General features: G+C 68.1%; 62 protein-coding genes and 1 tRNA gene (2 of these 63 running past the window's edge). 32 read left to right on the forward strand and 31 right to left on the reverse strand.

Annotation, left to right across the window (positions count from 1 at the left end; translation table 11 throughout):
* The 4 genes in view from recD to K6T84_RS07365 are tightly spaced (at most 44 nt apart) and all read left to right on the forward strand, a layout consistent with a single transcriptional unit that may run on beyond the window.
* Positions 1-210, forward strand: the end of a protein-coding gene (recD, locus tag K6T84_RS07350) for an exodeoxyribonuclease V subunit alpha (protein ID WP_225401957.1). 1,530 nt of this gene lie to the left of the window's left edge; 210 of the gene's 1,740 nt are visible here — the last part of the coding sequence; the start codon falls outside the window, past its left edge; its stop codon occupies positions 208-210.
* A gap of 44 nt (positions 211-254) precedes the next feature.
* Positions 255-527 carry a type II toxin-antitoxin system Phd/YefM family antitoxin gene (locus K6T84_RS07355; protein WP_224864444.1) on the forward strand — a complete coding sequence of 91 codons (273 nt, stop codon included), beginning with the start codon at positions 255-257 and terminating at the stop codon, positions 525-527.
* On the forward strand, positions 527-925 hold the full coding sequence (locus K6T84_RS07360; protein WP_224864443.1) for a type II toxin-antitoxin system VapC family toxin: 399 nt from the start codon (positions 527-529) through the stop codon (positions 923-925). Before K6T84_RS07355 ends, K6T84_RS07360 begins: the two co-directional genes overlap by 1 nt.
* Before the next feature lie 28 nt (positions 926-953).
* The gene (locus K6T84_RS07365; protein WP_224864442.1) at positions 954-1,793 is read left to right on the forward strand and encodes an NYN domain-containing protein; all 840 of its coding nucleotides are present in this window, start codon (positions 954-956) and stop codon (positions 1,791-1,793) included.
* Between the two features lie 3 nt (positions 1,794-1,796).
* On the opposite strand, the gene K6T84_RS07370 is transcribed toward K6T84_RS07365, so the two are convergent.
* Positions 1,797-3,389 (reverse strand): peptide chain release factor 3, encoded by a 1,593-nt coding sequence (locus tag K6T84_RS07370; RefSeq protein ID WP_224864441.1) that lies wholly within the window; start codon positions 3,387-3,389, stop codon positions 1,797-1,799.
* A gap of 71 nt (positions 3,390-3,460) precedes the next feature.
* Here K6T84_RS07370 and K6T84_RS07375 point away from each other — a divergent pair, with 71 nt between their 5' ends.
* Positions 3,461-4,879 (forward strand): SDR family NAD(P)-dependent oxidoreductase, encoded by a 1,419-nt coding sequence (locus K6T84_RS07375; protein ID WP_225401379.1) that lies wholly within the window; start codon positions 3,461-3,463, stop codon positions 4,877-4,879.
* Positions 4,880-4,967: 88 nt separating this feature from the next.
* The gene (locus K6T84_RS07380) at positions 4,968-5,294 is read left to right on the forward strand and encodes a DoxX family protein (protein ID WP_408066071.1); all 327 of its coding nucleotides are present in this window, start codon (positions 4,968-4,970) and stop codon (positions 5,292-5,294) included.
* Positions 5,295-5,314: 20 nt separating this feature from the next.
* On the opposite strand, the gene K6T84_RS07385 is transcribed toward K6T84_RS07380, so the two are convergent.
* From K6T84_RS07385 to K6T84_RS07415, 7 genes are all read right to left on the reverse strand, one after another.
* Positions 5,315-6,142, reverse strand: a complete 828-nt coding sequence (locus tag K6T84_RS07385; protein ID WP_225401378.1) for an SDR family NAD(P)-dependent oxidoreductase — start codon at positions 6,140-6,142, stop codon at positions 5,315-5,317.
* Complete coding sequence (locus K6T84_RS07390; protein WP_224864437.1) at positions 6,135-6,617, reverse strand: nuclear transport factor 2 family protein; 483 nt, start codon at positions 6,615-6,617, stop codon at positions 6,135-6,137. Before K6T84_RS07390 ends, K6T84_RS07385 begins: the two co-directional genes overlap by 8 nt.
* Positions 6,618-6,663: 46 nt before the next feature.
* Complete coding sequence (locus tag K6T84_RS07395) at positions 6,664-6,798, reverse strand: hypothetical protein (protein WP_255612434.1); 135 nt, start codon at positions 6,796-6,798, stop codon at positions 6,664-6,666.
* Between the two features lie 106 nt (positions 6,799-6,904).
* Positions 6,905-8,197, reverse strand: a complete 1,293-nt coding sequence (locus tag K6T84_RS07400; RefSeq protein ID WP_225401377.1) for a cytochrome P450 — start codon at positions 8,195-8,197, stop codon at positions 6,905-6,907.
* A 138-nt stretch (positions 8,198-8,335) separates the two neighbouring features.
* Complete coding sequence (locus K6T84_RS07405; protein WP_225401376.1) at positions 8,336-9,055, reverse strand: FAD-dependent oxidoreductase; 720 nt, start codon at positions 9,053-9,055, stop codon at positions 8,336-8,338.
* A gap of 14 nt (positions 9,056-9,069) precedes the next feature.
* Positions 9,070-9,666: a DUF1326 domain-containing protein gene (locus tag K6T84_RS07410; RefSeq protein WP_224864435.1), complete on the reverse strand. Its 597-nt coding sequence runs from the start codon at positions 9,664-9,666 to the stop codon at positions 9,070-9,072.
* Between the two features lie 13 nt (positions 9,667-9,679).
* A complete protein-coding gene (locus tag K6T84_RS07415; RefSeq protein WP_225401375.1) occupies positions 9,680-10,531 on the reverse strand; it encodes a DUF2182 domain-containing protein in 852 nt (283 codons plus the stop codon).
* Between the two features lie 178 nt (positions 10,532-10,709).
* Here K6T84_RS07415 and K6T84_RS07420 point away from each other — a divergent pair, with 178 nt between their 5' ends.
* The 4 genes from K6T84_RS07420 (at position 10,710) to K6T84_RS07435 (ending at position 14,890) form a co-directional block, all read left to right on the forward strand.
* Entirely contained in the window at positions 10,710-12,074 is a 1,365-nt protein-coding gene (locus K6T84_RS07420) for a wax ester/triacylglycerol synthase family O-acyltransferase (protein WP_225401374.1), read from the forward strand.
* A 98-nt stretch (positions 12,075-12,172) separates the two neighbouring features.
* The gene (locus K6T84_RS07425) at positions 12,173-12,541 is read left to right on the forward strand and encodes a hypothetical protein (RefSeq protein ID WP_225401373.1); all 369 of its coding nucleotides are present in this window, start codon (positions 12,173-12,175) and stop codon (positions 12,539-12,541) included.
* 93 nt (positions 12,542-12,634) lie between these two features.
* Positions 12,635-14,533, forward strand: coding sequence for an SEC-C domain-containing protein (locus K6T84_RS07430; RefSeq protein ID WP_225401372.1), 1,899 nt, complete (start codon positions 12,635-12,637; stop codon positions 14,531-14,533).
* Between the two features lie 63 nt (positions 14,534-14,596).
* The gene (locus tag K6T84_RS07435) at positions 14,597-14,890 is read left to right on the forward strand and encodes a hypothetical protein (RefSeq protein ID WP_225401371.1); all 294 of its coding nucleotides are present in this window, start codon (positions 14,597-14,599) and stop codon (positions 14,888-14,890) included.
* Between the two features lie 288 nt (positions 14,891-15,178).
* On the opposite strand, the gene K6T84_RS07440 is transcribed toward K6T84_RS07435, so the two are convergent.
* Complete coding sequence (locus K6T84_RS07440; protein ID WP_225401370.1) at positions 15,179-15,961, reverse strand: thioesterase family protein; 783 nt, start codon at positions 15,959-15,961, stop codon at positions 15,179-15,181.
* 251 nt (positions 15,962-16,212) lie between these two features.
* Between K6T84_RS07440 and K6T84_RS07450 the strand changes: the two genes are divergently transcribed.
* Positions 16,213-17,001: a hypothetical protein gene (locus K6T84_RS07450; RefSeq protein ID WP_225401368.1), complete on the forward strand. Its 789-nt coding sequence runs from the start codon at positions 16,213-16,215 to the stop codon at positions 16,999-17,001.
* Between the two features lie 66 nt (positions 17,002-17,067).
* Here K6T84_RS07450 and K6T84_RS07455 read toward each other — a convergent pair whose 3' ends face one another.
* From K6T84_RS07455 to K6T84_RS07480, 6 genes are all read right to left on the reverse strand, one after another.
* On the reverse strand, positions 17,068-20,169 hold the full coding sequence (locus K6T84_RS07455; RefSeq protein WP_225401367.1) for a DEAD/DEAH box helicase: 3,102 nt from the start codon (positions 20,167-20,169) through the stop codon (positions 17,068-17,070).
* A 134-nt stretch (positions 20,170-20,303) separates the two neighbouring features.
* The gene (locus K6T84_RS07460) at positions 20,304-20,633 is read right to left on the reverse strand and encodes a DUF5615 family PIN-like protein (protein WP_224864425.1); all 330 of its coding nucleotides are present in this window, start codon (positions 20,631-20,633) and stop codon (positions 20,304-20,306) included.
* 3 nt (positions 20,634-20,636) lie between these two features.
* Entirely contained in the window at positions 20,637-20,861 is a 225-nt protein-coding gene (locus tag K6T84_RS07465; RefSeq protein WP_225401366.1) for a DUF433 domain-containing protein, read from the reverse strand.
* A gap of 115 nt (positions 20,862-20,976) precedes the next feature.
* Positions 20,977-21,120, reverse strand: a complete 144-nt coding sequence (locus tag K6T84_RS07470) for a hypothetical protein (RefSeq protein ID WP_225401365.1) — start codon at positions 21,118-21,120, stop codon at positions 20,977-20,979.
* 87 nt (positions 21,121-21,207) lie between these two features.
* Positions 21,208-21,426 carry a hypothetical protein gene (locus K6T84_RS07475; RefSeq protein WP_225401364.1) on the reverse strand — a complete coding sequence of 73 codons (219 nt, stop codon included), beginning with the start codon at positions 21,424-21,426 and terminating at the stop codon, positions 21,208-21,210.
* 259 nt (positions 21,427-21,685) lie between these two features.
* Positions 21,686-22,153 carry a hypothetical protein gene (locus K6T84_RS07480; protein WP_225401363.1) on the reverse strand — a complete coding sequence of 156 codons (468 nt, stop codon included), beginning with the start codon at positions 22,151-22,153 and terminating at the stop codon, positions 21,686-21,688.
* Positions 22,154-22,252: 99 nt separating this feature from the next.
* Between K6T84_RS07480 and K6T84_RS07485 the strand changes: the two genes are divergently transcribed.
* From K6T84_RS07485 to K6T84_RS07505, 5 genes are all read left to right on the forward strand, one after another.
* The gene (locus K6T84_RS07485) at positions 22,253-23,038 is read left to right on the forward strand and encodes a chymotrypsin family serine protease (protein WP_225401362.1); all 786 of its coding nucleotides are present in this window, start codon (positions 22,253-22,255) and stop codon (positions 23,036-23,038) included.
* Positions 23,039-23,162: 124 nt separating this feature from the next.
* On the forward strand, positions 23,163-23,438 hold the full coding sequence (locus K6T84_RS07490) for a sigma factor-like helix-turn-helix DNA-binding protein (RefSeq protein WP_224864420.1): 276 nt from the start codon (positions 23,163-23,165) through the stop codon (positions 23,436-23,438).
* A complete protein-coding gene (locus tag K6T84_RS07495; RefSeq protein ID WP_225401361.1) occupies positions 23,435-24,970 on the forward strand; it encodes a carotenoid oxygenase family protein in 1,536 nt (511 codons plus the stop codon). Before K6T84_RS07490 ends, K6T84_RS07495 begins: the two co-directional genes overlap by 4 nt.
* 64 nt (positions 24,971-25,034) lie before the next feature.
* Entirely contained in the window at positions 25,035-25,526 is a 492-nt protein-coding gene (locus tag K6T84_RS07500; protein WP_255613083.1) for a sigma-70 family RNA polymerase sigma factor, read from the forward strand.
* The gene (locus tag K6T84_RS07505) at positions 25,523-26,194 is read left to right on the forward strand and encodes an anti-sigma factor family protein (protein ID WP_225401359.1); all 672 of its coding nucleotides are present in this window, start codon (positions 25,523-25,525) and stop codon (positions 26,192-26,194) included. Before K6T84_RS07500 ends, K6T84_RS07505 begins: the two co-directional genes overlap by 4 nt.
* Position 26,195: 1 nt before the next feature.
* Here the strand turns inward: K6T84_RS07505 and K6T84_RS07510 are convergent, their stop codons facing one another.
* The 3 genes from K6T84_RS07510 to K6T84_RS07520 are packed head-to-tail and all read right to left on the reverse strand — an operon-like array spanning position 26,196 to position 28,768.
* Positions 26,196-27,212: an NAD(P)/FAD-dependent oxidoreductase gene (locus K6T84_RS07510; protein ID WP_225401358.1), complete on the reverse strand. Its 1,017-nt coding sequence runs from the start codon at positions 27,210-27,212 to the stop codon at positions 26,196-26,198.
* Positions 27,209-27,709 (reverse strand): isoprenylcysteine carboxyl methyltransferase family protein, encoded by a 501-nt coding sequence (locus K6T84_RS07515; RefSeq protein WP_225401357.1) that lies wholly within the window; start codon positions 27,707-27,709, stop codon positions 27,209-27,211. Before K6T84_RS07515 ends, K6T84_RS07510 begins: the two co-directional genes overlap by 4 nt.
* Positions 27,710-27,712: 3 nt before the next feature.
* On the reverse strand, positions 27,713-28,768 hold the full coding sequence (locus tag K6T84_RS07520; RefSeq protein ID WP_225401356.1) for a type III polyketide synthase: 1,056 nt from the start codon (positions 28,766-28,768) through the stop codon (positions 27,713-27,715).
* 147 nt (positions 28,769-28,915) lie between these two features.
* Here K6T84_RS07520 and K6T84_RS07525 point away from each other — a divergent pair, with 147 nt between their 5' ends.
* From K6T84_RS07525 to K6T84_RS07540, 4 genes are all read left to right on the forward strand, one after another.
* Positions 28,916-31,126, forward strand: coding sequence for an MMPL family transporter (locus K6T84_RS07525; RefSeq protein ID WP_225401355.1), 2,211 nt, complete (start codon positions 28,916-28,918; stop codon positions 31,124-31,126).
* A gap of 85 nt (positions 31,127-31,211) precedes the next feature.
* Positions 31,212-31,739, forward strand: coding sequence for a hypothetical protein (locus tag K6T84_RS07530; protein WP_225401354.1), 528 nt, complete (start codon positions 31,212-31,214; stop codon positions 31,737-31,739).
* Positions 31,736-32,377, forward strand: coding sequence for an RES family NAD+ phosphorylase (locus K6T84_RS07535; protein ID WP_225401353.1), 642 nt, complete (start codon positions 31,736-31,738; stop codon positions 32,375-32,377). Before K6T84_RS07530 ends, K6T84_RS07535 begins: the two co-directional genes overlap by 4 nt.
* Before the next feature lie 10 nt (positions 32,378-32,387).
* Positions 32,388-33,236 carry a class I SAM-dependent methyltransferase gene (locus K6T84_RS07540; RefSeq protein ID WP_225401352.1) on the forward strand — a complete coding sequence of 283 codons (849 nt, stop codon included), beginning with the start codon at positions 32,388-32,390 and terminating at the stop codon, positions 33,234-33,236.
* Positions 33,237-33,239: 3 nt separating this feature from the next.
* On the opposite strand, the gene K6T84_RS07545 is transcribed toward K6T84_RS07540, so the two are convergent.
* Positions 33,240-34,676: a protein adenylyltransferase SelO gene (locus tag K6T84_RS07545; RefSeq protein WP_225401351.1), complete on the reverse strand. Its 1,437-nt coding sequence runs from the start codon at positions 34,674-34,676 to the stop codon at positions 33,240-33,242.
* 293 nt (positions 34,677-34,969) lie between these two features.
* Here K6T84_RS07545 and K6T84_RS07550 point away from each other — a divergent pair, with 293 nt between their 5' ends.
* The gene (locus K6T84_RS07550) at positions 34,970-35,767 is read left to right on the forward strand and encodes an acyl-CoA thioesterase (protein ID WP_225401350.1); all 798 of its coding nucleotides are present in this window, start codon (positions 34,970-34,972) and stop codon (positions 35,765-35,767) included.
* Here the strand turns inward: K6T84_RS07550 and K6T84_RS07555 are convergent, their stop codons facing one another.
* From K6T84_RS07555 to K6T84_RS07565, 3 genes are all read right to left on the reverse strand, one after another.
* Positions 35,768-36,505: a hypothetical protein gene (locus tag K6T84_RS07555; RefSeq protein WP_225401349.1), complete on the reverse strand. Its 738-nt coding sequence runs from the start codon at positions 36,503-36,505 to the stop codon at positions 35,768-35,770.
* Positions 36,506-36,583: 78 nt separating this feature from the next.
* A complete protein-coding gene (locus tag K6T84_RS07560) occupies positions 36,584-37,312 on the reverse strand; it encodes a hypothetical protein (RefSeq protein ID WP_225401348.1) in 729 nt (242 codons plus the stop codon).
* Positions 37,309-38,769 carry an ADP-ribosylglycohydrolase family protein gene (locus K6T84_RS07565; RefSeq protein ID WP_225401347.1) on the reverse strand — a complete coding sequence of 487 codons (1,461 nt, stop codon included), beginning with the start codon at positions 38,767-38,769 and terminating at the stop codon, positions 37,309-37,311. The genes K6T84_RS07560 and K6T84_RS07565 overlap by 4 nt, the downstream gene beginning before the upstream one ends.
* Before the next feature lie 138 nt (positions 38,770-38,907).
* On the opposite strand from K6T84_RS07565, the gene K6T84_RS07570 reads away from it, so the two are divergent.
* From K6T84_RS07570 to K6T84_RS07585, 4 genes are all read left to right on the forward strand, one after another.
* Positions 38,908-39,531: an ankyrin repeat domain-containing protein gene (locus K6T84_RS07570; protein WP_224864405.1), complete on the forward strand. Its 624-nt coding sequence runs from the start codon at positions 38,908-38,910 to the stop codon at positions 39,529-39,531.
* Between the two features lie 34 nt (positions 39,532-39,565).
* Positions 39,566-40,438 carry an oxidoreductase gene (locus K6T84_RS07575; RefSeq protein WP_225401346.1) on the forward strand — a complete coding sequence of 291 codons (873 nt, stop codon included), beginning with the start codon at positions 39,566-39,568 and terminating at the stop codon, positions 40,436-40,438.
* 90 nt (positions 40,439-40,528) lie between these two features.
* Positions 40,529-42,895, forward strand: coding sequence for a lysylphosphatidylglycerol synthase transmembrane domain-containing protein (locus tag K6T84_RS07580; RefSeq protein ID WP_225401345.1), 2,367 nt, complete (start codon positions 40,529-40,531; stop codon positions 42,893-42,895).
* 4 nt (positions 42,896-42,899) lie between these two features.
* Positions 42,900-44,063: an FAD-binding domain gene (locus K6T84_RS07585; protein ID WP_225401344.1), complete on the forward strand. Its 1,164-nt coding sequence runs from the start codon at positions 42,900-42,902 to the stop codon at positions 44,061-44,063.
* 7 nt (positions 44,064-44,070) lie between these two features.
* On the opposite strand, the gene K6T84_RS07590 is transcribed toward K6T84_RS07585, so the two are convergent.
* The 6 genes from K6T84_RS07590 to K6T84_RS07615 are packed head-to-tail and all read right to left on the reverse strand — an operon-like array spanning position 44,071 to position 47,917.
* Complete coding sequence (locus K6T84_RS07590; protein WP_304621320.1) at positions 44,071-44,340, reverse strand: PIN domain-containing protein; 270 nt, start codon at positions 44,338-44,340, stop codon at positions 44,071-44,073.
* On the reverse strand, positions 44,303-44,515 hold the full coding sequence (locus tag K6T84_RS07595) for a type II toxin-antitoxin system VapB family antitoxin (RefSeq protein WP_225401343.1): 213 nt from the start codon (positions 44,513-44,515) through the stop codon (positions 44,303-44,305). Before K6T84_RS07595 ends, K6T84_RS07590 begins: the two co-directional genes overlap by 38 nt.
* Positions 44,516-44,535: 20 nt before the next feature.
* On the reverse strand, positions 44,536-45,609 hold the full coding sequence (locus K6T84_RS07600; RefSeq protein WP_225401342.1) for a galactokinase: 1,074 nt from the start codon (positions 45,607-45,609) through the stop codon (positions 44,536-44,538).
* On the reverse strand, positions 45,606-46,634 hold the full coding sequence (gene galT, locus K6T84_RS07605; RefSeq protein WP_225401341.1) for a galactose-1-phosphate uridylyltransferase: 1,029 nt from the start codon (positions 46,632-46,634) through the stop codon (positions 45,606-45,608). The genes K6T84_RS07600 and galT overlap by 4 nt, the downstream gene beginning before the upstream one ends.
* The gene (locus K6T84_RS07610; protein WP_225401340.1) at positions 46,631-47,107 is read right to left on the reverse strand and encodes a DUF309 domain-containing protein; all 477 of its coding nucleotides are present in this window, start codon (positions 47,105-47,107) and stop codon (positions 46,631-46,633) included. Before K6T84_RS07610 ends, galT begins: the two co-directional genes overlap by 4 nt.
* 21 nt (positions 47,108-47,128) lie before the next feature.
* A complete protein-coding gene (locus K6T84_RS07615; RefSeq protein ID WP_225401339.1) occupies positions 47,129-47,917 on the reverse strand; it encodes a class I SAM-dependent methyltransferase in 789 nt (262 codons plus the stop codon).
* 102 nt (positions 47,918-48,019) lie between these two features.
* Between K6T84_RS07615 and K6T84_RS07620 the strand changes: the two genes are divergently transcribed.
* Complete coding sequence (locus K6T84_RS07620; RefSeq protein ID WP_225401338.1) at positions 48,020-49,351, forward strand: serine/threonine-protein kinase; 1,332 nt, start codon at positions 48,020-48,022, stop codon at positions 49,349-49,351.
* 41 nt (positions 49,352-49,392) lie between these two features.
* Entirely contained in the window at positions 49,393-49,824 is a 432-nt protein-coding gene (locus tag K6T84_RS07625) for a pyridoxamine 5'-phosphate oxidase family protein (protein WP_225401337.1), read from the forward strand.
* A 41-nt stretch (positions 49,825-49,865) separates the two neighbouring features.
* Here the strand turns inward: K6T84_RS07625 and K6T84_RS07630 are convergent.
* Positions 49,866-49,948, reverse strand: a tRNA-Tyr gene (locus K6T84_RS07630).
* A 78-nt stretch (positions 49,949-50,026) separates the two neighbouring features.
* On the opposite strand from K6T84_RS07630, the gene K6T84_RS07635 reads away from it, so the two are divergent.
* From K6T84_RS07635 to K6T84_RS07655, 5 genes are read left to right on the forward strand one after another with little or no spacing between them, the layout of a single operon-like run.
* Positions 50,027-50,518: a YajQ family cyclic di-GMP-binding protein gene (locus K6T84_RS07635; RefSeq protein ID WP_225398402.1), complete on the forward strand. Its 492-nt coding sequence runs from the start codon at positions 50,027-50,029 to the stop codon at positions 50,516-50,518.
* A 55-nt stretch (positions 50,519-50,573) separates the two neighbouring features.
* The gene (locus K6T84_RS07640; protein ID WP_225401336.1) at positions 50,574-51,080 is read left to right on the forward strand and encodes a hypothetical protein; all 507 of its coding nucleotides are present in this window, start codon (positions 50,574-50,576) and stop codon (positions 51,078-51,080) included.
* Entirely contained in the window at positions 51,074-51,700 is a 627-nt protein-coding gene (locus K6T84_RS07645) for an RES family NAD+ phosphorylase (RefSeq protein ID WP_225401335.1), read from the forward strand. Before K6T84_RS07640 ends, K6T84_RS07645 begins: the two co-directional genes overlap by 7 nt.
* Positions 51,701-51,746: 46 nt before the next feature.
* Positions 51,747-53,228 carry a flavin-containing monooxygenase gene (locus tag K6T84_RS07650; protein ID WP_225401334.1) on the forward strand — a complete coding sequence of 494 codons (1,482 nt, stop codon included), beginning with the start codon at positions 51,747-51,749 and terminating at the stop codon, positions 53,226-53,228.
* 19 nt (positions 53,229-53,247) lie between these two features.
* Entirely contained in the window at positions 53,248-54,273 is a 1,026-nt protein-coding gene (locus tag K6T84_RS07655) for an NAD(P)H-dependent glycerol-3-phosphate dehydrogenase (protein WP_225401333.1), read from the forward strand.
* 131 nt (positions 54,274-54,404) lie between these two features.
* Here the strand turns inward: K6T84_RS07655 and K6T84_RS07660 are convergent, their stop codons facing one another.
* Positions 54,405-54,743 (reverse strand): type II toxin-antitoxin system HicB family antitoxin, encoded by a 339-nt coding sequence (locus K6T84_RS07660; protein ID WP_225401332.1) that lies wholly within the window; start codon positions 54,741-54,743, stop codon positions 54,405-54,407.
* 162 nt (positions 54,744-54,905) lie between these two features.
* Positions 54,906-55,257 carry the end of a zinc metalloprotease HtpX gene (gene htpX / locus K6T84_RS07665; protein WP_225398396.1) on the reverse strand. It continues 497 nt past the right edge of the window, so only the last 352 of its 849 coding nucleotides appear in the window; its start codon lies beyond the right edge, outside the window; it ends in the stop codon at positions 54,906-54,908.

Genomic DNA, 55,257 nt, shown 5'->3' on the forward strand with positions numbered 1-55,257 from the left:
CACAAGAGCCAGGGCAGCCAGGCCGACGAGGTGACGGTGCTGATGCCGCCGGTCGAGTCGCGGCTGTTGACCCGTGAGCTGTTCTACACCGCGGTGACCCGGGCGAAGACGAAGGTGCGGGTGGTGGGGTCAGAGGCCTCGGTGCGCGCGGCGCTGGATCGGCGGGTGGTGCGGGCGTCCGGGCTGGCGCTGCGGCTGCGGGAGGCGTGACGACGCCGACATATGTACTACAAAATCGTAGTACCATTGATCGCATGGCCGAGGTGCCCGTGCGCGAGCTGAACCAGAACACCGCCGGTGTCCTCGCACGCGTCAAGCGGGGCGAGCAGCTTGAGATCACCGAACGGGGAACGGTGATCGCCCGCCTGGTCCCGGCCCAGGACGATCCGCTGAGCGAGATGATCCAGTCGGGACAGCTCAGTCCGGCAACCGTTCACGGGCCGGTGCCTCATCCTTCCGGGCCGGTGCGCACGGACCATGAGGCCGGTGAACTGCTGCGCGAGATGCGGGACGACGAGCGCTACTGATGCTGTATCTGGACACGTCGGCGCTGGTGAAGCTGATCCGTCCTGAGCCCGAGACCGAAGCGCTCACCGATTGGCTTGCAGCACAGCAGCCAACGCCATGGGTGTCCTCAAAGCTGATTGAGGTCGAGCTGCCTCGCGCTATCCGACGGACGGAGCCGTCCTTGCTGGTCGATGTCCCGGCCACGCTCGCCCGGGTGTCCCGGTACGAGGTGAACGAGGCGGTTCGGGCTGCCGCCGCGGCCTATCCCGACCCGATGCTGCGATCACTCAATGCCATTCACCTGGCTACCGGGCACGCGGTGTTCGGTGCCAGACTGACCGCGTTCGTCGCCTACGACAGGCAATTGTTCGAGGCCGCCCAAGCCGTCGGCCTGCCGGCCGTCTCCCCCGGACGATGACGCCGCTAGTTGGTGCCACACTGGGTCCATGACAGACTCCGGCAACACCCGGGTAGCGGTCTACCTCGACTTCGACAACATCGTGATCTCCCGCTACGACCAGGTCAACGGCCGCAACTCCTTTCAGAAGGACAAGGCCAAAGGCCTGGATCAGCAGCCGGAGAAACTGGCCAAGGCCACCGTCGACGTCGGCGCGATCATCGACTTCGCCTCGTCGTTCGGCACGCTGGTGCTCACCCGCGCCTACGCGGACTGGTCGGCCGAGGTCAACACCGGCTACCGCCAGCAACTGGTGGCCCGCGCGGTCGATCTGGTGCAGTTGTTCCCGGCGGCGGCCTACGGCAAGAACGGCGCGGACATCCGGCTGGCGGTCGACGCGGTCGAGGACATGTTCCGGCTGCCGGACCTGACCCATGTGGTGATCGCCGCCGGCGACTCCGACTACATCCCGCTGGCGCAGCGCTGTAAACGCTTGGGCCGCTATGTCGTCGGTATCGGGGTGGCCGGCTCCACCAGCCGGGCACTGGCCGCGGCCTGCGACGACTTCGTCAGCTACGACGCGCTGCCCGGCGTCCCGACCGTCGCACCGGCAAAGCGCAGCGCCAAGGCCGAACCCGAGGAGCAGGACTCCCCCGACCCGCAGGCCGCCACCCGGCTGCTGACCCGCGCCCTGCAGATCGGTCTGGAGAAAGACGACGTCGAGTGGCTGCACAACTCGCAGGTCAAGGGCCAGATGAAGCGGATGGACCCGTCGTTCAGCGAAAAAGCTTTGGGCTTCAAGTCGTTCAGCGACTTTCTGCGCTCCCACACCGATCTGGTGGAGCTCGACGAGAGTTCGACGACCCGGCTGGTGCGGCTGCGCGCCTGAGTGTTATCCCTCGGCGGCGACCAGGGACCGCAGCTTCACGTCGGGGTTGTCGCGCTGGAAACCCTGCAGCCGCCAGCTGTTGGCGAACAGCACCAGGTGCACGCCGTCGGTGCGGGTCATCACTTCGGCCAGCGACTGCCGGCTGACGAAGTCGACGGCGTCGTCTTCGACGATGCGGGCGACCTGATACGGCAACGCCTCCAGCGTGATCGGGGCGCCGATCTCGGTGGCCATCCGGTGGGCGGCCACCTCGAACTGCATCGGGCCGACGGCGGCCAGCACCGGCGCCTGATCGCCCCGGCGGTCTGAGCGCAGCACCTGGACCACACCCTCCTGGTCCAATTGCTCGATGCCGCGGCGGAATTGCTTGTGCTTGCTCGGGTCGACGTTGCGAGCCACCGAGAAGTGCTCGGGCGAGAAGCTCGGGATCGGCGGGAACTCCACGGGCACATCGCAATACAGCGTGTCGCCGGGACGCAGGCTGGCGGCGTTGGCCAACCCGATCACGTCGCCGGGCCAGGCGGTGTCCAGGGTGGAACGCTGCTGACCGAACACCGACTGGGCGTATTTGGTGACGAACGGCTTGCCGGTGGCGGCGTGGGTGAGCACGTCGCCGCGTTCGAAGGTGCCCGAGTACACCCGGGCGAAGGCGATGCGATCGCGGTGGGCGGAGTCCATACCGGCCTGCACCTTGAACACGAACGCGCTGAACGGGGCGTCGGTGTCGCGGCGGACACCGTCGACGTCGAGGGCGCCGCTGGGCGCGGGCGCCAGTTCGGTGAGCACGTCGAGCAGCTGGTTCACCCCGAAGTTCAGCGCCGCGGAGGTGAACAGCACCGGGGAGGCGGAGCAGTCCAGGAACGCCTCGCGGTCGTAGTCGGAGCCGTCGGCGCTCAGCAGTTCGCACTCTTCGACCGCGGTGTCCCAGTCGTCACCGGCGGCGTCGTGCCCCGCGGCCGCATCGATGTGTTCCTCGGGCGCCGCGGTGGCGCCGCCGGCGGTGCGGGTGAAGCGGATGTAATTGCCCGACCGGCGATCCAGCACGCCCTTGAAGTCACCGGCGATGCCCACCGGCCAGGTCAGCGGGGTGGGGCGCAGCCCGATCCGGGTGGAGATCTCGTCCATCAATTCCAGCGCGTGCCGGCCGGGGCGGTCCCACTTGTTGATCACCGTGATGATCGGGATGCGGCGGTGGCGACACACCTGGAACAGCTTGAGGGTTTGCGGCTCAAGGCCTTTCGCGGCGTCGATCAACATGATCGCGGAGTCCACCGCGGTGAGCACCCGGTAGGTGTCTTCGGAGAAGTCGGCGTGGCCGGGGGTGTCGAGCAGGTTGATGACGCAGTCCTGCCCCTTGGGCGTGCGATACGGGAACTGCAAGGCGGTCGAAGTGATGGAGATGCCGCGGGCCTTCTCCATCTCCATCCAGTCCGACACGGTGGCGCGGCGGCCGGATTTACCGTGCACGGCGCCGGCCTCGGTGATGGCCTTGGCGTGCAGCACCAGCGCCTCGGTCAGGGTGGACTTGCCCGCGTCGGGGTGGCTGATCACCGCGAAGGTTCTGCGGCGGCCTGCTTCGGTGGAGATCTCGGTCATGGCGCCAGCGAGTGTATTGGCGATCTGCAGCAAATCGATAATCGACGCAGGTGCCCGTACCCTTACCAGGCGTGACCGCCATCGACCCGCAGAAACTCGCCACCTGCCTGCAGGTGCTCGCCGAGGTCAATGCGCTGCCGCCCGAGCACCCCGATGCCGTCGCCGTACGCCGCGCCACCGCACACGTCTTCAAACAGGTGAAGAAGTCCCGCCGGGATGCCAAACGCGACGCGGTGGCCGCTGCCGACAAGGCCGTCATCGCCGCCACCGCCACCGGCGCACCGGGCCGCATCGACGACGAGACCCAGGGCATTCCGCTGGTGTCCACGGCGGTCGGGGCGTCGGCGGGCACCCTGCTGCGTTCGCGGGCCTGCTACATCTGCAAGCAGCACCACACGATCGTCGACGCGTTCTACCACCAGCTCTGCCCGGACTGCGCGGCCATGAGCCGGGCCAAACGTGACGCCCGCACCGACCTGACCGGCCGCCGCGCCCTGCTCACCGGCGGCCGGGCCAAGATCGGCATGTACATCGCGCTGCGGCTGCTGCGCGACGGCGCGCACACCACCATCACCACCCGTTTCCCCAACGACGCGGTGCGGCGTTTCGCCGCCATGCCCGATGCCGCCGACTGGCTGGACCGGCTGCAGGTGGTGGGCATCGATCTGCGCGACCCGGCCCAGGTGGTCGCGCTGGCCGACACGGTGGCCGGCCAGGGCCCGTTGGACATCCTGATCAACAACGCCGCGCAGACGGTGCGGCGCGCACCCGGCTCGTATTCCGCCCTCGTCGAGGCCGAGCGCACCCCGGCAAACGAGCTGGTCGACGTGATCACCTTCGACCATGTCAGCGACGCGCACCCCGCCGCGCTGGCCGGCAGCCTCGCCGAGCATCAGGAGCCGCACGCGTTGACGGAGTTGGCCCTGACCGCCCGCAGTGCCTCCCCGGAGCGGATCGCCGCCGGCACCGCGATCGACGCGGGTGGGCTGCTGCCCGACACCGCCGCGGTCAACAGCTGGACGCAGCGGGTGCACGAGGTCGACGCCTTGGAGCTGCTCGAGGTGCAACTGTGCAACCAGACCGCGCCGTTCATCCTGGTGAGCCGGCTGCGTCCGGCGATGGCGGCGGCTAAGGCGCGGCGTAAGTACGTGGTGAACGTCTCGGCGATGGAGGGCCAGTTCAGCCGTCGTTACAAGGGCCCGGGGCATCCGCACACCAACATGGCCAAGGCCGCGCTGAACATGCTCACCCGCACCAGCGCGGCGGAGATGCTGGAGTCAGACGGCATCCTGATGACCGCCGTGGACACCGGTTGGATCACCGATGAGCGCCCGCATCCCACCAAGCTGCGGCTGGCCGAGGAGGGTTTCCACGCCCCGCTGGATCTGGTCGACGGCGCCGCCCGGGTCTATGACCCGATCGTGCGCGGGGAGGCCGGCGAGGATCTGTACGGGTGTTTCCTCAAGGATTACGCGCCGAGTAACTGGTAGGGCCGGGCGCCGCGGATACACTCGGGCCGTGACCGTGACCACCGCAGAACAGCGTTCCGCCACCACCATCGCGCGTTGGCTCGCCGGGATGCTGCTCGGTGTCGGGGCAGTGCATTTCGCCTGGCCCAAGCCGTTCGACACCATCATTCCGGCCGAGTTGCCCGGAAGCCCGCGGTTCTACACCTACGCCTCGGGAGTCGCCGAGGTGGCGATCGGGGCGTCGCTGCTGGTGCCCCGCACCCGCCGGATGGCCGGATTGGCGGCGGCATGGCTGTTCGTCGCGGTGTTCCCCGGGAACCTCAACAGCGTGCGGCTGTTCTGGGCCAAGCCGTGGCTGCGGGCAGCGTCCATCGGCCGCCTGCCGCTGCAGATTCCGATGGTCGCCGCGGCGCTGCGGGTCTGGCGCCACGGGTAGCACCGGAACCGGCCGCACGGTCAGTACAGCGGCCCGCCCCCGAACAGGGAGCGGTGCGAATCCGGTTGGTTGCCTTCGATGTCGGTGACGCCGTAGTCCAGCGCGGCCTCGGCGGTGATCAGGGTGTGTCCGCTGCGGGAGCCCAGGTCCGGGTCGTCGGCCAGCGCGGCGACGACGCGGCCGATGAACTCCGGGGTTTCGGCGTTGGCCAGGGCGAAGCCCTGGAAGTTGTCCAGCCCGCGGTCGATGAAGCCTTGCATGACTTCGTTTTTCACCAGTCCCGGCCACAGTGAGACGGCGCTGACGCCGGTGCCGGCCAGTTCGGCGGCCATGTCGGCGGCCATCTTGTCCAGCCCGGCCTTGGACATACCGTAGAGCACCGAGTGCAGGTGCCCGCGGGTGCCGAACGAGGAGATGTTGGCGATCAGACCCGACCCGCGGGCCACCATCAGTCCTGCGGCGTGCACCGAGGCGACGTAGTGGGCGCGCAGCCCGACCCCGATCAGGGTGTCCCAGTCGGTCACCGGGCGCTGCCAGAACTTCTCGGTGAACCCGCCGAATCCCTTGGGCGCGGCCCAGACGTTGTTGACCAGCAGGTCCAGCCGGCCGTCCTGCTCGTCGGCGATGCGGGCGAACAGCGCGGCGATCTGGGCGTCGTCGCGGTGGTCGCATTCCACGGCGATGCCCCGCCCGCCGCGTTCGGTGACGCCCGCCGCGGTTTCATCCAGCGGCCCGGCGCTGCGGGCGGTGACGTAGACGGTCCAGCCGGCCGAGCCCAGCGCCAGCGCGACGCCCTTGCCGACGCTGCGGCTGGCGCCGGTGACCAGGGCGATACGGGTGTCAGTCATCTCCGGCCTCCACAATCGTGTCGTCGGTCAGCGGCCGGGTGATCACCCAGAGTTGCCGGAAGTGGCTCCGGGCCATTCTCCAGGCCCCGTCCTCGATCACGTAGTCGTCGTCGTATTCGCCGGTGAGCAGGCGTTCGGTGCGCTCGATCATGTTGAGCTGACGGAACTTCAGCGTCCAATGTCCGGTGGCCGTGCCTGGGCCGGTGATGCTGATGTCGGGGTGCATGCCGTGGTGCATGTCGAGGATCACCGGCTTGCCGTCGACGGTGTGCAGCGCGATGCGGGTGAACACCCGGGCCAACTGATCGGCATCGGTGAAGCCGCCCAGCGGGCCGTAGTCGATGTCAGCGTCCTCGGTGAAGCAGGCCCGGAAGGTATCGGGGTCCTTGGCGTCGCAGGCGCGGAAATAACGGTGCTTGAGGGCCTTGATCGCCTCGATCTGTTCGAGGGCGGCCAGCCGTTCTTCGATGCTCACCCGGCTGACCCTACGGCCAGGTCCGGGCGGGTTCAGTTGGGGCCGATCAGCAGATCTGGCCGGCGAAGAACGCCGCCGAAACCAGGCCGACGCACAGCGCCAGAGTCGCGTGGCCCATCATGCCGGCTCCGACCGTCGCGGTGGCGGCGGTGATGCCCAGCCCGCTCAAGAAAGTCGTCATGGCCATCATCTCCTGTGGTGTGCGTCACATCTATTTTTTAACGTGGCCTACACCACATCATATCTCTAAGGGAAATGCCAGCCCAACCTCACGCGCCACAAAATTGTCAAGTTTCGGCGACGCGCTCCACCTGCACGACCAGGCCGTTCCTCGGCTGCAGCGCCGCGTATCCCCCGGCACGTATGCGCTGGTCAAGAAGGTCTAGCCGGGTTCTTCCCAGCAGCCGGGCAAGCATGACCGTCAGCTCGGCGGTCGCGAACGCCGAGCCGATGCAGCGATGCGTCCCCCCGCCGAACGGCAGGAACTCGTACGGAGCGGGCCGGCGATACCCCGGCGAGGCGGGATCCCAGCGGCGCGGCTCGAACCACAGCGGGTCGGCCCACAGCTGCGGCAGCCGGTGGGTGACGTAGGGGCTGAACACCAGGGTGCGCCCGGCGCGGATGCGGCGGCCGGCGAACGACAGCTCGCGGGTGACCTTGCGCGCCGAGATCACCGCCGGCGGGTAGAGCCGCAGGGTTTCGTGCACGACGCCGTTGAGGTAGGTCAGGTTCTTCAGGTCGGCGGCGTCGGGGGGCCGGCCTTCGAGGACGTCACCGACCTCCGCGGCGGCGGTCTCCCACACCCCGGGGTTGCTCAGCGCGTTGTAGACCACCCATCCCATTGCCGCGCTGGTGGTTTCGTAGCCGGCGGCGATCAGCGAGACGACCTGGTCGCGGATCTCGTTGTCGCGCAGCGTTTCGCCGTCCTCGGTGCGCCCCTCGATCAGGGTGGCCAGCACGTTGTCGTCGGCGCTGGGATAGGTTCGAGCGCGGGCGATCTCGGCGTAGATCAGCTCGTCGACGCGAACCTTGGCGGCCATCGCGCGTCGCCACGCCGGGGTACGCAGCAGCTGCACGGCCTGCAGTGTTTGGGGCAGTAGGTGGGTCAGGTCCATCAGCGGCTGCATTTGTTCGCCCAGAAAGTCGGCGTGTGCAGCCATGCTCTGGCCGAACAGTGACTCGATGGCACTGCGCCGGATCGCGGCGCGGAGTTGGGCGAAGACGTCGACGGTCTGTCCCGGCTGCCAGGTGTCGATGACGGCGTCGGCGTTGGCGGCCATGATCTGCAGGTAGTTCGCGAGGTGGCGGTGGTGGAATGCCGGCTGGACCAGGCTGCGGCGACGACGGTGGTCGGCGCCGTCGCTGACGATCAGTGCGGTGGGTCCGTCGACGGGCACCAGCACCTGGAATGCCTCCCACCAGTTGAAGGCGTCGGAGTTGGCGAAGACGAACCTGTTGGCCTCGGCACCGAAGAGATAGACATAACCGTGGCGGCCAAGCCCGGCGTCGACCATGGGGCCGCGGCGGCGATGCAGCGCCAGTAGCGCTTCGCCGGGCGGGTAGCGCACCGGGTGGGTCATGTGCTTGGAGGCTAGCGGTCTAGTCGTCGAATTCCGATGCCATGCGGCAGATCAACTCGGGTCAACGCACCGCTACCGCGCCCGAAGGACGCGCAAGGCGTTGCCGCCCCGGCCTGAGCCGCGGTTGTTGGGATCGCCTCAGTAGCCGTAGAACTCGGCGGACTTGATGTCGGCGTCGTCGACACCCAGATCCTCGAGTAGATCCAGCATCGCCAGCGCCATCGGCGGCGGCCCCGCCACGTAGTACACCGGACTGGTGATCTCCGACAGGTGCCGCCGCAGCAGATCGGCGTCGACGACACCGATCTCGCCGGACCAGGATCGCGGATCGGGATCAGTCATCGTCGTGATCAACCGGAAGTGCGGGTTGGCCTGCTGCAACGCTTCGAGTTCCGGGAGGAACGCCGCCAGCTCGGGCCGCCAGTTGGAGTAGAAGAGATACAACGGATGCGCCAACGCATGGCGTGAGGCATGGCGGACGATCGACAGGAACGGTGTGACACCGATGCCACCGGCGATCAACACCGCCGGCCGGCCGACGTCGCGGTGCAGGATCAGGTCGCCGTCGGCTTCGCTGATCGACACCGTCGTTCCGGGCGGCGCGTCCTTGAGCAGGTCCTTGAATGCGCTGTCCCGCAGGCGCATCGCGATCATCAGTTCAGGCTCGTGCGGCGCACTGGCGATGGTGAACTCACGGGTCGCTCCCTTGGAGTCATCCTTGGGCGGCGGGTCGATCAGCGTCAGCTGACAGGACTGTCCCGGCAGGTACTCATAGCCGTCCGGCTTGGCGAAATAGAACGCCATGGTGTCCTCGGCGATCAGTTCGCGCCGCAGTAACTGCGACTTGTATACGTCCACGGTGGGCTCTCCGATCAGGACGCGAAGCTGAATTCGGTCTGGGTCGACTGCCGGCCCCGGAACTGCAGGCCGTGCTCGGTCTCGGTCACCCGATGCCGAATCACCTTGCCGGGGTAGGTCAAAGCGCCGTAGACGTGGCCGAGCGCGGTGTTATTCAAGGTCGTGTGGGAGCCGTCCTTGGCGCGAAAACCCTCGACCTGGGCCTCGAAGATCCCGTCTACCTTGAAATGGCCACTGCCCTTGTCGACGTCGAATTCGATCGGCGCCCGGGTCACGCCCACAATCTCCTTGACCAGGCCGGCCAGATCGGCCAGCGGCCCACCGGCCTGGCCGGTGAACGCCGTCACTAGCGCGTCCTGCTGGGTGTCGTCGGCGCGGTCGTCGACGATGACGAACACCCGGGTGTTTACGTCGAAGATATTGTCGGCGTGATGCCCCAGCAGACCCAGGTTGAGGCCGGCCACGTCGACGCCGTTGATCTGCCCGCGGTCGATGTGGAACACCCAGTTGAACCCGCAGTTGTTGCCGTCGGCGTTCTCGCCGATGGTGCACGGGCACAGTGACCGGCAACTGCACACCTCGGCCATTCGTCCGTTCAACTCATATCCCACGACGATCTCCTTTTCACGGGTGGTGATGCGCACCGGTCGACGACTGCAGCGGCTCGTAGAGGCCCCAGCCGGGCAGGTGGTTTCCGAACAAGCCCGCCAACGCCGCGGCGATCATCAGGGCGACGCCGAGGGGCGCCACGATCCGCCTGCCCCACGAGGCGTTCTTCTCGATCAGCATCACCGCGGTCAGCGCCAGCATGGCCAGCACATTGCCCAGTCCGGTACCGAACATGATCAGCATCAGCGCCCAGCAGCACCCCAGGCAGGACCAGCCGTGGCGCAGTCCCAGGTTCCAGGCGCCCGCGACACCACGCCGGTAGTGGGCGAACAGGAAGGCCCGGGGGTCGCGGCACTGGGTGAGGCAGCGGTCCTTGAGCGGGGTGAGTTGGAAGATGCCGGCGATCGCCAGCACGGCGGCGAGCACCAGGTGCGGTCGAGCGGACATCCACGTCAACTGCGCCGGTGCCGCCCACGCTCGCACGGCGGTTGCCACCGCGACCGCGGCGAGCGCGAACGCCAGCCACAGCGCCAGGTAGCCGGCGAGGAACGCGGCACGCACCCAGGCCGTTCGCGGGGCACGGGCGCTGACGACGGTGAACATCCGCACCATCGGAATGGTCGTCGGCAGCATCATCGCGGCGGTCATCTCCAGCCAGGCGCCGGCCAGCAGCGCCACGGAGAATGCGACGCCGGCAACCGATCGCGGTGTCGCGCCGCCGGTGATGAGAACGTCATGGTGATGCCCGGCTGCCAGCAGTGCCACCCAGCACGCCGCGGCGATGACCCACAGCAACCGGCCCGGATCGCTCCACCCTTCCCAGAGCGCAGCGGTAGACCGGCCGCCTACCTGGTCGGATGCCACCATCTCGGGGCGCCCCTTTGCCGATGGATCATTTGCCGAACATTACCCGGAGATCTCTCGTCGAAATAGGGGCGGGTTTCGCTCGAGAGTTGATGCGCTGCTTAGGGACTTCCGGCCCTGCCGACCGCAGCGCCGGTAGTCGATACTGATACTACGCGTAACAGATAACTCGGAGGCCGCCATGTCACAGCGACTGAGCACCCTGGACACCGCCTTCCTGCACGCCGAGCACACCGACCCCCACACCCGGCTGGGCATCGGTGGGCTGGCGATCCTGGACGGCCCGATGCCCGAGCACGACGCGTTGATGGCGACCCTGTCCGAGCGGATCGCGGCCTGCCCCCGGTTCTCACAGCGGTTGCGCCGCCGGGTCTTCGACCTCGACGCACCGCAGTGGGTCGACGACGACAAGTTCGACCTGGCCTATCACGTGCGGCGCGTCGCTCTCCCGGGCTCCGGCACCGACGAGGACCTCTACAGCGTGGTGGCCGACGTGATGTCGTGGCAGCTCGACCACGACCGCCCGTTGTGGGAGATCTGGCTGATCAGTGAGCTGGCCGGGGGCCGGTGGGCGATGCTGATGAAGGTGCACCCGTGCCTGGCCGATGCCGTTGCGACCGTGCACATCCTGACCGGATTGTCCGATGACGCCGTGGCCGGGGGCGACGCCGTTGAGCACTGCATGAACCGGCACCCCGCGGGCAGCGCCCGGATCGATGCGGCACACCCGGCCCCGAGCCCCTGGCTGGCGGCGCTGCGGGCTCCCGCGCAGATCGCCGGCGACGCGCTGGCCGCAGCTCGCGAGATCGTTCGCAGCGCAAACGAATTCGCGGCCGGTCTGCAACGTCCGCCGTCGCCGCTGAACGGGCCGGTGACCTCCCGGAGACGCTACACCGCGGCGCATGTCGCCCTCGATGACGTCCACCAGATCTGCCGGACCTTCAACGTCACCGTCGACGACGTCGCGCTGGCCGCGCTCACCGAGGTCTACCGCGATATGTTGTTGCGCCGCGGTGAGAAGCCCAACGCCGAGTCGCTGCGCACCCTGGTGCCCAGCCGCGGCGCAATCCGCCTGCCGTATCTGCCTGTGCACGAGGCGAATCCGGTACTGCGGTTGCGGTTGATTCATGCCCGGATGGAGCAGATGACCGGCAGCGGAGTGGAAGGATTGGTGGCCGCGGCCACCCGGATGCTGCCCTTCCCGGTGACCGCGTGGGCCCTGGATCTGCTGGCCCGGTTGCCGCAGCGCAACGTGGCCACCATGGCCGTCAACGTGGCGGGGCCGCGCCGGCCACTGCAGGTGATGGGACGCAACGTGATCGGGGTCTTGCCGATCCCGCCGATTGCGGTCCAGCTGCGCAGCGCCGCGGCGGTGTTGAACTACGCCGATCAGCTGTTCTTCGGGATCCTCGCCGATTTCGACGCCGTCCCGGATGCCGAGGAGCTGGCCCGCGGGGTGGAGGCCGCGGTGGCCCGGCTGCTCGAGCGCAGCCGGCGGCGCCGGGGACAGGACAGGCACGGGATGTCGCTGGTCGTCACCGCCTGAGGGACCTGATCCAGGTGCCGCCAGGCGCCCCGGCGCTGTGGTGCACGGACATTCCCAGAGTGACTTGCCCGGTAAGTCCACCGGCGTACGCTGCCAGCATGCCGCCAGAGAACCTCGAACCACGAGTCGCCGCCCTGGAGGAGCACATACGGAAGCTGCGCAACCGGGTCCGGGCCAGCGAGCAGGACGCGACGGCGGCCCGCGTGCTCGCCGGCGGCGCCGACCGCGGCGTCGGCGAGATCGGCGACGAGGTCCGAGACTTCCGTCGTGCCACGATCGCCAGTTTCAATGCATTACGTGAAGACATGGTCGACATCCGGCAGGATGTGACCAACCTGCGGCAGGAGACGGCCGGCGGCTTCAGCGAGATGCGGTCCAAACTCGACGTAGCTGCCGCGGGTCAGCAGCGAATCGCTGAGCTGATCCAGCACGTGATCGATGCGCACGACGGGACCGACCCGGCCTGACTGGGAGTACAACCGCACCCGCCGCGGTGAGTTGTCCACAGCGGCCGATGCGGTGAAGTGCGGCACGATCGCCGGGCTCCTAGCCTGACCGCCATGACCGAGCCATTCGATCCCGTTGGGCCCCTGTCGAGGATTCTCACCGCGCACGGCCCGTTGCACGAAGACGCCATCGCCGAGTATCTGCGGGAGTCCGGCGTGGCCGATCCCGCCCGCGCTCTGCGGCGCCTGCACCTCGAAATCGACATTCCCGCAGGGCAATTACCTGATGGACGTTGGCTATGGCTGCCCGCCGTGCTGGCCGGCCGGGTGTTCACCCGGCGGGTCACCGAGTCCGAAGTAGACGGCGACGTACTCACCATCACCCCGGATCTCGCTCCGATCGCCGTGCTCTGCGACAGCGCGCCGTACCAACGGTTGGCCGACGGGTCCGCGGTCCACTACGTGATGCAAGACGATGATCGCGGCGTCCTCGCACTGACCCCGGGCACGTTCGAGGCACTCGGCGTCGAGAGCGGTGATCTGATCGGCCTGCGCCTGGGCGATGCGGGACTGGTGCTCGAACGGGTCGCCACGGCAACCGATTCCGCGGCGGGCGCACGGCTGGCCATGCAACTCGGTGGACAGCCGGAGCGTGTCGACGCACTGGTCTGGACCGCGTGCCTGGCAGATCCGACGCTGTTCACCCAGCCGGGCGCCCCGCTGTCGGAGATCGTCGCCGAACGGGGCCTGACCCAGCTTGGGGCGTGGCTGGCGCCGCCGGAATTCAATTTCAGCCGTTGGGTTTTCGAGCGGGAATGGGAGAAGCTGGCGCGACGCCACCGACTCGACGAGGATGACGCGCTGACGCTGAACACGCTGCTGCGGCTGTATCGGCTGATGGTGATACCGCAGCTGCTCAAGTCTGGTCCGTCCGGGGACAGCGTCGAACCTGCGGATGACTTCGGCGACATCATGGACGACGTCGGCGCCGCTCTGGCCGATCCGAAGATCGCCGAACTGCTGGCGAGGGAGACGCTGCGCGACGGCCGGTTCAGTGCGGGCGGGCTGCGGGGGCTGGCGGACGCCTTGGCGCCGCGGGTGCCGCCGTCGGCGCAGGTGGCCTGCCAGTGGCTGCGGGCGGTGGCTTGCGAACGCGAAGGCGATGTCGTCGGGTTCGAGCGTGAGTTGCTGGCGGCTGAGGCGATGGACGGCCAGTGGCCGCTGCCGCTGCTCGACTTGGCCGAAATCGCCTCCGACCGCGGCGATGCGGAAGCCGCCCTGGCCCTGCTTCGGCGCGCGCGAGCAACCGCAGATCATCCACTGGTGTACCTGCTGCGCCAACATCGCTGCGCGCCGCGGACCGATCTGGGCCGAAATGCACTGTGCTGGTGCGGCTCCGGCAGGAAATACAAGAAGTGCCATCTCAATGGGTTGCCGTTGCACGACCGGGTGGGCTGGCTGTATCACAAGGCCATTCGGCATGTGCTGTTCGGCGACTGGACCGATCTGCGCTACGCGGCCGCCTGGGAATGGTGTCGGTCCACCATCGTCGACGACGAAGACGCGTTCAACGCGGCGCTGGCCGATCCGCTGGTGATCGACGCGGTGTTGTTCGAGGGCGGCGGGTTCGAGGAGTTCCTGACGGTGCGCGGTCCGCTGCTTCCCGACGACGAATGGGCGCTGGCACAACAGTGGCTGCTGGCACCACGAGCGGTGTTCGAAATCGAGGACGTGCACGGCGACCGAGGTGTCACCATCCGCAATGTGCACACCAGCGAGCGGAACGAGGCGGGCGTGCGCATGACCGACCTGCAGTTGCGGCGCGGGCAACTGGTCTGCGCCCGGCTGGCGCCCGACGGGACCGGGCTGCAGCTCTACGCGCTCGAGCCGATCTCACCGCAGCAGCGTGATCCGCTGGCCTCCCTCCTGGCCGCCGGCGCCGATCCGGTGGAGTTGATGGCGCAGCTCAGCGGTGACGGAGAAAGCTCCGTTCGCCGACGTGGTGTTGCCTGACGTCCTCGATCGACGCACTGAAGAAGCCGGCGCAGAACCGTTCGACGCGTAGAATTGGAGACTATGAGTCAGGCGATCACCGAGCCGCCGCCCCGGCTCCCAGCAAGCGGAGCTCAGGTGCGTGCGCACGCGTCTCAGCTGACCGAGCTGGCGGCGCGCTATGGAATCACCGAACTCGCGTTTGCGTCAGCAGGAAAGCTGCGCGGACGAATCGACGATGAGCACGACCTCTTTGACATGTTCGAGTTCCAAAGAGCAGCAACAGATCTGATCGGCGCCGACGTTGTCCTGTTCTCTGTCGGAGCGCTACGCAACGAAAACGTCAGCCCGGACCTTCGGTCAGCCGCGCCCCTGTGAATGCCGATCGCCGACCCGACCTGCATGCGCTACTGGAGCTTGACGCACTTCTATTCGAGATCATCTCCCTACGCGGCTCGGGTGATCCCGCACGATATGCCGAGACAACCACCTATGGGCGAACTTGTACGACCTGCGGAATCATCTGGCGCATTCGCGGCTTCCAGACATCGACGAAGGGCTAATTCAGCGATTCACCTGGGCGCGAACCGACTCACTGCGCGCCGCAGTCCAGGCGGTGATGAAGCCGACGCACTGACTGGACACGGAACGTACCGGTTAACACACTTACGCAACCAGGGTCTGCGTCGCCAAGCCGGCGGGGCCGGCCTGGTCGAAGATGACCGTCTGCGTCATCGCCCCCGCCCCGGGGGTCACCGTGGTGCGTGAGTCCATGCCGATCCACTCACCGACCGGATCGTGGTCGAGTACCACCGACAGGTCGCAGTTGATCGCCGGATAGCGGTCCGGCGGCGCGCACACGCTGATCCCACTGCCGGAGTCGGCGACCGTCAGCACCCGCTGCCACGGTGTCATGTCCTCGCCGTCGACCAGCGTCACCGTCGGCCGCGTCCAGGCTTTCGCCCGACCGAAGTCGGCGAAGCCGCCCTGCTCGAAGCGCCAGTCGATCGCCGACAGGTAACCGTCCCCGTGCCAGCCGTCGGGAATCGCCGCATCGGCGGAAGTGAGTTCAGCGTCGATGTCCCGCAGCTCCTGCGCTTGGGGCGGCGCGGGGAAATCCGCCGACGCCGCTATCAGCCGCCAGGCCCGCCCGATCAGCACCGTGCTCCCCGCCGCCTGCGCTGTGGCCTGCAGCAACTCCACCCGCCTGCCCTGGTGCAGAGATGCCACGGTGATGTGCAACGGCGCGACCGGCACCGGCCGCAGAATGTCCACCGTCATCCGCGCCAGCCGATGACCGGGCCGCGGCTGATGCTGTTCGATCTGTCTGGCCAACAACGCCGAGGGCGGCCCGGCGTGCTGCGCGGACGGGCTCCACGGCCCCGCGGTCAGCGGCGAACTGTCGAACATGTCGGGCGCGGTCTGGGTGTAGAACGACGTGGCATCCACGGGGTCAACGGTAGTGGGGGGCCGCGCGTCAGTAGTGATAGCGGGCTTGGATGATCTGCAGGTCCTCGCCGACCACCCGGTAGACGAGGCGATGTCCTGTAGATGGTTCGCAGACGTCGTCGCCGCCAAACCACGTCACACGAAATGACCTGGGACATAATGGCAGCCAACAATGTTCATCGGACTCATGCCGGGGCGATGCCGAGAATTAAGTCCAGAGTGGGAGCTGGACGCGAACCTAAGGAAGAGTCATGTTCGCAGGCTATTTCGAAGCAGACGACCGCGATGGAACCGAGTACGGGCGGGCCGCATCTCTGGCGCATGGCATGTGCGGGGCGCTAACTGGGTTGCCTACCTCAGCGGCAGCCGGGTCACCTATTGACATGGTGGATCAGGCGTTTCCGGGCGCCCCGATAGCGCCATCTACTTTGCTTCGAAACGCAATGGACCACACGCTCCTAGATCTCGGTCACGTCATGGGCATCGTCGAACAAAGCGGCCGTCAAGTTTCGGTACCCGCAATCATGGGAAACATCCGCACCTCACTGCTCTCAGCGTCACACCTGTGCTACGCCATATCTCCCGCCGATGCCCGCCAACGCCTCCACCACATCGGCGAGCTTTACGACCTCGAGATGAGATCGGCTGCGAAGTTCGTCAAAGAAGTCGACAAACAGGACCCAAGCGTGCTCCCCGGCCTTCGGCCCCCGCCGGACGCTGCTGTGCGACAGCTCGCGTCCTACGCCAACCCCTACCCGCCAGCACAGCGGGTCACGGAGTCACTTCTCCTCGGGCATATGAAGGAACAGGTGCTCGGGCCGCTGCTCACGCAACTGAAGATCGACGAATCCCATGCAGCCCTCCTCGTCGACCACATGTTCAACACAACCAGCGGAGCTGCGCATGGTTACAGCTGGATTGACCTGGAAGGCGTCATCTGCCACTTTGTCGCCCATTTCACTTACGCAGTATCGGTTGCCAATCTGGTTTTCAACGACTACTTGCGTGCGCTCGGGCGTCATCCGACGCGTTCCGCCTGAGCGTCTGAAACTGTCAGAATTTCACATAGCGGCGGGCGTCCGCGGCCAAGCAGCGAGGCACGCCACTTACGCCACCGCCACACTCGACGCCTGAAATACCTCAGCCGGCATCGGCTGGTGCAGCTTCCAGGTGATCGCCATCGGTTTCTCTCCCTCGTGTGAGACGTAGTCGGCCGGGCCGAGGAACACATACGGCGACGCACCCAGCGCCGTGGTCTTGGCGGCACGAACGAATAGCAGGATGTGCGAGCCGTTTTCGCGATGGTGAATGTAGCGCTGCCCAGTCGGGGATGCCGCCGATGTGGTCGATTGCGACTCCCAGTGAAACAGCCGGTCGCTGAGTGCAAAGTCGCGGTACATGGTGGTCGGCGAGTAGTCGGTCTCGGATTTCTTCAGCGTGATAAAGAACGCATCGGTGTTGAGTTCCGGGCGCCACACGACACCCTCGCGCATGGTGCTCGGGGTGCGGTTCTGGGCTGCGTAGTCCAGGGCGGCCAGGATCTCCTCGCGCGAGTACGTGGCATGCACCTGCAGCGGGACATCAGCCAGCGACGGCACCAGGCCACCAAGCGAGTAGGTGCTGCGCCGGGCGGTATCGAAGGCGATATCGAGGACCTGGCGCATCTCATCGACCACCGGTTCGCCAGCCAAAGCGACGAGCCCCGCTGCGACATCAGGGAGTCCGCCGCCGTTGGGGAACAGCGAGTAAAACAACATCGCCGCCAGCCGCCGCTCGGCGGGACTACTCAGATCGACAGTGCCGTCGAGGATGGCCCGGTACGTCTCCCACCGTAGCCGGTCATCGGCGTGCGCCAGGGCACGGACGCGTTTGACCAGATCGGTTTCACGCGGGCCGGACTCGGACGTCAGTTTGCCGGCTTCACGGCACAGCGTCGTCCAGGACCGGTTGTTCTTCACGATGTCGGGCAGCTCGCGACCGTAGGCGTCGAGATAACCGGCCAAACGGTCGTCGGGATGGGCCCGCACCTCGGACACTAACGCCGCCCAACGCGGTGCAACTTGCTGTTTGATGTTGTCCAGCACCAATTTTTGCGCGACGCGGTCGAGCACGATCTGGCTGCCCGACGGCAGAAACGGAAATCCCTGCTCCACCTGATGCTGCAGCGCCTTGCCGCCCGCTCCAGTCAAGGCCCGGAACCGTTGGTCGAAGCGGAACTCGCGGCGCTGATGCCCGACGAAGTCCAATGCGGTGAGCACGGTCTTGCCGTGGGTGAGTCGGAGTCCGCGACCCAACTGTTGCAGGAAGACGGTGGCGCTTTCGGTGGGGCGCAGAAACAGCACGGTGTCGACCTCGGGGATGTCGAGGCCCTCGTTGAACAGGTCGACGGCGAAGATGACGTTGATGTCGCGGTTGCGCAGGCCGGCCAGGGCGGCGCGGCGCTCATCGGCGGGTGTGTCCCCCGAGACCGCCAGGGCGGGGATGCCAGCGTCGTTGAAGCACGCAGCCATGTACCGGGCGTGGTCGACGCTAACGCAGAACCCCAAGGCGCGCATGGTCGCAACGTCGCCGACCTTGTCGCGCAGTTGTTTGAGCACGATGCGGGTACGGGCGTCGTTTCCGGTGTAGACGCTGCTCAGCGCGGCCAGATCGTAGCCGCCGCGTTTCCACTGCACCGCTTCCAGGTCGGTGCCGTCGTGGATACCGAAGTAGTGAAATGGGCACAGCAGGTTTTGTTCCAGGGCTTCCCACAGGCGCAGTTCCGCGGCGATGCGACCGTCGAAGAAGGCGCGCACGTCGACACCGTCGGCGCGTTCCGGGGTGGCGGTGAGCCCCAACAGCTCGATCGGCTGGACATGGTCAAGCAGCCGGCGATAGGACGTGGCCTCGGCGTGGTGGAATTCGTCGACCACGACGATGTCGAAGTGGTCGGGGGCGATGTCGGCCAGCCGGTTCGCCGACAGCGATTGAATGCTGGCGAATACGTGGCGCCACTTCGTCGGTTGCTGGCCATCAACGAGGAGTTCGCCGAAGGTGGCGTCGGTGAGGACCTCCCGGTACATGCGCTGGGCTTGGCCGAGGATTTCCTTGCGGTGTGCGACGAACAGCAGCGTGAGATCGCTGCCATGGATGTCGCGGACCAGCCGGCGGTAGTCCAGGGCGGCCATGACGGTCTTACCGGTGCCGGTCGCGGCGACGATCAGGTTACGGTGCCGATCATGCAAGGTGCGTTCGGCGTCGAGTTGTTCCAGCATTTCGGCTTGAAACGGCTTGGGACGCACCTCCAGCCCGGACAGGGTGACGGCCAGCGGGTCACGTTTGCCAGCCCCGGAAGCCGTTTGTAGCGCTTGACGCAGCCGGTCACCGTCTTGATCGGGTCGGTAGGGCTCGAAATCGCGGTTCTCCCAGTAGGAGTCGAAGGTATCCCGGAATTTCTTCAGCAGGTGCGGAGTGCCGATCGCCGAGAGCCGCACGTTCCACTCCAGTCCATCGACCAGAGCGGCGTGCGACAGATTACTGGAGCCGACGTAGGCGGTGTGAAAGCCGGTGTTGCGGCGCAGCAGCCACGCCTTGGCGTGCAGGCGGGTGAGGGTGGTGTCGTAGTTGACCCGAACCTCGGCGCCGAACTCGTTCACCAGCGCGTCCAGCGCGCGAGCGTCGGTGGCGCCGAGGTAGGTGGTGGTGATGACGCGCAGCGGAATTCCCCGCTCGCGTAGCTCGGTGAGCTCGCGTTCCAGCAGCCGCAGCCCCTGCCATTTGACGAACGCGCACAGCAGATCGACCCGGTCGGCGCTGGCGAGCTCGGCGCGCAGCTCGGCGGCCAGGGTGGGCTCGCCACGGCCGTTGGTCATCAGTGCGGCGTCGGAGAACGGGGTTGCCGGGCGCGGAAGTCTGGTGGCGCTCAGCGCTGTTGCACGGCGCACCTCGTCGAGGCGGGTGACTTTGCCGGGCTCGTTCGAGTGCAGAGCCGCACCGTCGGTGTGGGTGTCGGGCAGCATGTTGAGGATGCGGTGTGCCAGGGCAACACGGTCCTCGACGGTGCGGGCTGAGCGCAGCGACCGCTCAATGATCGGCGCCAGGTAGCGGGCGATGGTCAGCGCCTGCTCGGCGTCGTCGACGGTGCCGAAATCCGGGAGCAAGTCGGTGTGGCGGGCGAGCTGGGCGGTCAGCTGTTCGGTGAGCAGGGATTCGTAGACGCCGGTGTCCATGGGGCGGAGATTAGCGGATGGGGCCGACGCTGCAATCGGTCACCAACGCTGGGCGCCATGCCCCGTTTTCGGTGCCATCTGGTCTGGCATGTCGCCGAATTTGGCATACGTGCCGGACAAGCCACCACCGCGGCTCAGCGCAGTTCGATCAGCCGATTCCCGGCAGCCGCCAGCTCGACGATGCGATCAATCAAAGGCTGGAACCATCGGAGCAGTTCTTGGCGCCGGGTGTTGCCGACCCGGACCCACACGATGACTGGTGAAGCGTCACTTAACGTGAGCATGTCGTAGAAATCCTCGTCCTTTGTGACAAGGGCGGCATCATGGTCGAGCGCAAAATCCCAGAGGGCTCGATCTGTTGCGCCGCCCAACCCGATGTCGTAAACGTGCTCGGCGGTGTGACCGTGCTCGGTCAGCATGCGCGCCAGGGCCGGCGGCAGCTGTGCGTCGATCAGGAACCGCACCGGCTATGACGTGGTCAGGATCGTATGGTCGGCTTGCACTGCTGCATACCGCAGGCACGCCTTGACATCTTCGGCGGTCACATAGGGATAGTCCGCCACAATCTCCTGCTCGGACGCCCCGGCCGCGAGTAACGCCAGTACGTCGGCGACGCGCATGCGAGTCCCACGAATCACCGGACGGCCGTGGGCAATCTCCGGGTCGATGGTGATGCGCTCAAACGCTGCCATGGACCCAGGGTACTGCGGGTCGATCCCGTATGGCCTTTGCTGAGTAGACGAGATCCGACTCGTGCGGCGGCGCCCCGGCCCTGGCCTCACCGCCGGAGGGATCTGCGTTGCAGGCCTATACGCCCGCGAGCAGCGGATGAGCCTGGTGGTGCGCGGCGAGGTGGACGATGCGCCAGAAGTCGCCATCGACCGAGCGTTCCGGCTCCGGCATCGCGATCCCGGACAGATGTAGCGAGCCTCGCTCGGCCGCGAGGGCCACGACAGTGGACGATTCACCAGCAACGTTGATGTGCGCTTGCTCGACCTTGGCGGCGAAGTCGCGGGCGCGCTGACCGGGAGTCTCTAGCTACGGCGCGCCTTCGGCGTCGAACCGAGCCGCCTCGAGGATGCCGGTCCAGCGGCTGGCGAGCGCGAGGGAGAGCACCGAGAGCGGGCCCGTGCATTCCTGGCCGGTCGTCGGAGGTTCGTGCTTGCGAGGCAGCTTCGAGCGCCCGTAGACGTCGGCCCAACCACACCAGGAACAAACGCAGAAACCACCGCCCGCACCTTCGGAGATGACGGCCATCGTGGCGCGCTTACCGGCTCGAGCAGCAACCTCAACTCCCGATGGCGCCCTCAGCACCTGGGTGTTGATCTCATCACCGGCGTCGACGACGTAACTGGCCCCGAACCACCGCCGCTCCGGCGGTGCAGTACCGACATCGCGAACCTTGGAATCGGCGACGAAGCCGAACTCCGGGATGACGTATTTGCGGATCGTCCCGAATCCTTCACCGCAGCCCGGGCACGGCTCCCCGGAATCGAGTACCCGCCCTCAGGCTGCCTCACGCCGCCCGACGCAACACCCCGTCCGCCTTCCCCTCCGGCGCCGCATGCCCATGCTCCCCCGGCGCCCACCCGACCCACGTCAGGTACAGCCCCAGCACCGCGAACACGGCGTAGACAATCCGGAACACCCAGATGGAACCCATGGTGTCGGCGGGCAGCGACAGCAGCGCCGTCGGGAACGCCACCAGCGACGCACCCTTCACCGCGGTCAGCCAGCCGAGCGCGGAGATGCTGAACGCGGCGATCCCGCGCCAGTACGGGTGCAAGGCTACGACCACCAGGCCGGCGATCAACGTGAACGCCCCGATCGACCACGTCACCAAGGAATCCGCGGCCCACGAAGAGGCCTGCGGCCACAGTTTCGGGGCCTGTATCGCGGCCGTCGCCATCATGATGGCCAGAAATGGCCCGATCACCCGGGCGAACAGCCGGGTGGTGTGCGCGGATCGAGTTGAGGTACCCATGATGTACAACCTCCTCAGAGCGTTTCCCCTGAGCGCCATTGTCCTCCGAAATCCCCCGGCAGGCCCGGCAACACGGGCCCGCTCAGTACAGTCAGTTCCGTGCCGCCGAAGCCCTCGCGCAAGACCCTGGCGGGCCGAATCAGCGTCGTGGTCGTGTTCACCGCGATCCTGGGCAGCGCGATCTGGGTCAACCACACCCATCCGCTGCGCCACCCCATCCCCACCCCGACCGCCCACACCCTGGGCCCCGGAATCGGCATCAACGTCACCCCGGCCGACGGCTCGGACAACATCGCCTGCACCGCGGGTTTTCTGGTGCGCACCAAGGACGGACAGCCTGGGCTGCTCACCGCCGGGCACTGCAACACCGGCGGCGGGCCCGGCCAGGTGGCCGTGCACCACGGCGGGCTCTACAAGTACCCGGTGGTGGGCACCTTCACCGAAAGCGTCAACGACGGCTCGGGCTGGAACGACTTCGACATCGGGCTGATCACCCTCGATCACCCGGGCAAGATCGCGCTGACGTCCGAGGTCGACGGGCACAAGGTGGTCGGCCTGGCCGAGCACATAAGCGTCGGAGAGACCCTGTGCCATTACGGGATTCGCAGCGGCGGAGCGATGTGCGGGCCGGTGGTCGCGGCCGAGGAGAACAAGGTCCGCTTCACCACCACCGGCATCTGCGGGGACTCGGGCGGGCCCACCTACCGGGTACTGCCCGACGGCACCGCCGAAGCCGTCGGGATCTTCATCGCGGTGTCCAACGGCGACTACTCCGAGCCGAAATGCGATGGCCCCCACAAATACTCCGTCGCGCAATTGATCAAGCCGTGGCTCGCCGCGTGGGAGCTGACGTTGGTCACCACCGCACCCGACGCCGCGAATTAGCGACGCCGTCAAACATTGCCTCGGGCCCTGGCATAGCCTGCCCACCCGCGCCACACTGGAAACACCCTCGACGGAAGTGAACCGAACGCCCCGCTGCGTCGTGTCACATCCGGGAGGCTGGTCTATGGATTTCGACGACGCCGGCAACAGGTGGATGATCGACCGCGGTCAGGCCGCGGCCGCCATGCGTCACGACTCCGCCCGCATCCTGGTCAACGACGCCCTGGCGCAACTGTCCCCCGACAACCAGGTACTACTGCGCCGCGCCTACCACCACGGCTGGACCACCGGGCAGATCGCCGCCGAGCAGGGCATCGCCGAAGCCAGCGTGAAGGCCCAGCTGCACTACGCGCTGCGCACCTTCCAGCAGACCCTGCGAGACATGGGACTGGCGCCATGACCGCCTCCCGCCACGAGTACGCCCTGTGGGACGCCGCCTACGTGCTGGGGTCGCTGTCAGCCTCCGACCACCGCGAGTTCGAGGCGCACCTGAGCGGGTGCCCGTCCTGCCGCGACGCTGTGGACGACCTGTCCGGGCTGCCGGCCCTGCTGTCGCTGCTGGATCACGATGACGCCACCGCGTATCAACCGCAGCCGGCTGCTCCGGTGATCCAGCCTCCCGAGACGGTCTTTCCGATCTTCCGCACCGCCAACTACGCCCCGGTCCCCGACGAGCTCACCGCATTCGATCTGCCCGTCGAGGGACACATCCCGGCGGAGCTGAACGGCTGGTACCTGCGCAACGGGCCCAATCCCCGTGCCGCGGGCGGACATTGGTGCACCGGCGACGGGATGGTCCACGGCGTCCGGCTGGAGAACGGCCGGGCGGCCTGGTACCGCAACCGCTGGGTGCGCACCGAGAGCTTCGAGCGTCCGCTGGAGCTGTTCAACGCCGACGGCAGCCGCAATCTGCACGCCAGTGTGGCCAACACCCATGTGATCCGCCACGCCGGCAAGACCCTGGCGTTGATGGAATCGTCACTGCCGTATGAGATCACCACCGACCTGACGACGTTGGGCGCTTATGACTTCGCCGGGAAGCTCGCCGATTCCATGTCCGCGCACCCCAAGATCTGCCCGCTCACCGGTGAGCTGCATTTCTTCGGCCTCGGCGGCATCCTCGATCCGCACGTCAACTACTACCGCGCGACCGCCGACGGGGAGCTGATCATCCGCCGGCCCGTCGACGTGCCCGGGATGACGCTGATGCACGACTTCGCCCTGACCGCAGAACATGTCGTATTCCTGGATCTGCCACTGGTGTTCGACCTGGAGGTCGCGCTCACCGGACACTACGACCGCGACTTGCCGTTCCGCTGGGACGACGGCTACGGCGCCCGGCTGGGGGTGCTGCGCCGCGACGACCCGTACGGCCCGGTGCGCTGGTTCGATGTCGACCCCTGCTACGTTTTCCACGTCGCCAACGCCTTCGACACACCGGACGCGATCGTGCTGCAGGTGGTCCGCTATCCGGAGATGTGGCGGCACAACAGTGATTTCGAGACCGATGCCGCCCTGTGGTGCTGGACGATCAACCTCGTCACCGGCACCGTCGAGCAGACCCAGCTCGACGACCGTCACATCGAGTTCCCCCGTGTCGATGACCGGTTGATCGGCGCCGACGCCCGCTACGCCGTCACCGTCACCGGTGACGGCCTGCTCCGCTACGACCTGGCCCGCGCCACCGCCGAGGTGCACCGGTTCGGCGTCAACGGATTGTCCGGCACCCCCGGTGAGGCGGTGTTCGCCCCGGCGCCGGGGCAGGCCGACGAATCGGCCGGCTGGTATCTGACCTACGTCTACGACCCGGTGCGCGACGGCAGTGACCTGGTGATCATCGACGCCGCAGACTTCGACACGAAACCGGTTGCCCGGATAAGACTTCCGCAACGCGTCCCGCACGGATTCCACGGGAACTGGATGCCCGACTGATGTCAGGAAGGAGGTGATCGGCGTGCCCCGAATCGGTATCCCCCCGGATCATGAAGCCGCGCTGATGCAAACGCTCTACGACGAGCACGCCGCCATGCTGTGGCGTTACGCGCTGCGCCTGACCGGCGACCGCAGCCGCGCCGAAGACGTGGTGCAGGAGACGCTGCTGCGGGCCTGGCAGCACCCGGAGGTCACCGGCGACACCGAGCGTTCACCGCGGGCCTGGCTGTGCACGGTCGCGCGCAACATGATCATCGACGAGCGGCGCAGTGCCCGATTCCGCAACGTCGTCAGCTCATTCGACGAGACCACCGCGCCCGAGCAGCCCACCCGCGACGAGGTGGACACCGCGCTGGACCGGATGCTGATCGCCGAGGCGATGACCCAACTGTCCACGGAGCACCGGGCCGTGATCGAACGGGCCTACTACCGTGGCTGGACCACCGGCCAGATCGCCGAAGACCTCGGAATCGCCGAGGGAACGGTGAAATCTCGCCTGCACTACGCGGTGCGGGCACTGCGCCTGGCTTTGCAGGAGATGGGGGTGACACGATGAGCACGCCGATCGACGACGGCCACCGCTACGCGATGTGGGACGCCGCCTACGTGTTGGGTTCGCTGTCGGCGGCCGACCGCCGCGAATACGAGGAGCACCTGACCGGCTGCCCGGACTGCCGGGCCGCGGTCGCCGAGATCAGCGGCGTGCCCGCCCTGCTCTCGCAGCTCGATCGGGACACCGTGACGGCCGAGATGCCGAGCCTGTCGCCGGAGTTGCTGCCGTCGCTGCTGAGCAGCGTGCGGCGACGACGCCGCCGTACCCGGCTGGTGACCTGGGCGGCCGGCGCTGCCGCTGCTGCCGTGTTGGGCATCGGCGTGCTGGTCGGTGTCGGCGCCAATTCGCCCGCACCGCAGCCCGAAGCGCTGCCGATGACACAGGTGGGCACCACCGCGCTGGCCTCGACCGTGACCGTCAACAGTGAATCCTGGGGCAGTGTCATCGACTTGAGCTGCGTGTGCCTGGCTCCGGTGAACGCCCACCACGACACGCTGGCGCTGGTGGTGATCGGCCGTGACGGCAGCAAGACCCGGCTGGCGACCTGGGTTGCCGAGCCGGGTCACACCGCGACACCGGCCGGCAGCATCTCGACGCCGACCGATCAGATCGTTGCGGTGCAAGTGGTTTCGGCCGACGACGGCAATGTGCTGCTGGAGCGCACGCTCTGATTCAGTGCGCCAGCAGATGCACCGCGCGGCCGAACACCCCGGGCGCCAGCGCGCAGGCCGGCACCACGGCCCGCCGGGTCAGCTGCGGTGCGCCGGCCAGCACCAGTACCCGGGTGAGCAGCCGATAGCGGCGGGTGATCCGCGGCCAGGCCCGCTCGTAGGCGGCCGGGTTCCCGGCGGTGATCGCGGCGACGGCGGCGGACGCCTGCCGCACGGCCAGGCTGACGCCCTCGCCGGTCAAGGCGTCCTCATAGCCCGCGGCGTCTCCGACCAACAGCACCCGTCCGTCGACCCGGCGCGAAACCACCCGGCGCATCGGGCCGCAGCCGCGAGCCGGCCCGCGTCGCGCACCGGCGACGCGGGCCGACAACTCGGGAAACCAGGCCAGGTCGGGGCGGTGTTGCGACAGGATCGCCACGCCCACCAGGTCCGGTTCGACCGGTGTCACATAGGCCTCACCCCACCGCGACCAGTACACCTCGACGAACTCCGACCAGGCCGGAACCCGGTAGTGCCAGCGCACCCCATAACGCCGGGGAGTGCCGGCGACGCAGCCGATCCCGACGGCGCGGCGCACCGTGGAGTGCAGTCCGTCGGCGGCGATCAGCCACCTCGCCCGCACCCCGGCCGCCGTCACCCCGTCGTCGCCCTGCTCAATAGTGCTGACCCGCTTGGTGATCCATCGCACGTCGTGGTGTTTGGCCTGATCGGCCAGGGCGGCGTGCAGGGTGGTGCGGCGCACCCCGCGTCCGGGCCCGTCGCGAAACGCCGCCTCGACCCGGTGCCGCCCGTCGAGGTAGGCGATGCCGCGCAGCGGCGCACCCGCCGGGTCCACCCCCAGCGACGCCAATGCGGCCAGCCCGCCGGGCATCAGTCCCTCACCGCAGGCCTTGTCGATCGGGGTGTCCCGCGGTTCGGCGACGATCACCGAAAGCCCCTGCTGGCGTGCGTATAACGCGGCGGCAAGCCCGGCCGGCCCGCCACCGACGATCAGCAGGTCGGCGTCGACGCCGCTCACCGGTACCCCAGGGCGGTGTTCTCCACCCGGATCCGCACGCGCAGCACCGCGGCGTTGGCGAGGGTGAACCCGATCGCGGTCAGCCAGGCGGTGTGCACCATCGGCAGCGCGAAGCCCTCGACCACCACGGCTACATAGTTGGGATGGTGCAGCCACCGATACGGCCCGCCGCGCACCAGCGGCTCCTGTGGCAACACGATCACCCGCGTGTTCCACCGTCGGCCCAATGTCGCGATGCACCACCAGCGCAGCCCCTGGCTCAACAACGTCACGGTGAGCATCGGCCAGCCCAGCACCGGAATGAAGGGCCGGTCCAGCAGCGCCACCCCGACAACACAGTTGAACAGCAGGGCGGCGTGGATGCCGACCATCACCGGATAGTGACTGTGCCCGAACTCCCTGCCGCCGTTGGCGAATGCCCATGCCGCGTTGCGGTTGGCCAGCGCCATCTCGGCCAGGCGTTCGAGGCCGACGGCCGCAACCAGCAGGTAGTACATTGCTCACCACTCGAGGAGCACGAGCTCGGAGCAGAAACCCGGGCCCATCGCGATCATGAGTCCCGCCGACCCCGGCGACGGCGGATCAGCCAGCGTGCTGCGCAGCACGTCGAGTACCGACACCGACGACAGATTCCCGTTCTGCCGCAACGATGTTCTGGTCCGATCCAGCGCCGTCGCGGGCAGGTCCAGCGTGCCTTCGACCGCCTCGATGACTTTCGGGCCTCCCGGGTGACAGACCCACGCCGATATGTCGCCGGCGGACAGCCCGTGATCGGCCAGGAACTCGCCGACATCGTCGGCCAGATACTTCTCGACGACGGTGGCGACCTCGACGGACAGCTTGATCCGGAAGCCGCTGCTGCCGATGTCCCAACCCATCACGTCCTCGGTGTCGGGATAGAACCGGCTGCGGGTCGCCAGCACCCGGGGGCCGGTGGACGAGGATCGGTCGGCGCCGGTGGCGATGACCGCGCCGGCGCCGTCTCCGAAGAGGCTGGCCGCAACGAAGTTCGCCACCGAATGATCGTCGCGCTGAATGGTCAGCGAACACAGCTCGACGGCGATCAGGGCCGCGACCTGATCGGGGAAGGCCCGCAGATAGTCGTGCATTCGTGCCACCCCGGCAGCACCGGCGACGCAGCCCAGACCGAACAGCGGGACGCGTTTGACGTCCGCGCGCAGCCCGAGGCGATTCGCCAGGCGCGCTTCCACAGTCGGTACGGCAAGCCCGGTGACCGTCGTCGAGAACACGATGTCGACGTCGGCCGCGGTCAAACCGGCTTGGTCCAGGGCGGACCGCAGAGCGCGTTCACTCAAGTCCAGGGCGACGTCGAGGTAGGCGTCGTTGGCCTCGGTGAAGCCACTGAGCGTGGGGTAGCGCGAAAGCGGCAGTGCCAGTTGGCGGGTGGCGACGCCGCTGTTGGCGGCGAACCGCGCAAACTCCGGTCCGGCGAAGTCGGACAACGAGGCCATGACCTCGTCTTGACTGTGGCGGTGGGGCGGGAATTCCACGGCCACGGAGGCCACGGAGGGAAGGTTGGGCGTGATGGTGTCCATATCGTGGTCACGCAGCCACCGGTGCCACGGTTCAAGGCTTCGGGTACTGGTCGCGCAATTGAACTGCACGGGCAGGCGATTCGTACCATGATCATCGGAGGTGCCGGAGGCACCTCTCGTCGACCATTGCAGCGGAAGGCGGCTGGCGTGCTGCACCGGATCGCTCTGCTGGCACTGGGTGTTCCGCGACGCATCCTCATTCCCGCCGCCCTGCTGATGGTGGCAGCCGCGGTCTTCGGCATCCCGGTGGCCGACAAACTGTCCGCCGGCGGCTTCCAGGACCCCGCCTCGGAGTCCGCCCAAGCCACCTGGCTGTTGACCAACGAATACGGGCAGAGCGACCAGCAACTGCTGATCATGGTGAGCTCACCCGGTGGCGTCACTGCCGAACCGGCTCGCTCGGTCGGCAGGTCGATCGCGGCGCAGCTGCAGCGCTCGCCGCTGGTCTTCAACGTCACCTCGCCCTGGATGGGGCCGCCGGAGGCGGGTGCCGGGCTGATCAGCACCGACGGGACCTCCGGGGTGATCGTCGCCAATCTAATGGGCGGCGAGAACGACGCGCAGAAACACGCCCGCACCCTGGCCGATGCGTTGGCCCACGACCAGGACGGGGTCAGTGTCCGGGCCGGCGGTGGCGCGATGGTCTACGCCCAGATCAATCGCCAGAATCAGCACGACCTGCTGCTGATGGAGTCGATCGCGATCCCGCTGAGTTTCGTGGTGCTGGTGTGGGTGTTCGGCGGCCTGCTGGCCGCGGCGCTGCCGGTCGCACTGGGCGGCCTGGCGATCGTGGGGTCGATGGCGGTGTTGCGGTTGCTCACGCTGTTCACCGACGTCTCCATCTTCGCGCTCAACCTCAGCACCGCGTTGGGCCTGGCGCTGGCGATCGACTACACGCTGCTGATCATCAACCGCTACCGCGACGAGCTGGCCGAGGGCATCGCCCCCGACCGGGCGCTGATCACGACCATGACCACCGCCGGGCGCACCGTGCTGTTCTCGGCGTGCACGGTCGCGTTGTCGATGGCGGCCATGGCACTGTTCCCGATGTACTTCCTCAAGTCGTTCGCCTACGCGGGGGTGGCGACGGTGACGTTCGTCGCGGCCGCGGCGATCGTGGTGACGCCGGCGGCCATCGCGCTGCTGGGGCCCCGCCTCGACGCGTTGGACGTGCGCCGGCCCGCCCGTCGGCTGCTGGGCCTGCCCGCGCCCACCCGCCGCCCCATTCAGCTCGGATTCTGGTACCGGTCAACGCAATTGGTGATCCGTCACGCATTGCCGATCGGACTGGCGGTGGTAGCCGCACTGGTGTTCGTCGGGCTGCCGTTCTTCAGTGTGAAATGGGGCTTCCCCGACGATCGGGTGCTGCCGAGATCGGCGACCGCGCACCAGGTCGGCGACGCCCTGCGCCAAGACTTCGCCGCCGACTCCGCCCAGGCGGTGCCGATCGTGCTGCCCGACATCCGCGAAGTGCACGTCGACGAGCTGAACCGCTACGCCGCCGACCTGTCCCGGGTCGCCGATGTGGCATCGGTGTCCTCGCCGATGGGCACCTTCGTCGCCGGCGCCCGGGTCGGCCCGCCCTCGGCGGCCACCGGCATCAACGAAGACAGCGCGTTCATGACGGTCGCCAGCACCGCACCGCTGTTCTCGCAGCGCTCCGAAACCCAGCTCGACAACCTGCACCGGGTGCCCGGGCCCGGCGGCGGGCCGGTCCAGCTGGCGGGTTTGGCGCAGATCAATCGGGACAGTGTGCAGGCCATCACCGACCGGCTGCCGGCGGTGCTGGGACTGATCGCGGCCATCACGTTCGTACTGCTGTTCCTGCTCACCGGCAGCGTGGTGATGCCGGCCAAGGCGCTGATCCTCAATGTGCTGTCGCTGTCCGCCGCGTTCGGCGCGCTGGTCTGGATCTTTCAGGACGGCCATCTCGGTGCGCTCGGGACGACGCCCACCGGGACGCTGGTCGCCAACATGCCGGTGTTGTTGTTCTGCCTGTCCTTCGGGCTGTCGATGGACTACGAGGTGTTCCTGGTGTCCCGGATCCGGGAGTACTGGCTCGCCTCGGCGGGCACCCGCGCCGCCAACGATCAGAGCGTCTCGTTGGGCGTGGCCCGCACCGCGCGGGTGATCACCGCTGCGGCACTGGTGATGTCGATCTCGTTCGCGGCGCTGATCGCCGCGCAGGTGTCGTTCATGCGGATGCTCGGCCTCGGTATGACGCTGGCGGTGCTGGCCGATGCCACGCTGGTCCGGATGGTGCTGGTGCCGGCGTTCATGCACCTGATGGGCCAGTGGAATTGGTGGGCGCCGGCACCGCTGGCGCGGCTGGCACGGCGGTTCGAAATCCGTGATTGACGTACTTGACGCACGCTGCTTGACGACGTTGACAGTGGATGGTTGACTTGGCGGCAAGCACTGCGAGTCGCGGAGGCACACCACCATGACAGACCTCGCATCATTCGAGCGCCACGTCATCCGCCTGGTGAACCAGAAGATCCACGCCCGCCTGCAGACAGCCGCCGAAGCGCAGCTGACCCCGGAGGCATTCGGCGACCCGGAGCGCATCGCGGACGCCATGGTGGCGGCACTGCCGTTGGGCCATGCTTTCGACGAGATATCGGGGCCGTTCTACGACACCGCAGGCTTGACCCGATGGCTGGGGATCACCCGCCAGGCCCTGCACCAGAAGGTGGCTCGGCACGCGATTCTGGCCTGCCCTCTCGACGACGGCGGCACCGTCTACCCGGCGTGGCAATTCCTCGCTCATGGCGCGACCATCCCGGCGCTGGCCGACGTGCTCAAGGCGCTGGCAGAAGGTACCGATGACGGTTGGATGATTGCGCTGTGGATGCAGGCGCCCAGCGAACACCTCGACGATGCGCGCCCGAGCCAATGGTTGCGTGACGGCGGCGATCCGCAGCGGGTACTGACCGTGGCACGTCGGACGGCAACGGGTTGGGCGGCGTGAGCGGCTCCCGCCAGCGCCCCGCCCTCGGTCTGCCGCCGTCCGACCTCTCACGGTTCCCGCGGTCGCGACTGCTGCCCAGTACACCGCTGCACCGCGCCCACACCGAAGGACGATCACCGTGGTGGTTCTCCTCAGACGGCACGGGGCGCTTCGACTTGCTGCCGCCCGACGGAACCTGTTATCTGGCAACCGACCTCGCCACGGCACTGCGGGAACGGTTCGGTCACGACCTGGTCCGCCAGGGCCTCGTCACATTCCAGGCGGCTGCTCGAACCCGGGTCTCGACGCTGCGAATCCCCTCCGCGCGCTGGCTGGCGAACACCTGCTCGCCGTCTGCGGCGCACCTCGGCATGACCCGAGAGATCGGAACCTGCCCGTCCTACGACCTCCCGCAGACGTGGGCCGCGGCTCTCTCCGTCACCGGCAAGCATTCGGGTATCCGCTACCAATCACGGTTCAGCACCGGTCCGTCACCCGATGCGGTAGCACTGTTCGGCGCTGCGGGACCCCATGATTGGGCTGCCGACCCACACCCGATTCACGGTGTCGAGGCCTGCGCGCAGGCCGGCATCACGGTCGTTCATCGACCCGTCCGCCGTCAGGTGCGTATCGTGCAGCCTCCGACGGATCAGCCCTAAGCTGACGGTCATGGCGAACGAGGAACAGCAGCAGGCCTGGGCGGCGCAGGGCATCGACTGGGTGGACAACGCGGCCGTCTTCGAGGCGGTGCTGGCGCCGTTCGCCGACGCGGTGCTGCAGGCCGCCGACATCGGCTCCGGAGATCGGGTGCTCGACATCGGTTGTGGTTCAGGGACTCTGTTGCATCAGGCGGCAGCACTGGGGGCGATCCCGTTCGGAGTCGACATCTCCGATCCGATGGTGGCCGAGGCACGCCGCCGGGTGCCGGAGGCCACGGTGTCGCTCGGTGACGCCCAGACCCTCGCCTTGCGGCCCGCCACCGGGGAGCCCTTCGACCGGATAATCTCGCGGTTCGGGGTGATGTTCTTCGACGACCCGGTGGCCGCGTTCGCCAACATCCGCGACGCGGCTGCGCCGGGAGCCCGGCTGGCGTTCGTGTGCTGGCGAGAAGGCGACAACCCGATGTTCACCGCCGGTGTCGATGTTCTGGCCGCTCGGCTCGAAACACCACCCGCTGCACCAGATCCCGAGGCACCCGGGCCGCTGGCCTTCGGCAATGCCGAACGGGTGCGGGCCATCCTGGACGGCGCCGGCTGGCGTGACGTCGACGTGGCGGCCTTCGACGGGATCTGCGACTTCGGCATCGACGGCAGCGACGGCGTCGAGGAACGTTTGGGCCTGATCCTGTCCAACTCCACCGGACGTCAGGCCCGCGCCGAGCTGCCGGACCGCCTCGGCGCCGAAGGTTGGGCCGCTGTCGTCGAGGAGCTGCGCGACGAGCTGCGCCGGCACCGGGTCGACGGGGCGGTGAAGTTCCCGGGCCGCACCTGGGTGGTGACCGCGGTCAATCCGGGGTGAGAATTACGTCCCGCAGAACGTACGGTACGCCCCGAACTCCGGCGGCGACGGCAACGCAAAGTCGGCCAGGCCGTCACGCTCGTCGTACGGCGCAGCGAGCACGGCCAGCAGTTTTTCCACCGGCGTGAGGTCGCCGCGCATGGCCGCGGTCAGCGCCTGCTCCACCAGGTGATTGCGCGGAATGTAGACCGGATTGACCCGGTCCATCGCCTCGGCGTCGGGACCCATGCCACGCCAGCGGGCCAGCCAATCACCGAAGACGTTGTGCGCCAACATCCCTTCAGTGTCCCCCTGGGCGGCCTTGCTCAGCGCCCGGAAGAACGAGGTGTAGTCGACGGCGTTGTCTTTGAGCAGCATCAGCGCCTGATCGATCAACGCGGCGGCCTCCAGGCTGCGGGTCAGCCCGAACTTGGCCAGCATGCCGTCGGACCAGTAGCCGTGGTAGCGCGGCATGAAGCCTTCCAGGATCTCCACCGCCACCGACAGCGCCTTGTCCTCGTCGTCGGAGAACAACGGCAGCAGCGTCTCGGCGAACCGGGACAGGTTCCACTGCATGACCAGCGGCTGATTGCCGTAGGCGTAGCGGCCCGCGTGGTCGATCGAGCTGAACACCGTCGCCGGGTCGTAGGCCTCCATGAACGCGCACGGCCCGTAGTCGATGGTCTCACCGGAGATCGTGGTGTTGTCGGTGTTCATCACCCCATGGATGAACCCGACCAACATCCAGCGCGCCACCAGCGACGCCTGAGCCTCGACCACCGCGGCAAACAGTGCGATGTAACGGTTTTCGGCCTCGGCGGCCTGCGGGTGGTGGCGGTCGATGGCGTGATCGGCCAGCCGGCGCAGCAGCGTGAGGTCGCCGGTGGCGCGAGCCTGCTGGGCGACCAACTGGAAGCTGCCCACCCGCAGGTGGCTGGCGGCCACCCGGGCCAGAACCGCCCCGGGCAGCACCGTCTCCCGCTGCACGTCGCGCCCGGTGGCGGTGACCGCCAGGGCGCGGGTGGTGGGGATGCCCAGGGCGTACATGGCCTCGCTGATCACGTACTCGCGCAGCATCGGGCCGATCACCGCCAGGCCGTCGCCGCCGCGGGCGAACGAAGTGCGCCCCGAACCCTTCAGGCTCAGGTCGTATCGGCTGTGGCCGTCGGTGAGCTCGCCGAGCAGCAAGGCCCGGCCATCACCGAGCACGGGAACGTAGTTGCCGAACTGGTGTCCGGCGTAGGCCTGCGCGACCGGGGTCGCACCGTCGGGCACCGCCGTTCCGGTCAGTAGTCCGATGCCCTCGGGGCTTTTCAGCCACTGCGGGTCTAGGCCCAGCTGGGTGGCGAGCGGCTCGTTGAGTATCAGCAGCCGCGGGTTCGGGGGGGCTTCGGCCTGCGCGCGCACCGCCAACTCGGGGAACTCGCGGGCGAAGTCGGCGGTCAGGTCCGGTAGTGGCACCTGACCAGCCTACGGACTGCGAGGCATAGGCCTGATATTACGTGCGCAAACCAGTTCCCACACGCGTCACTCCCGCACCGAGTCAGCTGCCATGTGTGAGTCCAAAAAACGATAGCGCTGGCGATATCAGGCCTCCCCGGTGGTGCAGGTCCGGGTGCCCGAGCGGACCCGCGATAGATTGCGGGAGATCGCCAAGGCGCGCGGCATGAGCGTGTCGAAGCTGTCCCGCAAGGTGCTCGACGAGTTCGTCGAAGACCAGAACACGGCCTGACCCATTCCGAAAAGGATCGCCCATGCACCCCTTCGACCGCGCCATGTGCCTGGATCACCTCGACGCCGAACTGGCCCGCGGTGCCACCGAACCGGCGTGGGCCAACATGGTCGGTCCGTTCGGCGGGATCACCGCGGCGGTGCTGCTGCGCGCCGTCGAAACCCACCCGGACCGCATCGGGGAGCCGCTGGCTCTGACGGTCAACTACGCCGCACCGATCGCCGACGGCGAGTTCGACGTCGTCGTGCGGGCCGCGCGCACCAACCGCAGCAACCAGCACTGGATTCTGGAGCTGCGCCAGGGCGACGAGGTCAAGACCACCGCCACCGCGGTTTTCGGCCGCCACCGCGACACCTGGGCGGACACCGAAGCCCGGGCGCCGAAAGTCCCGGCGCCCGAAGATGTTTCCCGGGGAGGGTTGCCGGACCTCATCGGGTGGGCCAAACGCTACGACATGCGTTTCACCGAGGGTCCGGTTCCCGACGACGGTGTGCTCAGCGACTCCTCGACCACCACCTTGTGGGTGCGCGACGTCGAGCAGCGTCCGCTGGACTTCGCCGGGCTGGCCGCGGTCTCCGACATCTTCTATCCGCGGGTGTTCCTGCGCCGTGGCGGTTTCATCCCGGCGGGCACCATCTCGCTGACCACCTACTTCCATGCGGATCAGTCCCGAGTCGACGCCGTGGGAGGCGATTTTGTGCTGGGCAGCGCGCACGCCAACGCGTTCTCCCGCGGCTACTTCGACCAGAGTGCGCACCTGTGGTCCCGCGACGGCTCGCTGCTGACCAGCACGCATCAGTTGGTCTACTTCAAGGACTGATCACCCGCGGGCGATGTCGAATTCACCGGTGAGCAGCTTGGCCACCGACGCCGACTTCCACTGCGCACCGGTCGCGGTGCGCTGCCCCGCCGAGTTCAGCACCCGCGCGGTGGCGGCCTGAGTGACCCCGCAGCCGTGCACCAACCAGCCGGCGTAGTGCTTGACCAGTCGCTTGCGCTGGGTCCACGGCACCGTGGGCGGCGGCAGCGTCGGCGGCATCGAGGGCTCCGACTCCTCAGCGCGATCCGTCGGGCGCCTGATCGCCGGCGCAGGGGTCTTGCCCAGCGCCAGCGCGATCTCCCGGCTCAGGCTCGTGGCGCCCGCGAACGCCAGCGCCGCGTGGTCGAGATCGTCGACGGCCTGCACCTCCGTGCGTAGCGCCTGGTCGATCAGGCTGCTTCCGCCGTGGGTGGGCACCCGGTACAGCTGCCGGTAAAGCACCAGGGTCAGGCCGTGGCGCTGCAGCACCAGGGACAGCCGTCGCAGATGCTGCTCACGGACGATGTCCGGGCCGGGATACGGCACCCATATGTCGGCCCGGCGGGTGATGGCCCGGGCCAGTGCGGCGACGATGGCCCCGACCTCAGTGAGGTCGTCTTCGCGGGCCACGGCCCCCTCGTCGAACCCCAACGCATCGACGATCGTGTAGCCCTGCTTGGCAGCTTCTGAGTCCAGGCGGTCCCGGCGTTCCACCGTCTCCTGGTCCCCGAGCAGGATGATCGGGGTGTAGTGCGGCATGGATACCTCCCGAGTTATGAAGCCCCCGTGGGGAAGTGCTGTTACGTCGAATGTATCGGTGGGTACCGACAGGCCTGGCTACCCCTGCGGCAGGATGACCCCCGGTGGTGGGGTGATGTAGGCGAAGGACCCGATCGCCGGGGCCTCGTTGCGGAAGATGACGATGGCGCCGGATGTGTCCTTGGGAGACAACGCCACCTCCAGGGACAGCGCCGGCGCGTCGTCGTCGAGATCCATATTGAGATACACCGACGGCCGGCGCTCACGGTGGCAGCGCAGGATCAACTGATCGGCGAGGTGCTGGCCCTCGGCGCGGTAGCGCGGAATGGCGCTGACCGCCCTGGGCTGACGGTCTGCTTGCTCCATCAACTCCAGCGCCATGATCTGCGGTCCGGTCACGAACAGCCCGGCCGCCCAGAATGGCAGTGGAATGCCGGTGAGCCGGTCAGCCAGTTTGGCTTCGCACTCCTGGTTGTCGATCACGTAGTGGAGCACGAACTCCCGGCGGGCCAGCTCCTGCATCACCACACCGGCAGTGGCGCGGATGTACTCCTCGGCCTCGAGTGACCACAGCAATTGGTGGAAGCACGACTTGTACAGATCGTCGACCATGAAGTAGGCCGTGCTGACCAGCCACCCGTCGTCCATCTCACCCGCCAGCGCAGCCACCCGGCCGCCCAGTGCTGCGATGCTTTCCGCCCGGGCGTCCTCGTCGAGCGCTTCAAGACGGTCGGCCCCGGCGTTGATCGCCCCGAGCCGCGGATCCCAGAGGTAGGCAACGGTCCGAAAATCCCAGTCGGTGTTCATCGCTGCCCCGGAACCAACCGCTGCAGCGCCGCCCGAAACGCACGGTTCGGCCGCGCATCCGCCAGCACCGCACGCACATCGGCCAGTGCGTCGTCTATGTCGATGCCCTGCTTGCGCGCGCCGTAGAGCGCGGCGATGGTGGGGGTGCGGCTGTAGGCCTGCACGCAGTGCAGGAACACGGTGCGCCCCTCGGCGCGCAGCGCCTCGATCGCCTGCGCGGTGTCGAGCAGCACGAAGTCGAGGTTCGGGTTCTGCTCCGCCTCGTCCCTGTCGATCAGGCGCACGTCGAGCTGCGTTGCCCCGGAAGGGATATCGGTGTCGGCTACCCGGCACAGCGACACCACCGCGTCGATGCCCTCGGGCAGGTGGTGCAGCGCGGCCACCCCGCCGATCCACACCTTGTCGTCATGTGGATGCGCGACGATCTGGCGGGCCTCCGGGTAGCCGCCATAGCTGTAGTCGAAGGGTTTCGGCGCACCGTGGTCGATGATGTTCTCGCCCAGCTGGATCAGTCCACGGGTCGACAGCCCCGGCCAGCCGCACAGCAGCATCCGCCACCGCGACGGCACCGCCGATGCCCCGTAGACCGCGCCCAACAGTCCGCCGGCGATCGCGGCGACGGTGTCGGTGTCACCACCACCGCGCACCGCGGCCTCCAACGCCGACCGCAGATGGTCGACACCGAACACCCCGGCGGCCGGGTCCTGCTCGGGAACCGCCGTCGTGGTGATCGCCGACCAGGCACCCTGCAGCGCGGCGACCACCCACCCGTTGTTGTGGGTGAAGTCGCGCGGCTGGGCGTGTTCGGCCTCGTCGAGACGCTGCCCCCACAACTGCCTACGCTCGGTGTCCAAGTGCGCCAACCCGATTCGCACATTCATCTCGCCGGTCAGCACGGCGTGACGGATCGCGGTGCACCACAACACGCACGCGTCCCCGGCGTCGGGGTCGAAGTGGGTGAGCTCGCTGATCACCCGGGCGGTGGCGACCAGCCCCGCCTCGTCATCGAGGTAGGCCAGCGCCACCGGTGCGGTGCGCATCAGCGACCCGTTGCCCGCGGTGCGCCCGGAGCTGCGATGCAGGGCTTCGGACTCCTGCCGCGCGCTCTGGGCACCGATCCCGCGCCGGGCGGCAGCCGAGAGCACGGCCCGGGTCTGCACGCCGATGTCCTTGGCATTCTTCGACCACTCGTACCAGCGGGCGACGACGGCGTCCTGCGCCGGCTCGGATGCCAGATCGGCACCGGTGGCGGCGACCTCGGCGATCGCGATCGCCATCGACGTGTCGTCGGTCCATTCGCCGGGCGTGAACGCCCCCAACCCACCACCGATCATGTCGATCGGCTCACCCGGCCCGCGGGGCCCGTCGAACTCGTAGCCGGCACCCAAAGCGTCACCGGCAGCGGTGGCCAGCAGTGCGCCGCAGGCCCGGTCACGTTGTGCAACAGATAGTTCCATTGCGCCCCTTTCCCAGCAGTTGACTCCAGGGTATCGGCGGGTACCGACAGGTCCCGGTGCTCACGTTCGCCGACGGCGCTTGTCGGTGGGCCCGTCTAGGTTCTGGACATGGACGAACCACCGTTAGATTGGCCCGGCGTGCTGGAACCTTCATTGCTGTCGGAGGACCTGGTCACAGCCGGGCACCACCTGGCCGATCTGGCCGACGCCGGCGACTGGCCGGCGCTGCTCGACCTGCTCGCAAACACCCCGGCACTCAGCGTCAATCAGTGGCGGCCCGGGGGCGCCGAGTGGCTCACCCCGCTGCATCACGCCGCCTGTCACGGTGCGCCGGTGAAAGTCGTTGGCGCACTGCTCGAACGCGGTGCACTGCGCTGCCTGCGCGACGCGCGGGGTGCGACCGCGTACGACATCGCCGTCGAGGCCTGCCACCCGCCGGAGTTGACGACGTTGTTGGCGCCACCGCCGTCGCCGCTGTCGGACGAGCGGGTGCGCGCCCTGGACTCCAATCTGGAGTGGGCGATCGACGGCGCGATCCGCACCGCCCGGCTCTTCGAGGGCCACGATGACCACTCCCTGCGAACCCTGCTGCGCTATCCCCCGGTCACCGTGCTGCACGAGGCGGCCGGGGGGTCGGCGCGCTTCGCCATCCCGGGACTGCCCGGTGGAGTGGCAGTGACGTTGCGTCGCGGCTACCTGGAGGCCATCGGGGGCGAGCAGGTGCACGTCATCACCGAGCGCGGTGCGGTGCTGGTCTCATAGGGCGCGCGGTGAGCATCGCGGTAGCGTTTGGCGCATGGCATTCACCATCGGCGACACTCCCGATCAGCACGGCCGTACCTTCGTGGTCACCGGCGCCAACGGCGGCCTCGGTGAGATCGTCACCCGAACGCTGGGTGCCAAGGGCGCCACCGTGGTGATGGCCTGCCGCAACACCGCCAAGGCCCAGCAGATCGCCGACGACATCGGCGGCGACGTCACGGTGGCCGCGCTGGATCTGGGCAGCCTGGCCTCGGTGCGCGACTTCGCCGCGCAGCAGAGCCGGTTCGACGTGCTGATCAACAACGCCGGGATCATGAACATCCCGATGCGACGCACGGTCGACGGGTTCGAGACCCAGTTCGGGGTCAACCACCTGGGACATTTCGCGCTGACGGGGCTGCTGCTGGACCGCATCGGCGACCGGGTGGTGACGGTGTCGAGCATCGCGCACAAGCAGACCCCGAAGTTCTGGATCGACGACCTCAACTACGAGCACCGGTTCTACCAGCGCAACCTGGCCTACGCCCAGTCCAAGCTGGCCAACCTGATGTTCGCCCGCGACCTGCAACAACGGCTGGTCGCGGCCGGCTCGCCGCTACGCTCCTACTGCGTGCATCCCGGGGTGTCGGACACCGAGCTGTTCGACAGCGACAGGTCGCTGCCGGGCCTGGTCACCAAGTTCGGTATGGGGCTGATCGGCCAGCGGCCCGAGCGGGCCGCCGAGTCGATCCTGCTGGCCGCGACCACCGACGCCGACGTCGACACCTACTGGGGCCCGACGAAGCTGAACCAGGCCCGCGGCCCGGTGGGCCCGTGCCCGTCGAGCTCGTTGTCGAAAGATCAGCGGCTGTGGCGCCGGCTGTGGGAGGAGTCGGAGAAGATGACCGGGGTGCACTACCCGCTCTGATCGCCGACAAAATGGCGTGACACGCCCGCTCACCGGTTAAGTTGTGGCGAGCCGCGTCGGGAAGCGGCACCAGACGGAACGAAAGTGATCATGCGAGTTGAGGGGCGCGATGTCGCCGTCACCGGCAACCTATTGCAGCCGCTGGCCCGACGCACCAACGACATCCTGCGCCTGTTGCTGGCGGCCCTGTTCCTCGCCGCCGTCATCACCAGTTCCCTGGTCACCCGCTACGAATGGGTGGCACTGGAGCGGTCGATCTCCCAAATCATCGGGGTGCTCTCCCCCGCCCACGCCAACCTGGTCTATCTGGCCTACGGCATCGCGATCCTGGTGTTGCCGTTCGCGATCCTGATCGGCTTGGTGGCCTCGCGGCAGTGGAAGCTGCTGGGCGCCTACGCCGTCTCCGGGTTGCTGGCGGTGGTGTCGCTGTCCATCCGCAGCAACGGGCTGGCCGCCCCCGCCTGGCATTTCGACCTGTCCGAACGCCTGGCCACCACGCTGGCGCAGTTCCTCGACGACCCGCGCTGGATCGCGATGCTCGCCGCGATGCTGACGGTGTCGGGTCCGTGGCTGCCGGCCCGCTGGCGACGCTGGTGGTGGGTGCTGCTGCTGGCCTTCGTGCCGATCCACCTCGTGGTCAGCGCGATCGTGCCCGCCCGCTCGCTGCTCGGCCTGGCCGTCGGCTGGTTCGTCGGGGCCCTGGTGGTCCTGATCGTCGGCACCCCCGCGCTGGAGGTGCCCCTCGACGGTGCCGTGCGCGCGCTGGCCAGGCGCGGCCGCACCGTCACCGAACTGACCGTCGTCCGGCCGGCCGGCCCCGGCCCGCTGGTGCTGTCCAACGCCGGCGAGCACCCGGCCGTCATCGAGCTGTACGGGCCCAACCAGCGCAGCGGCGGCGCGCTGCGTCAACTCTGGCGCAAGCTGCGGTTGCGCACCACCGAGACCGCACCGCTGCACGCCTCCCTGCACCGCGCCGTGGAGCACCGCGCGCTGATGGCGATAGCGATCGGCGATGCGCACCTGGCCAACTCCGACACCGTCGCCGTCGCCTCCCTGGATCGCGGCTGGACGCTGTACGCGCACACTCCGAACCGCGGCGTCCCGATCGCGGACTGTGTGGCCGACACCCCGGTGAACAAGCCCTGGGAGTCGTTGGCCCGCCTGCACGATCAGCAGATTGCGCACGGCGATCTGCGCAGCAAGGAGATGACCGTCGACGACGGCACCGTGCTGTTCGGCGGGTTCGGCAACGCCGAGTACGGCGCCACCGTCACCCAGCTGCAGTCCGACATCGCCCAATTGTTGGTGACGACGTCGTCGCTGTACGACGCGGCCAGCGCGGTGCGTGCGGCAATCGGAAGCTTCGGCCGCACAGCGGTATTGGCGGCATCGCGACGACTCACCAAGTCGGCGATGCCGGCCCGGCTGCGCAAGGCGGTGCCCGACGTCGGCGCGGTGATCTCCGCCGCCCGCGACGAGGTCAAGCATCAGACCAACACCGATGAGATCCAGACCAAGACCATCACCCGGTTCACCCGCAGCCAGATCATCCAGCTGGCGCTGCTGGGCGGCCTGGTGTACGTCGCCTATCCGTTCATCAGCCAGGTGCCGACGTTCTTTTCCCAACTGCGGCATGCCAACTGGTCCTGGGCACTACTGGGACTGATCGTATCGTCGCTGACCTATGTGGGCGCCGCCGGTGCACTGTGGGCCTGCGCCAACGGCATGGTCAGCTTCCGCAATCTCGCGATCATGCAGGTGGCCAACACCTTTGCGGCCACCACCACCCCGGCCGGCGTCGGTGGCCTGGCGTTGAGCACCCGGTTTCTGGTCAAGGGCGGCCTGAGCACCCTGCGGGCCACCGCTGCGGTGGCACTGCAGCAGTCGGTGCAGGTGATCGTGCACGTGATCCTGCTGGTCATCTTCACCACCGCCGCCGGGGCCTCGGCGAATCTGTCGCACTTCGTGCCCAGCCCCAACCTGCTGTATCTGATCGCCGGTGTGGCACTGGGCCTGGCCGGCATCGTACTTCTGGTACCCAACCTGCGCCGGTGGTTGACCACCGCGCTGCGCCCCCGCCTGGCCGAAGTCACCTCCGACCTGATCGAGTTGGCCCGCGAACCCAAGCGGCTGGCGTTGATCGTGTTGGGTGCGGCCGGCACCACTTTGGGTGCGGCACTGGCGTTGTGGGCCAGCGTGGAGGCCTTCGGCGGCAACACGTCGTTTGTGACCGTCACCGTGGTGACCATGGTCGGCGGCACGCTGGCCGCGGCCGCGCCGACGCCCGGCGGGGTCGGCGCCGTGGAGGCCGCCCTGATCGGTGGGCTGGCCGCGTTCGGGGTGCCCGCCGCGCTGGCGGTGCCCTCGGTACTGCTCTACCGGGTGCTGACCTGCTGGCTGCCGGTGTTCATCGGCTGGCCGGTGATGCGGTGGCTGACCGATAACGAGATGATCTGAGCCGATGCGGATCGCGATCAGCGGTGCAGGAGTGGCCGGGACGGCACTCGCACACTGGTTGCACCGCACCGGTCACACCCCGACCGTGATCGAGCAGGCCCCGGCCTTCCGGTCCGGCGGCTACATGATCGACTTCTGGGGCGTCGGATACACCGTGGCCCGCCGCATGGGCATCGAGGCAGCGCTCCTAGAAGCGGGCTATGAGATCGAGTCCGTGCGGACCGTCGGCGCTGACGGCAACCCCGTTGCAGCCTTGGACACCAACGTCTTTCGGCACCTGCTCGGCCAGGATTTCACCAGCCTGCCCCGCGGGGACCTGGCCGCCACCATCCGCGCCACCATCGCCGATGACGTCGAGATGATCTACGGCGACACCATCACCGCCGTCAACGAGCACGACGACGGCGTGGCGCTGACGTTCGCACACGCCGGACCGCGTGACTTCGACCTGCTGATCGGCGCCGACGGCCTGCACTCGAACGTGCGCCGGCTGGTGTTCGGCCCGCACCGCGACTTCGAGCACTACCTGGGCTGCAAGGTCGCCGCCTGCGTCGTCGACGGCTACCGGCCCCGCGACGAACTGACCTACGTCACCTACGCCGTGCCCGGCCGGCAGGCGGCACGGGTGGCATTGCGCAACGACCGCACCATGTTCCTGTTCGTCTACCGCGACCCGTCCGCCGAGGTCGACGCCGACCCGAAAGCCGCGTTGCGCAACCAGTTCGGGGATGCCGGATGGGAGTGCCGGCAGATGTTGGACGCGCTCGACCGCACCGAGGACCTCTACTTCGATGTGGTCAGCCAGGTCCGCATGGAGCGCTGGTCGCGGGGGCGGGTGCTGCTGGTCGGCGACGCCGCCGGGTGCATCTCACTGCTGGGCGGTGAGGGCACCGGCCTGGCGATCACCGAGGCCTATGTACTGGCCGGCGAGCTGCGCGACGGCGACCACCGGCGGGCCTTCGAACGCTACGAAACCCGGCTGCGGCCATTCATCGAGAGCAAACAGGGCGGGGCCCGCCAATTCCTCGGGTTCTTCGCCACCCGAACACGATTCGGGCTGTGGTTTCGTCGCGCGGCGATCCGGGCGATGAACCTTCGGCCGCTGGCCAACCTGCTCGCCGGCGGGGTGCGCGACGACTTCGACCTGCCCGACTACCGGATCACCTGATCTCGTCTCAGCGCAGCGCGATGGCGGCGATCAGGCAGTCGTTGATGCTGCGGACGGTCCGGCCCGAGCGTCGCGCCGCACGGAAGATGTCGGCGGCCGAACGAAAGTCACGTGCCGGCTCGACTGCCAGCGACTGCAAACCGTTGACCAGGCGCTCGAGTCTGCCGTACCTGGTGTCCGTGGTCGCCCCGGCCAAGATCTCCATCGCTACCGGCTCGCAGGTCACCACCTGATCCGGCTCATCGGATGCCGCCGGGCGATTCACTCCGTAGTTCATCGAGGTCACCGTCCCAGCCGATGCCCTCGAGGCCGAGCAGGAATTCACGACTCAGGGGGGTGCCGACCAGGCGCCGCAAGGCGAGATCCACGGCCGCCTTCTTCGTCGTCACACCGAAGCGACGCATCACCTCAGCGGTGAGTTCATCATCGAGATCGATATTGGTGCGCGCCATACACCAAAAATATACTTAAATCACCCGGCCCCGGCGGCCGCGAACACCCGGCTGAAGTCCGGCTCGTCGTAACCCGCCTGCATGACCGCGCTACGCACCGCATCGCCGACCTTGAGCGTCAACTCGGCCGGCACCAACGCGATCACACAGCCGCCGAATCCGCCGCCGGTCATCCGGGCACCCAACGCCCCGGCGGCCACCGCGGCGTCGGCGATCAGATCGATGTGCTCGGTGGTGATCTCGAAGTCGTCGCGCATCGAGGCGTGCGACTCGGTGAACAGCCTCCCCGCCGCGGCGAAGTCCAATTCCGCGCACGCGGCGACCAAGTCCAGCACCCGTTCGTTCTCGGTCAGCACGTGGCGGGCGCGGCGCGCATCGACCGGATCGGTGATAGCCGCCAGCACGTCGACGCCGCGGTGCTGCACCTCGCGCAGCGATGTCACGCCCAGCGCGGCGGCGGCCCGTTCACAGGAGGCCCGCCGCGCCGCGTACTCGCCGTCGACGTGGCCGTGCCGCTGCCCAGAGTCGAACAGCAGCAGCGCCACCCCGGAGGCATCCGGGTCGAACGGCACCGGGTGCACTGCGAGGTCGCGGAAGTCGATCAGCATCGCGCTGGCCACCTCCCCGAACAGTGACGACAGCTGATCCAGCAAACCCGTTGGGGCGCCGACATAGTCGTTCTCGGCGCGCTGCCCGAGCCGGGCCAGCTCGATCCGGTCGATCGGCACCCCCGACGTCAGCGCCCCCAGTACCGCGCACTCCAGCGCCGCCGAGGACGACAGCCCCGACCCGATCGGCACGTCACTGCTGATCGACATGGTTCCGCCGGACACCGCGAAACCGCTGTCGCGTAGCGCCCACACCACCCCGGCGACATAGGCCGCCCAGCCCGTCACCCCACCCGGGGTGGTGTCCAGCGGGATGCGCACCGGCCCGTCGGCGTGGTCGGAGACGACGGTGAGGTCGTCGGAGTCGTCGGGGTCGAAGATGACACTGGTGCGCTGCGGCAACGCGATCGGCAACGCGAAACCGCCGTTGTAGTCGGTGTGTTCGCCGATCAGGTTGACCCGGCCCGGCGCGGAGTAGGCGATCACAGCGCACGCAGCCTGGCGGCGACGGACTCCGGGGTGACGTCGGCGATGAACGCGTCCATCGCCGACTCCGAGGCGGCCAGATATTTCAGTTTGGTGGCGCTGCGTCGAATCGACATCAACTCCACGTGGAAATACCCGTCGGCCTGTTCACCGGTGTCACGGTACTGGTGCAGTGCGGCCATGTAGGGCAGCGGGGCGTCGTAGAGCCGGTCAAAGCGTCCCAACAGATTTCGGTAGATCTCCGCAAAGTCGTCCAGCTCGTCCTCGGTCAGCTCGGTCAGGTTGTGCACCCGCCGATTCGGGTACAGGTGCACCTCCACCGGCCAGCGCGCCGCGTACGGCACAAACGCGGTGAACCCCTCGGTGCGCGCCACGATCCGGGAACCGTCGGCCACCTCGGCGGCCAGCAGATCGGCGAACAGGTTGGTGCCGTGAGCGATCCGATTCTCGCGGGCCTGAGCCAGCATGGCCGCGGTGCGCGGGGTCAGGAACGGATACCCGTAGATCTGGCCGTGCGGATGGGCCAGCGTCACCCCGATCTCCTCACCGCGGTTCTCGAAGCAGAACACCTGCTCGATCTCCTTGCGCGCCAACAGCTCAGCGGTGCGATGCCGCCACGCCTGCACCACCAGCCGGGCGTGCTCCGCCGGCAGTTCGGCGAACGAGCCGGTGTGATCCGGCGAGAAACAGATCACCTCGCAGCGGCCGTTGTCCCCCGCCAGGCTGGGGAACCGGTTCTCGAAGACCACCACGTCGTAGTCGGCCGCGGGCACCTCACTGCTGCGACCCGTCGGACCCGGGCACAGCGGACACGCGTCGGCGGGCGGCTTATAGGTTCGGTCCTGGCGCTGCGCGGCGATGATCACCCACTGTCCGGTGGCGCGGTCGAAACGCAGCTCCGACGGCTCGGGATCACGTGGCGGCAGCGGGCGGCGGTCGGCCACCGGGGCCGGGGTGTGGCCGGGCAGGCTGAAGAACAACAGCTCACGTCCGTCGGCCAGCGTCCAGCGGCTCGGGCCGCTCACACGACCAACCGGGGGCACAGGCGCTGCGGGTCGATCGTCACGCCCGCGGCCAGGTCGTCGGCCAGAGCGGCGGCGAAACGCAGCAGGCCGGTCAGGTCGATCCCGAACGGCGCCGGAGCGCGCAGCCCGGCCAGATGGTCGGCGCCGCGGCGCAGCAGGCTCACCGCGCCGGTGACGTTGCCGCGCTGGACGTGGGTGACCCCGACGGCCAGCTGCGCCAGGCCCTGCCACAGGTCACGCTCGGCGTCGGGCCGGTGTTTCCAGGCGGCCTCCAGCACCTCGTGGGCGTTGAACGCCAACCCGTCGTCGAGCAGCAGCTGCGCGTAGGCCAGCGTCTGCGACGGCGGCAGGTCCAGGTCGTCGGGCACGCCCTGCACGCCACCCTGGGCGCCACGCGGCAGCGGTCGTCCCAGCCGGTCACGCGGGCGGGCGTTGCGGGGGCGTCCCGCGTCGTCGCGGTCGCGAGTGCTCACCCGTCCATCATCGCAAGTGCGTCACGCCGCCGGCTTGGTGGCGATGACCTCGATGGCGGCCATGTTGTCGCTGTGGCGGCGGAACGTGGCGCGCATGTTGAGCACGCGGGCCCGCGCGTCGGAGTCACGCAGCACGTTGAACACGAACCGCAGCGCGCCCAGCAGGCCCTCGTCGGCGATCAGCCGGTGCGGCTCCAGCAGCGCCATCGGCGCGAACGACGTCTTCTCCACGGTGAAGCCGGCCTGGGTGAGTAGCTCGGTCCACTCCGCGGCGGTCAGCGGGCGCGCGTTGACCTTGATGGAGCGGGCCAGCGCGGTGCGGACCTCCTCCTTGACGGCCTCAGGCACGTCGGCGGGTTGCAGCACCATCTCGTGGATGGCGTAGCGGCCGCCCGGCCGCAGTACCCGGAACGCCTCGCGCATGATCTCCGCCTTGTGCGCGTTGGTCTGCATGGTCAGCATCGCCTCGCCGATGACGACGTCGGCGCTGCCGGCAGCCAAGCCGGTCTCCGATGCCTCGCCGGTGACCACCTTGCCGTGGTCGCCCACCACCGAGCGGACCACACCGGCGGCGTTCTCGTCGGCCTCGACGCCGGTGTAGGTGCCCGGGGCGTGCGCCAGGATCTCCTTGGCGGTGCGGCCCATGCCGGGGGCGAGTTCGACGACGTCGGCGTCGGACAGCTGCGCGTCGGCCAGCATGCGGTGGGTCAGGCCGAGCCCGCCGGGCCGCAGGACACGTTTGCCGAGCCGGGCGAACAGCCAGTGGCCGGGGAGATCAGCGGTCTTGCGGTCGGGCAGGGGAAGTGTCATGCGGCGAAGGTTAGCCTAACCAGCCTTGTGTTCGCTAGAGGACTTTAGACCTTAGGCGTCCGTTAAATGAGGGTTGTCGGTGGTCGGGGATAGCTTCACGGCATGCTCACCGCGGGTTCCACCTTCGCCGGCTATCGCATCGTGCGTTTGCTGGGGTCCGGCGGCATGGGCGAGGTCTACCTGGCCGAACACCCACGCCTGCCCCGCCGAGACGCGCTGAAGGTGTTGCCTGCCGCGGTCTCGGCCGACCCGGCATTCCGGGAGCGGTTCAACCGCGAGGCCGACCTGGCGGCCACGCTGTGGCACCCACACATCGTCGGGGTCCACGACCGCGGCGAGTACCAGGGCCAGCTCTGGATCGCCATGGACCACGTCGACGGTTCCGACGCGGCTCACCGGCTGCGCCGGACCCGGCGCGGGCTGCCGCGTGGACTGGTGGTCGAGATCGTCGCCGCCGTCGGCGAGGCTTTGGACTACGCCCACCAGCGCGGCCTGCTGCACCGCGACGTCAAGCCGGCGAACATCCTGCTGACCGACGAAGACGAGGATGAGGCCCGAATCATGTTGGCGGACTTCGGGATCGGCTTGCGGGTGGCGGAGGTCAGCGGCCTGACGTCGACGAACATGGTGGTCGGCACACTGCTCTACGCCGCGCCCGAGCAGCTGCGCGGCGAGCCGCTGGACGGCCGGGCCGACCAGTACGCGCTGGCCGCCACCGCCTATCACCTGCTCACCGGCAAACCGCCGGTGCGCCTCAATCCGGCCGCTCTCGAGCCGGCCCTGGCCCGGGCCCTGGCCGAGGATCCGGCCAGGCGGTACGACAGCTGCACCGAGTTCGCCACCGCGTTGCGGGCGGGGTCGCTCGCGATGCTTCCGATCGCCGCGCTGGCTCCGCGGAAGCCCCGGCGCCGGCTCCGCAAGGGCGTCGGCCTGTCGGCGGCCGCGTTCCTGGCGCTGTATCTGATCGGCAGCACCGACTCGAACCCGTCGCCGTCGCCGGTCGCCGCACCGGTGACCTCCACGACCACCGTCACCACCGCGATCACTACGGCGATCACCACGGTGGCACCGCCGGAGACGACGACCGTGACCGCCATGGCGCCGACCACCGTGCCGCCCACCACCACCGCTCCACCCACCGGGTCGCCCATGCTCGGGCTGGCAGCGACCGACATCGGGCCAACCATCCCCGCCGGCGCCTACGCCGTCCCCCAAGCGATGCCTTACGGCACCTACGTGGCCGACGTCGGCCCCAGCGGGTTGTGCACCTACTCCGTCCTCGACTCACGCGACCGCGTCGTCGAGTCGGGTTCGCGGGTGATCGCGCTCGGTACGCCGACGGTCGAGATCGACCCGCGGGCCGCCTACGGCACGTTCGTCAGCTTCGGCTGCACGCCGTGGACCCGGATCAAGCCACTGTCGCCGGACTGGTAGCCCGGTGGAATACCTCGCCGGCCGCACTCGTTCGAGCCCACATGCCCACACCCTTCACCGAAGCCGAACGTCAGCAGTTCCTGGCCGACAAACACGTCGCCGTCCTGTCCGTCGCCGCCACCGGCGGGCGCCCCCCGGCCAGCGTCCCGATCTGGTACGACTACACCCCCGGCGGTGTCATCCGGGTCAACACCGGCGCCGGCACCCGCAAAGCGAAGCTCATCGAGCAGGCCGGCGCGGTGACCCTGGTGGTGCAGCGCGAGGAGCTGCCGTATCAGTACGTCATCGTCGAGGGCAGCGTCGTCGACGTGGCCAATCCCGCCCCACTCGACCAGCGCGAGACCATCGCGATCCGCTACCTGGGCGAGGAGGGCGGTCGCGCCTTCGCGGCGGCAATGGATGGCGACTCCTCGGTGATCTATTCGATCCGGCCCGACCGGTGGATCACCGCGGACTTCTCCGACGAGCTGTAGAAACCACTCAGGCCCCCTTGAAAAAGGGGGCCTGATCTGGGTGGCAGGTACAGGATTCGAACCTGTGTAGGCTTTCGCCGACGGATTTACAGTCCGCTTCCATTGGCCGCTCGGACAACCTGCCGTATCGCGCCTAGCAGACTACAACGAGGATGTACCCCGAGTACAAACCGGCCAGCCATCAACGAGAAGGGACGGATCCATGGCGGATTCATCGTTCGACATCGTCAGCAAGGTGGATCGCCAGGAGGCCGACAACGCCTTGAACCAGGCCGCCAAGGAGCTGGCCACCAGGTTCGACTTCCGCGGCACCGACACCACGATCGCCTGGAAGGGCGAGGAGGGCATCGAGCTGGTCAGCTCGACCGAGGAGCGCGTCAAGGCCGCCATCGACGTGTTCAAGGAGAAGCTGATCCGCCGCGACATCTCGATGAAGGCGTTCGACGCCGGCGAGCCGCAGGCCTCCGGTAAGACCTACAAGGTCAGCGGAACCCTCAAGCAGGGCATCGACAGCGAGAACGCGAAGAAGATCACCAAGCTGATCCGCGACGAGGGCCCCAAGGGTGTCAAGGCGCAGATCCAGGGCGACGAGATCCGGGTGTCGTCGAAGAAGCGCGACGACCTGCAGGCCGTCCAGGCACTGCTGAAGGGCGCCGACCTCGAGGTGGCGTTGCAGTTCGTCAACTACCGCTGATAGTTCGATTCGTGCGCCATCGCCTAACGCACGAATCGCATGTAAAATCGAGGTCGTGACCACAGTCGAGGATCTGACCGTCGCGACGCAGCGCGTCCGGGAGAGCGCGCACGCCGTGGGCGTCGCGCTGTCGTCGGTCAGCGTGTACGCCGAGCCGGCCATCACCCGGGCGGTGCAGGCCGAGCAGAACCTCTACAACGGGATCGAAGCCGAATTCGGCATGTTGACCAGCAGCGAAGCCGGAAGGCTGATGGGGTCACGTTCCAGCGCGCCGCGCAACCATGCCACCGTTGCGCACCGCAACAAGGCGCTGGTCGCGATCCGCCGCGGCAGCCATCTGGTCTATCCCGGATTTCAGTTCGGGCCGGACGGCCAGCCGTTGGCCGTCATCGCCCGACTGCGCGAGGTGGCCGCGGCCAACGACTGGTCCGAGGCGGGCCTGGTGCAGTGGCTGTGCGCGCCGACGACGTACTTCGACGGAGACCGGCCCGTCGACCACCTCATCACCGACCCGGAACGCGTTACGGAAGTGGCGGCCGAAGACTTCGCCATCTCATGGTGACCGGGCCGCCCAGCCCGTTCGACCCGGACATCGCCGTCCTGCCCGCCGCTGAGCTGCTGTATCGCGTGATGACGGCTACCCGCACCGCGACCGAATTCAACCCTGGGGTGGGCGGTTCAACGCGATTCGCGTTCTTCGGCAAGCCGGTGGTGCCGGTCATGTACGCCGCCGACAGCGAAATGGCGGCCATCGCCGAGACGTTGCTGCACGACATCCCGGTCGAGGGAGGCCTCCTTCCCTACGACAAGTACTCCAACAAGGCACTGGTGCGCGTCGAGACGACCCGGGACCTGCGGGTCGCGGTGCTGCACGGCCTGGGTCTGCGGCGGCTGAAGACCACCGCCACGGAGCTGACCGCCGGCCCGGCGTCCAGCTACCCCGACACCGTGAAATGGGCACAGGCCGCACACACGATCGGCCTCGACGGCATGGTGTGGATGTCGCGAAAGTGTAATGACGCGAAGGCCTACGTGTTTTTCGGCGACCGGTGCGGAGCTTCGGCGCCGGCCTTCGTCCAGGATCCTTCGCACGCACGTATTTTCGCCAGCCCCGCTGACCAGATCTGGCTGATCGATCGCTGCGCTCCCCTGCACGTCGACGTACTGCTCGAGCCCCGCTGACCCATTCCCTGACCGGGCCGCTGGGCCCATGCCTACGCTGGGTGCCATGACAATCGAGGATGCCGTCGACGTCGTCATCATCGGTGCGGGTATCTCCGGCATCGGGGCCGCCTACCGCATCGCCGAACGCAACCCCGGCGCCAGCATGGTGATCCTGGAGCGCCGGGAGCGCATCGGTGGCACGTGGGACCTGTTCCGCTATCCCGGTGTGCGCTCGGACAGCAGCATTTTCACGCTCTGCCTGCCGTATGAGCCGTGGACCGGCCGCGAACGGGTCGCCGACGGCACCGAGATCCGCGAGTACCTGACCGACGCCGCCCGCAAGCACGGCATCGACAAACTCATCCGGTTCAACAGTCACGTCCAGGCGGCCGACTGGGATTCGTCGACGGACACCTGGGTGGTGACGGTGGCGGACGGGACCACTGGGGCTTCGAAGACCTACCGCGCCCGGTTCGTTTTCTTCGGGTCCGGTTACTACAACTACGACGACGGCTACACCCCGGACTTCCCGGGTGTCGAGACGTATCAGGGCACGGTGGTGCATCCGCAGCACTGGCCCGAGGATCTGGACTACTCCGGCAAGAGGGTGGTGGTGATCGGCAGTGGCGCCACCGCGATGTCGCTGGTGCCGGCGCTGGCTGAGCAGGCAGGTCACGTCACCATGCTGCAGCGCACGCCGACGTATCTGATCTCGGCCTCGAAGTACAGCACGTTCGTCGACGTTCTGGTAAAACTGTTGCCGCGCAAGGTGGCTCACCCGATCATCCGGTTCATCATGGCGCTGTTCGAGGGCGTGATCTGGTTCCTGGCCCGCAAGACGCCTCCGGTGCTGAAGTGGATGCTGCGCCAGACGGCCGTGCGGAACCTGCCGGCGGGATACGACGTCGACAAGCACTTCAAGCCGCCGTATGAGCCGTGGGACCAGCGGCTGTGCCTGATCCCCGACGCCGACCTCTACGCCGAGATCAGCGCCGGGCGGGTGGACGTGGTCACCGACCGGATCGATCACTTCGACGCCACCGGTATCGCGTTGCAGGGCGGTGGGCACCTGGACGCCGACGTGATCGTGACCGCCACCGGGCTTCAGCTGCAGGCTCTCGGCGGCGTGCGGATCAGCTTGGACGGCACCGAGATCAAGCCCACCGACCGATTCGTCTACAAGGCGCACATGCTCCAGGGCGTGCCGAACCTGTTCTGGTGCGTGGGCTACACCAACGCCTCCTGGACGCTGCGCGCCGACATGACCGCACGTGCTACCGCAAAGCTGCTGGAGCACATGGCTTCTCGCGGGTATACCCACGCCTACCCGCATATCGGTGACGAGCCGATGGCCGAGAAGTCGGCGTGGGACATCCAGGCCGGATACGTGCTGCGGGCGCCGCACGCGCTGCCGCGCTCGGGTACCAAGCGGCCCTGGAACGTGCGGCAGAACTACTTCGCCGACGCCCTGGACTACCGCTTCGACCGGATCGAGGAGTCGATGGTGTTCGGGCGGGCCGGCGAAAGCGTGCCACTGGCCGGCTAGCCCGAGGTAACTTCGCTGCATGGCAGCTGCTACCCGCACCCCCAAGGTCGTCGTCCTCGGCGGCGGATCGTTCGGCACCACGGTGGCGTCCATCTGCTCACGACGCGCGCCGACGCTGCAGTGGGTGCGATCGGATTCGACCGCCGCCGACATCAACGACAACCGCCGCAACAGCCGCTACCTGGGCGACGAGGTGGAACTCAGCGAGACCCTGCGCGCCACCACTGATTTCGCCGAGGCTGCGCACAGCGCCGACGTGGTGGTGATGGCGGTGCCGTCGCACGGGTTCCGCGGCGTGCTCGAAGAGTTGGCCGCCGAGCTGCGGCCGTGGGTGCCGGTGGTCTCGCTGGTCAAGGGCCTCGAGCAGGGCACCAACATGCGGATGTCCCAGATCGTCGACGAGGTTCTGCCCGGGCATCCCGCTGGGATTCTGGCCGGCCCGAACATCGCCCGGGAGGTGGCCGAAGGTTATGCCGCGGCGGCCGTGCTGGCGATGCCCGACCCGGGCCTGGCGTGCGAGCTGGCGTCGCTGTTCCGCACCAAGCGGTTCCGGGTCTACACCACCGACGACGTGGTCGGGGTCGAGATGGCCGGCGCGTTGAAGAACGTCTACGCGATCGCCGTGGGAATGGGCTACTCGCTGGGGATCGGCGAGAACACCCGGGCGATGGTGATGTCGCGGTCGGTGCGCGAGATGTCCAAGCTCGGTGAGGCGATGGGCGGGGCGCGCGACACGTTCTCCGGGCTGGCGGGCATGGGGGATCTGATCGTCACCTGCACCAGCCAGCGCAGCCGCAACCGCTACGTCGGCGAGCAGTTGGGCTCCGGCAAGTCGGTCGACGAGATCATCGCGTCGATGAACCAGGTCGCCGAGGGCGTGCGGGCGGCCAGCGTGGTCATGAAGTTCGCCGCGCAGTACGGACTGAGTATGCCGATCGCCCGCGAGGTCGACGGCGTGATCAACCACGGCTCGACCGTCGAGCAGGCCTACCGCGGGCTGATCGCCGAGACACCCGGGCATGAGGTGGAGGGCACCGGGTTCTAGGTCCCCTTGCCCCTTGCCCCTTGCCTCAGCCCCCTTGGCCCCTTGGCCCCTTGCCCCGCCTGCCACAGGCGCCACTTGCGTATCTCAGCGGACGGGGTGAGATGAGTTCAAATCGGATAGCGCCGGCGATATCACCAGTCCAGCAGGCCGCTCGGCGGACGGTCGGCCAACTTCTGCACCATCCAGTGGTTCATCGACACGTTCTGGTCGGCGGCCTCGACCGCGAGGCGGGCGTGCAGCGACGGTGACGTCCGGACCAGGATGTTGCCGCTGAACTTCTTGTCGGTGATGGGCGGCGGTACGGATTCGCCGTCGTCCTCGGCCAGGCGTTCGTCGACGGCCTGCTCGACGCCGGCGATGGCGTCGCGCAGGGTCGGGGCCCAATGCGTCAGCCAGGGCATCTCGACGCAGCGGGCGACATATTCGTCGTACTCACGGGACCATTCCGCGCGGTACGTGTAATGGTTCATGCCCCGTAGTAGCGCATGCGCTATCTGATTCGTTAAGACATCCGTCCACAGGTCCGGGGGCGGAAGTGGCGGGTGGGGCGCCCGGGACGCGCAAGGGTGACGGTGCGAATCGCCCGGGACGCGCGAGGGTGACGATGCGAATCGCCCGGGACGCGCGGCGCGCTATCCCCGGGCCATGTCCTCAAGCCGCCGAATCCGGTCGGCCATCGGCGGGTGGGTGGCGAACAGCTGGCCCACCTTCTCCCCCGCCCGGAACGGGTTGGCGATCATCAGGTGCGACTGGCTGGCCAGCTGCGGCTCGGGCGGCAACGGCGCGGCCTCCACCCCGTCGGAGATCTTGCGCAGCGCCGAGGCCAGCGCCAGCGGGTCACCGGAGAGCACAGCGCCGGACTCATCGGCCTGGTACTCCCGCGACCGCGACACCGCCATGCGCACCACCGACGCCGCCAGCGGCCCCACCAGCATGACCAGCATCATCGCCAGCGGGTTGCCGTCGCGGCGGTTGCCCATGAAC

Origin of the sequence: Mycobacterium zoologicum (assembly GCF_020181635.2) — a bacterium.
Lineage (GTDB): Bacteria > Actinomycetota > Actinomycetes > Mycobacteriales > Mycobacteriaceae > Mycobacterium > Mycobacterium zoologicum.

Coding starts and splice junctions, on each gene's coding strand:
- K6T84_RS07355 (WP_224864444.1), top strand. CDS start 255: ATGGCCGAGGTGCCCGTGCGCGAGCTGAACCAGAACACCGCCGGTGTC.
- K6T84_RS07360 (WP_224864443.1), top strand. CDS start 527: ATGCTGTATCTGGACACGTCGGCGCTGGTGAAGCTGATCCGTCCTGAG.
- K6T84_RS07365 (WP_224864442.1), top strand. CDS start 954: ATGACAGACTCCGGCAACACCCGGGTAGCGGTCTACCTCGACTTCGAC.
- K6T84_RS07370 (WP_224864441.1), bottom strand. CDS start 3,389: ATGACCGAGATCTCCACCGAAGCAGGCCGCCGCAGAACCTTCGCGGTG.
- K6T84_RS07380 (WP_408066071.1), top strand. CDS start 4,968: ATGCTGCTCGGTGTCGGGGCAGTGCATTTCGCCTGGCCCAAGCCGTTC.
- K6T84_RS07385 (WP_225401378.1), bottom strand. CDS start 6,142: ATGACTGACACCCGTATCGCCCTGGTCACCGGCGCCAGCCGCAGCGTC.
- K6T84_RS07395 (WP_255612434.1), bottom strand. CDS start 6,798: ATGACGACTTTCTTGAGCGGGCTGGGCATCACCGCCGCCACCGCGACG.
- K6T84_RS07400 (WP_225401377.1), bottom strand. CDS start 8,197: ATGACCCACCCGGTGCGCTACCCGCCCGGCGAAGCGCTACTGGCGCTG.
- K6T84_RS07415 (WP_225401375.1), bottom strand. CDS start 10,531: ATGGTGGCATCCGACCAGGTAGGCGGCCGGTCTACCGCTGCGCTCTGG.
- K6T84_RS07420 (WP_225401374.1), top strand. CDS start 10,710: ATGTCACAGCGACTGAGCACCCTGGACACCGCCTTCCTGCACGCCGAG.
- K6T84_RS07425 (WP_225401373.1), top strand. CDS start 12,173: ATGCCGCCAGAGAACCTCGAACCACGAGTCGCCGCCCTGGAGGAGCAC.
- K6T84_RS07430 (WP_225401372.1), top strand. CDS start 12,635: ATGACCGAGCCATTCGATCCCGTTGGGCCCCTGTCGAGGATTCTCACC.
- K6T84_RS07435 (WP_225401371.1), top strand. CDS start 14,597: ATGAGTCAGGCGATCACCGAGCCGCCGCCCCGGCTCCCAGCAAGCGGA.
- K6T84_RS07450 (WP_225401368.1), top strand. CDS start 16,213: ATGTTCGCAGGCTATTTCGAAGCAGACGACCGCGATGGAACCGAGTAC.
- K6T84_RS07455 (WP_225401367.1), bottom strand. CDS start 20,169: ATGGACACCGGCGTCTACGAATCCCTGCTCACCGAACAGCTGACCGCC.
- K6T84_RS07465 (WP_225401366.1), bottom strand. CDS start 20,861: ATGGCAGCGTTTGAGCGCATCACCATCGACCCGGAGATTGCCCACGGC.
- K6T84_RS07475 (WP_225401364.1), bottom strand. CDS start 21,426: ATGGCCGTCATCTCCGAAGGTGCGGGCGGTGGTTTCTGCGTTTGTTCC.
- K6T84_RS07480 (WP_225401363.1), bottom strand. CDS start 22,153: ATGGGTACCTCAACTCGATCCGCGCACACCACCCGGCTGTTCGCCCGG.
- K6T84_RS07490 (WP_224864420.1), top strand. CDS start 23,163: ATGGATTTCGACGACGCCGGCAACAGGTGGATGATCGACCGCGGTCAG.
- K6T84_RS07495 (WP_225401361.1), top strand. CDS start 23,435: ATGACCGCCTCCCGCCACGAGTACGCCCTGTGGGACGCCGCCTACGTG.
- K6T84_RS07500 (WP_255613083.1), top strand. CDS start 25,035: ATGCAAACGCTCTACGACGAGCACGCCGCCATGCTGTGGCGTTACGCG.
- K6T84_RS07505 (WP_225401359.1), top strand. CDS start 25,523: ATGAGCACGCCGATCGACGACGGCCACCGCTACGCGATGTGGGACGCC.
- K6T84_RS07515 (WP_225401357.1), bottom strand. CDS start 27,709: ATGTACTACCTGCTGGTTGCGGCCGTCGGCCTCGAACGCCTGGCCGAG.
- K6T84_RS07520 (WP_225401356.1), bottom strand. CDS start 28,768: ATGGACACCATCACGCCCAACCTTCCCTCCGTGGCCTCCGTGGCCGTG.
- K6T84_RS07530 (WP_225401354.1), top strand. CDS start 31,212: ATGACAGACCTCGCATCATTCGAGCGCCACGTCATCCGCCTGGTGAAC.
- K6T84_RS07540 (WP_225401352.1), top strand. CDS start 32,388: ATGGCGAACGAGGAACAGCAGCAGGCCTGGGCGGCGCAGGGCATCGAC.
- K6T84_RS07550 (WP_225401350.1), top strand. CDS start 34,970: ATGCACCCCTTCGACCGCGCCATGTGCCTGGATCACCTCGACGCCGAA.
- K6T84_RS07555 (WP_225401349.1), bottom strand. CDS start 36,505: ATGCCGCACTACACCCCGATCATCCTGCTCGGGGACCAGGAGACGGTG.
- K6T84_RS07560 (WP_225401348.1), bottom strand. CDS start 37,312: ATGAACACCGACTGGGATTTTCGGACCGTTGCCTACCTCTGGGATCCG.
- K6T84_RS07565 (WP_225401347.1), bottom strand. CDS start 38,769: ATGGAACTATCTGTTGCACAACGTGACCGGGCCTGCGGCGCACTGCTG.
- K6T84_RS07575 (WP_225401346.1), top strand. CDS start 39,566: ATGGCATTCACCATCGGCGACACTCCCGATCAGCACGGCCGTACCTTC.
- K6T84_RS07580 (WP_225401345.1), top strand. CDS start 40,529: ATGCGAGTTGAGGGGCGCGATGTCGCCGTCACCGGCAACCTATTGCAG.
- K6T84_RS07585 (WP_225401344.1), top strand. CDS start 42,900: ATGCGGATCGCGATCAGCGGTGCAGGAGTGGCCGGGACGGCACTCGCA.
- K6T84_RS07590 (WP_304621320.1), bottom strand. CDS start 44,340: ATGAACTACGGAGTGAATCGCCCGGCGGCATCCGATGAGCCGGATCAG.
- K6T84_RS07595 (WP_225401343.1), bottom strand. CDS start 44,515: ATGGCGCGCACCAATATCGATCTCGATGATGAACTCACCGCTGAGGTG.
- K6T84_RS07615 (WP_225401339.1), bottom strand. CDS start 47,917: ATGACACTTCCCCTGCCCGACCGCAAGACCGCTGATCTCCCCGGCCAC.
- K6T84_RS07620 (WP_225401338.1), top strand. CDS start 48,020: ATGCTCACCGCGGGTTCCACCTTCGCCGGCTATCGCATCGTGCGTTTG.
- K6T84_RS07625 (WP_225401337.1), top strand. CDS start 49,393: ATGCCCACACCCTTCACCGAAGCCGAACGTCAGCAGTTCCTGGCCGAC.
- K6T84_RS07635 (WP_225398402.1), top strand. CDS start 50,027: ATGGCGGATTCATCGTTCGACATCGTCAGCAAGGTGGATCGCCAGGAG.
- K6T84_RS07645 (WP_225401335.1), top strand. CDS start 51,074: ATGGTGACCGGGCCGCCCAGCCCGTTCGACCCGGACATCGCCGTCCTG.
- K6T84_RS07650 (WP_225401334.1), top strand. CDS start 51,747: ATGACAATCGAGGATGCCGTCGACGTCGTCATCATCGGTGCGGGTATC.
- K6T84_RS07655 (WP_225401333.1), top strand. CDS start 53,248: ATGGCAGCTGCTACCCGCACCCCCAAGGTCGTCGTCCTCGGCGGCGGA.
- K6T84_RS07660 (WP_225401332.1), bottom strand. CDS start 54,743: ATGAACCATTACACGTACCGCGCGGAATGGTCCCGTGAGTACGACGAA.